Here is a 55,308-nt window from a genome sequence, read left to right on the forward strand (position 1 = left end):
TTGATCTTGGCCTGCTGAGTGTGCCTGACGCTGTCGAGGATCTTGGCGATGACGGTCGGCCATGCCCTCGACATCTCAATCTCCAAGATCCCCGACCTCGTCACCCGCGATCAGCTCTGCGTCTCCTCGCGGCGTCCAATAGCGGCCGCATCGGGTACGAGGAGCAGCTTGCCGGTGGTACGTCGAGCCTCCAGATCGCTGTGAGCCTTGGCGGCCTCGGACAATGCGTAGCGGCCCGTTACGGTGACCTCAAGGGCCTTGGAGCGCACCCACTCGAACACATCGGCGGCCCGTCGGAGCAGTTCGGACCGATCGGCGATGAAGTCCCCGAGGCTGGGCCGGATCAGGGTCAGCGAACCGCCGTGGGCGAGCCGAATCGGATCAAACGGCGGCACGGCACCACTTGCCGCGCCGAAGAGCACGAGATGGCCGCGGGTTCGCAGGCTGGCGAGGCTCGCATCGAAGGTGTGCGCGCCGACGCCGTCGAAGACAACCGGCAGTCCCTGACCGCCGTTGAGCCGCCTCACCTCGGCTGCGAGATCGTCGACTGCGGAGGAAAGGATCACCTCAGCGGCCCCGGCACGCTTCGCCAGCTCGGCCTTCGCCGTGGTCGACGTCGTGCCGATCACCCTGCCGCCGAGATGGGTGATGAGCTGGGTCAAAAGCAGCCCCATGCCACCAGCAGCCGCATGCACGAGCACCGTGTCGCCCACCTGAACCGGGTAGGCGTCCTTGACGAGATAGTGCGCGGTCATGCCTTGAAGGAGCACGGCGGCAGCTGTCTCGAAGCCGATATCGTCGGGCAGCGGCACCAGCCGGGAGGAGTCCACGACGGCCCGCTCGGCATACGTGCCGGGAATCTCCACCCAACCGACCCGGTCCCCGACTGCGACGTCAGCGACGCCGGGTCCAACTTCGACGACCGTGCCGGCACCCTCAGCGCCCGGGGTGAAGGGCAGCGGGAGGCTGTACCGGCCTTCGCGGTGGTAGACGTCGAGGAAGTTGACCCCGGATGCGGCGACCTCCACGATCGCCTCGCCCGGACCCGGCCGCGGCTGGTCCACCTTGGCCTCCTGCAGCACCTCGGGACCGCCCACTTCGTACACCTGTATCGCTCGCATGACCCTCCAATTAACGGCTCATCCCCCACCAACCCCGTTGATGGCGATCCGATTCCCGGCAAGCAGACCAGCCCGCCGCCCGCGCCGCGAGCTGAGAGGCCTGCTGTGCACCCGGTGTGGATTACGACGTCTGCACCTGACAGAAAGGCCCTCGTGCCCACCCGTAATGCACCCCTGACCGAGACCGGCCGACTGCGTCTGGCCCGCTGTGTGGTCAAGGACGGCTGGCCCCTGCGCCGGGCCGCCGAACGCTTCCAGGTCTCACCGACCACCGCCCAGCGATGAGCCGACCGCTACCGCGCCCTCGGCGAAGCGGGCATGGGTGACCGCTCCGGCCGTCCCCATCACACGCCGCGCCGGACACCGAACCCGGACCGAACGCCGGATCATCAAGGTCCGCCTCCTGCGCCGCTGGGGACCGGCCCGTATCGCCCACCTGCTCGGCCTGGTCCCCTCGATCGTCCCCCCGCGTCCTGACCCGCTGCCGGGTGGCCCGCCTGACCCACCTCGACCGCGCGACCGGGCACGTCATACGCCGCTACGAACGCGAGAAACCCGGCGCGCTCGTGCACGTCGACATCAAGAAGTTCGGCAACATCCCCGACGGCGGCGGACACAAGGTCCTGGGCCGGCAAGCGGGCCGTAAGACCCGCTGGAACGCCGGCTGCAGCTACCTGCACACCGCCGTCGACGACCACTCCCGCCTCGCCTACAGCGAGATCCACGCGGACGAGAAGAAGGAGACCTCCACCGCCTTCTGGCAACGGGCCCACGCCTTCTTCACCGGCGCTGGGATCACCCGAGCGGGTTCTGACCGACAACGGCTCCTGCTACCGCTCACGCGACTGGCGCGACAGCCTGGCGGCGGCCGGGATCACCCACAAACGAAGCCGGCCCTACTGGCTCCAGACCAACGGCAAGGTCGAACGTTTCAACCGCACCCTGCTCGACGAATGGGCCTACGCCCGCCCCTATCGGTCAGACATCGAACGCCGCGAAGCGTTCACCGGCTGGCTCCACTCCTACAATCACCACCGCGAACACACCGCACTCGCAGGCAAACCACCCGCAAGCCGCGTCCCCGACCTAACGAGGCAATACACCTAGCCCTCAACGGCCTCCTGGGCGGCGGCTTCGTTGGCTCGGTCGATCTCGGCCATGTGCTCCTCCGCCCAGGTCCGCAGCCCCGCAAGCGCGGCTTCCAGGGACAGCCCGAGTCCGGTGAGTCGGTAGAAGACCCGTGGCGGCACGGTGGGTTCGACCCGGCGCGACACCAGCCCGTCGCGGGTCAAATTTCGCAGGGTCACGGACAGCATCTTCTGCGACACGCCGGGCATCCGGCGTCTCAGCTCCGCGAAGCGCACCTCGTCCGGTGCGGCATCGGCGAGCGTCTTGACGGCCATGGACGTCCACTTCGTACCGATGCGGTCCAGCAACTGCCGCGTCGGGCAATGGGGATCGAACAGATCACCGAGTGCCCCGTGACCGGCGACCCGGGCTCCTGGGGTGGTGGTCACCTGCGGCTCACCACCTTCCCTGAAAGTGCCGTCTAGGAAACGGTAGGTCAGTTACCTACCGTTCTATGGTCACCAATGGTAACCACCCGGCAGGAGCCGTCATGCCCGTCACCACCGCACACCACCTGCGCCGGATCGCGACGAACGGAATCCAACTCAATGTCGCAATCGCCGGAGAGGGACCTGCGGTTCTCCTGCTGCACGGCTTCCCGCACACTTGGCAACTCTGGAGCGGCATCATGGGCCGACTGGCCGGGCAGCACCGGGTCATCGCCCCGGATCTCCGAGGCTTCGGCGCCAGTGACCGCGCCGTCAACGGCTACGACGCAGGCACCCTCGCAGCCGACGTCGAAGGGCTACTCGACGCACTCGGCGAGCCCTCGGCAGCGGTGGTCGGCATCGACGCGGGCGCTGCCCCCGCCGTCCTGCTCGCGCTGCGCCGGCCCGGCCTCGTCCGGCGCCTGGTCGTGATGGAGGCACTGCTCGGCCGCCTGCCCGGAGCAGAGGACGTCGTCGCCGACGGTGCCCCGTGGTGGTTCGGCTTCCACGCCGTCCCCGGCCTCGCCGAGACCGTCCTGGCCGGCAACGAGGCCCCGTACGTCGATTGGTTCCTCGACTCGGGGACGCTCGGGCGAGGAGTACCCGACGACATCCGTGCGTCTTTCATCCATGCGTACACCGGGAGTGAGGCCCTGCGCTCCGCGTTCTCCTATTACCGGGCGCTGCCCACCAGCGCGCAGCAGATCCAGGACGCAGTCGCGACGGCTCGGCTGACCATGCCCACCATGGCCATCGGCTCTCACCCCGTCGGCCGCGGGCTCGAACGCCAACTCCGCCCCATCGCCGATGACCTGGTCGGACACCATCTCCAGGACTGCGGCCACATCATCCCCGTGGACCGCCCCGACGCGCTGTTCACGCTCCTTGCGCCCTTCCTCGGCGCCGATCTGCCGAAGTGAAAAGAGCGGGGCCGAATGATCACGGTCGGCGGCTCGGGTTCATCCCAGCGGTGAGTTGCCCAGGACCGCCGGTACCGTGGATTTGTCCGCCGCAGGGCGGTCGCCCGCGCGAGCACGGTGGCGAGTTCGTCTTCGGCGGCCCCGAACCAGGGACGAGTTGGTGGTGGTGACGGCGACCGGCACCAAGCCGTACGGGACCGCGACCGCGCAGGCCTGGGACCGGCTCCACCCCCGGCTGACGGGCGCGCCCGGGCGCCCGTCTGGGCCCGCCTGTACGGCTTGCCGCGTGTATGCCGCGTGGGCCTGCTCCGAAGGAGCTCCTGTGATCGCCCAAGGTTGCCTGGCGTTCACCCTGGACGATGTCGCCGCCCGCACCAGCGTCTCCCCCGCTGCCTGGCGCCGCCAGCATCACGCCGCATTCACCGCCGCCGTCAAGCCCTTCCCCGGATCCAGCCGGCCACCTGCTCCGCCCAAACCGACGCACACCTCAACGGCAACCCCGTCCCACCGCTCCCCCAAGAACCCCACGCCCAAGACCTCCTGACCGACGCCGAGGTCGCCGCCATCACCGGCCTGACCACCTCCACCGTCCGCGCCGAAGCCACCGCCGGACGACTCGACGGGGGCACCGAACTGCACGGCCGCCTCGGCATCGGCGTCGAAATCACCCGCCGTGACCCGGCCAGAAGAGCTTCAAGGTCATCCCCAGGCGCTGGGGCGTCGATCAGGCCTTCGGCTGGGTCATGAAACACCGGCGCCCGACCCGTCTACGAAACTCATCCGCACTGCTCCGAAGCCATGTTCCGCGTCGTCACGATCGACCTGATGAGCTGCAGACTCACCCAGGAATCCAGGAAGGGATCATAGCCGAACCGCGAGGCCGGTCCTACAAGCCCACCCTGCGATAGGCGAGGATGCAGCTCAGCCCCACACAAGAGAGCGAGTCCACGGTGACTGAATCGGCCCCGGTGAACCTCATAGATCTGGGAGACGCGGATGGCAACCGCTGCGTCGTCCGCGTGACCGGCCGCTATCAGCCCGGGATTCTGACCGGACACGACATTCTCCGAGCCGATGTCCTGGTCACCGCGAGCTTCGTCGATGCCAGGCTTGAGATCTACCTGTTCCAGCACGACCTCGACACCTGGCAGCAAGACCTGAACCTGCTCACATCGGGCAAAGGCGCGATGATCGGTGGCGATCGCGGGCTGAGTCTCAACTTCTCCATGCACGAGGACCGCACGCTGTCGTTGACGGTCCAGGACCCCGATCGCCTGAGCGTCATGCTCGGGATCGAGCCTCCAGACACCTGGATTCAGGACCACCACCAGCGACTCGACCAGGTTCGAGCAACCTGGCCCAGCGAGGTCGTGGAGACAGCTCCCATGGCCTACGAGTGGAGCCCCAGCCGCAAGCGCTAGGGCCTGTTCTGAGTTCAGATCACTGGTGGGTTGCTTCGGCTCCCGGGAAGCTTCCGGCTGCTGCAGGAACGATCTGTGACGCGTGGTGATGTGACTGATGCCGATGGGAGTTGATCGAGCCGCATCTGCCGTTGGGCGAACGTGGGCCGATCCCTGACCTGCGCAGCTACCTGCTTCAACGCGGTGATGTGGAGGTTCCGTTCGGGGAGCCCCGGCGCGACGTTCCGCGCCGGTACGGATGCTGGTCGACGATCTACGACCGGTTCCAGGTTCGAGAGGATTGACCTTCACGGCTCGACATCGAGGCGGGGCAACGTCAGCTGGTTGAGGGGGACCCTGCCGTCCAGTACGTCCAACGGTGTGGTGATCACGGGCAGGCGCCGGACGATGTCGTCGTTCAGCAACTGCGTCTGCGCGAGCACCGCCGTTTGATCCCAGTAGATGCGCTCGCTCCGCACACGCGGGCCTCGGAAGTCCACGACGGCGATGACAGGTATACGGACCTGCTGCCCGGTGGGTGCCAATCCAGGCAGAACCCAGGGCACCTCGATGTCGTGGGTGAACGACACGATCATTTCGTCTACGAGGCTGTCGTCTCCCACCGTGCGGGATATCGAACGCACAGTGAAATCGTCCGGGTTCCGTCCAATGAACCAGCGTGCGTAGAAGTCCTTGACGCCGTTGTACCCACGACCGCCCATGGCGGTCGGCACATGGACGACGATGGGGTCGTCGTCCATCGTGGCCATCGTAGCCTCCACGTCCTGCGCCACGAACTCGCCGGCGGTGTGGGCTTCCCAGATACGCTCCATCGTTGCGCGATCAGCCATGCCCGCTCCTGACAGTAGGCGTCTCGGCTGTGCGGGTGTCTCGGGTCTCGGGATAGCCATACGCCGCTGCCCATTGCGCCGCATCCCCTTCTTCTGGACGCGAGGAAGACACCGCAGATTCAGGATAGGCAGGTGTGGGTCCGCGCGCACTCTTAGGCGTTTACCGGGATCACGAGTCTGGACGTTCTGCTGCCCTGGCTGGATCCGGGGCGGTAGACAGGCGGGATGGCTCGGGGTGACCTCACGGACGACGAGTGGGCGGTGATTGAGCCATTGCTGCCGCTGGGCGAGCGCGGTCCGATTCCTGACCTGCGGCGACTGGTGAACGGCGTGATGTGGCGGTTCCGTACGGGCAGTCCGTGGCGGGACATGCCCCAGCAATACGGGTCCTGGTCCACCGTCTACGGGCGGTTCCACCTGTGGGCCGGTGCGGGGGTCTTCCAGGCGCTGATGGAAGCGGTGATCGCTGAGGCGGCCGCCCGGGGGCAGGCGGAGCTCGGGCTGGTGAGCGTGGACTCCACGTCTGCCCGGACTCACCACCACGCCGCCGGGATGATGCTGTACCCGGAACTGCTGGAGACGCTGGAGAACGCCGTCGCCGAGCAAAAGGGGCTTCTCCAGAGGGGCAAAACGCCTCGATAGTCGACCGGGACGAGGCGCCGGACGAGGCCCGTGAGGAGCGTTGGCGTCGCAAGGCCCGTCTCCGCGCTGCCAAACTGGGCCGTTCCCGTGGCGGGTTGACCAGCAAGGTGCACCTGTCGGCGGACCGCCGCTGCCGTCCGCCGTCCTTCGTCCTCACGCCCGGCCGGGCCGCCGACAGTCCCCGTTTCGCCGCCGTTCTGGAACGCATCAAGGTGCGCGGGCAGGGTGGGCCGCCCCCGCACCCGCCCCGACGCGGTCGCCGCGGACAAGGCGTACTCGTCCCCCGCCAACCGCGCCTACCTGCGCCGACGCAAGACCCGGGCAGTGATCCCGGAGAAGACCGACCAGGCCGCCAAACGCAAGAAGCGCGGCTCACGTGGCGGACGCCCCGTCAGCCACGATGCGGCCTTGTACAAGGAGCGCAACACGGCCGAACGCTGCATCAACAAGGTCAAGGAATGGCGCGGGCTCGCCACCCGCTACGACAAGACCCCGGCCAGCTGCCTGGCCGGACTCCACTTACGCGGAGCCGTCACCTGGCTCCGCAGCCTCCAGCCCGTCTAAAGATCTGAACTCGGCACACGCCCTAAGGGCTGTCCCGCAATGATCGGGAGGCCCCGTCGGGCTCGAAAAGACGCGATGCCGTGTGAGCAGTGTGTGTACGGTGCCGGAGTGATCGACTTTGATGGCGCTCGGTTGGGTGCGGAGGCCGCGCGGCGGTTGGCGGAGGCAGACTGCTGTGAGATAGCTCCAGGGCTCACGGAGGATGAGTTCAGCCGGATCGAGGCGACCTACGGGTTTGAGTTCTCCCCGGAGCATCGTGCCTTCCTGACGGCCGGGCTGCCGGTCGCCTCACCTCCCGAGGAAGGCGCAACGTGGCAGCAGCCCTGGCCCGACTGGCGTCACGCTGATGAAGGCGACCTGCGCCACCGGCTGGAGTGGCCGGCACGAGAAGTGCTGGGCGATGTCGCTCATGGCAGCTGGCATCCTGCCCTGGGGGTACGTCCCACAGCTGCTGGGGAAGCCGTTGAGGTGGCCCGAGCGGTACTCGCACTAGCGCCACGACTCGTTCCCGTCTACGCGCACCGCTTCATACCTGCGGGGCACGACACTCTGAGACATCCGGTCCTGTCAGTGTGGGGAACCGACATCATCTGCTACGGCCACGATCTGGCCGACTACGTCGACCGCGAGTTCGGCGAGGTCGACGAGGATGCGCCTTGGGCTCCGCAGGCATCCGTGCCGTTCTGGAAGGACTTCCTCGGCTGAGATTGCCCACGGCTGCTGCCGGGCACAGATGATCTCTGTCGTGTCTGGCGTGATCACGGCCTCAGAGCCGTCCTGGATAGCCCCGTTCTCCGGGCTGAGCCCGCATGCCTTCGGGAAGCTGGTGACGGTACTGCGACGCGAGGGTGCGGACGTGGTCCGCAGGGGCCGACCCTGGAGCCTTTCACTGGAGGACAGGACCCTGCTGGTCACGGCCTACTGGTGAACGAACCTGACCATGCGGCAGCTCGCCCCGCTGTTCGGGGTCTCGAAGTCGGCGGCGGACCGGATCATCGACCACCTCGGACCGGTGCTCGCGCTCCAGCCCCGCAAACGTTTCGCCAAGGACACCGTGCTCATCGTGGACGGCACCCTGGTCCCCACCCGTGATCACACCATCGCCGAGCGGTCGAAGAACTATCGTTACTCCACCAACCACCAGGTCGTCATCGACGCCGACACCTGCCTGGTCGTCGTGGTCGGCCGGCCGCTCGCCGGGAACCGCAACGACTGCAAGGCGTGGGAAGAGTCCGGCGCCAAGGCCGCCGTCGGCAGAACACTCACGATCGCCGACGGCGGCTATCCGGGCACCGGGCTGGTGATCCCACATCGCCGCGAGCGGGGCCAGGCCGAACTCCCTGCCTGGAAAGAGGACCACAACAGGTCCCACAAGCAGGTCCGTGCCCGCGTCGAGCACGTCTTCGCCCGTATGAAGACCTGGAAGATCCTCCGCGACTGCCGCCTCAGAGGCGACGGCCTCCACCACGCCATGCTCGGCATCGCACGGATGCACAACCTCGCCCTCGCCGGATAGGTCAGCGGGCCGCACGGCGGCCAGACACGCCCGAGGCATCCGAAGATCATTTACGGGACAGCGCTTAGGTCACGCAACAAGCCCCAAGCAGCCGACTCGGCTACTTCTCAAAACCCCTGCCGGGACAAAACGCTCGTTAAGTGGCTGTTGTTGTTCCGAAGTTGAGGAGTGCTGGTCGAACGGGAGTCACCTGATCTCCCGGCCCGACCGGTCCTCCCCCGCCATCGTGACCTCCGCGTCCATCACATCGAGCGGCAGCATGACCGCGCGCACCGGGTGGACGTCACGTCGCCGAGGTGCCCGGCCGCACGGCGAGGCCAGAGCACCCACAGCCACGACGCCTGGCGTGCCGCCACCACCAGCGTCCTCACAGCAGTGCGCAGCTTGTCACCCGAGCGGTGGGAGGCGAGTACGTCCGCAATGGCCAACCGGCGGCGACTGTGAAAATCGCTGTCCGATCATCGGAGCACGGTGATAGACATCCGGCGTGGAAAAGAATCTTGAGTTCCCTGACCTGTTGCGACTGATCGATGAACGGTCGACCGCCTTCCGCGCCGTGGTCGCTGCCGCGCCCGGTCTCGACGCGCAGGTGCCGACCTGTCCCGGGTGGACGCTGTTCGATCTGGTGAAGCACCTGGGTGGGGGAGACCGTTTCTGGGCCGCCATCGTCGGCGCGGGGCCTGCCGACGCTCCCCCGGCCGAGGCCGTCGCCGCGCGTGCCGCTCTGGAAGTGCCGCAGGAGCGTGAGGCCCTGCTGGCCTGGCTGGACGCGTCGACGCAGCTTCTGCTGGGCGCCCTGCGTGCGGCGGGACCGGAGAGCGGTTGCTGGACGTGGTGGCCCGCGTCGCAGTCACCGCAGACCGCCGGCGGCACCGCCCGGCACCGGGTCCAGGAGACCGCGGTGCACACGTACGACGCCCAGCTCGCCGGGGGCGCTGCGCAGCCGCTGCCGGTCGAGCTGGCACTCGACGGTGTGGAGGAGTTCCTGTTCACCGTCTGCGGAACGCCGAGTGCCTGGCCGCACAAGCCCACGGCCTTCGACTTCCACGCCGCCGAGGGCCGCTCCTGGCGCCTCACCGTCGACGGCGACGGCGCACGCATCACCCGCATCCCCGCGCCCACCGCCGCGACCGGCGAAGACTCGGACGCAGCCGGCACCTCCGTCCACGGCACGGCCAGTGAGCTGGTCCTCTACCTGTACGACCGGATCCAGGCCGACTCCTTGCACGTTGACGGAGACGCAGGGCTGCTCGACCTGCTCCGCGCCTGGGAGCCGGAGGAGAAGTAGGACGTGGCGGGGGCGGTCGGCCGCGCCTCGAGCTGGTAGGCACGACTCTTCGTGCGAATTTGTCCGTCCCAGCGATCACGAGAGCGGCTGCCGTGCATGCGAGCAGGGCCTCTTGGTAGCTCGAAGGGTGTCGAATCCAACGTGCGGTCCAGGAGGCCCTGTTGTCGCATTTCTACGGCAACGCGGGAGTGGGGTCCACGTCAGCCACTCTCGCGTGTGACTGTCTGGCTCACAGGTTCGGGAACGCCAGAGACCACGGGGCGCGCGAGCGCCGGTATCCCACCGACGTGTCGGACGCCGAGTGGGCGGTGGTCCTGCCACTGCTGCCGGTGGCGTAATCCCGGCTGTCTCGGGGTGGGCGACGGCTCGTCGTTGGCTACTTGCGTCGGAGCTGCATCTCGTCGTCGCGGATCCAGTCGTAGTGTCCGCCGCCGGAGCCTGACTGCGGGGTCTCGTAGTAGGTGTGGCCTTGCCATTTCGCCGCGCTGCCGGTGAGTTTCACGCACTGGTTCTTGCGCCAGCGTCCGCCGGCGTCGGTGAAGCCGGTGACTTCGTTCCAGGTTCTGATCCAGCCGGTCAGGTGCCGGTTCGGCTCGCCGTAGACGCGGATGTCGGCGCGCCAGGCACGGGCGAGGCCGACGGTGGCTTTGGCGTCGCAGTTGACGTTCTCGGCGATGTCGCGCAGCTGGGCCAGGTCTACGGTGTAGCCCTCCTGGTATCCGCCGGATTCCTTGCGGACCACCGCGTAGGCGAACTGCTTGTAGACCGCTCCCGGGTCGTTCTCCTTGGCGAGGCTCCAGGACCCGTCCCAGCCGGTGTACCAGCCCGGCGCGTGGCGGTTCTCGTCGATCTCGATGAGGCAGGTGTCCTTGGGGACGGTGGGCACCGTCCCGCCGGCCCTGCGGAAGCCGCCGTCGGAACGCTTGGAGTAGGCGATGGCCTCCATCTTCGTCCACGCCACGCAGGAAGGGGCCCGCTGCTGCTGTTCGGCGACGGACACCGGGCTGCTGCCCAATAGCGCCAGGACGGCCAGGGCCGCCGCAGTCGCAGCCTTGCGGTACTTCACGGATACTCCTCCACGCTCACTGCCGGCAGGACACCATGGCAACCGGCACCAAGATCGAAAAGTTACGGCGGTGCCGGACGCTGCGTGCGCGGGCTCCTGTGGCTGGTGCCCCGTGTCCAAGGCGCTTACCGCCCAGGCCCCTTTCGCTCACGCCAAGGCTTGCCGCTTCCGCCGCCCGTCGGCAGGACATGGTGAGCAGGTGCCGGACGAGCCGTGGATGGCGGGTGTGGCGGCCGTGTGGGCGATGCGACACCCCTGGGGCGTTCTTGGGCTGCTTGCCGGAGCCGGAGCCGGAGATGGATTCCGGGACCCGGTCGCCGCCAGACTTGACGGGACGTGATGGTGCAAGGCCGGCCCTGCCTGGCGAACGCGGTCGCGCTCGGGTTCGGAGCGCGCACCGCGGGTTCCGGGGCTGGCGGGGTTGCTAGTTGTGGAGGTGGTCGCCTTCGACGCGGTTGGCCTGTTCGGGGTAGTTGCAGGTCAGCAGGGTGAGGTCCCAGTGCAGGCCGGCGGGGCAGTCGAAGCGGTAGGCGATGCCGTTGGAGCATTCCCAAAACTTCGTGAAATCGGCGTCCCCGTAGTACTGGTTACCACCGGGGCATTCCTTGGTGACGGGCTGCGGTTCGTCGTCGGCCATCGCCTGCGGCGTGGCCGCTCCGGCCAGGATCAGGCCGACGATGGCAGCGGCCATGCTGAGCTTGTTCATCGAATTTCCCTCCGTTGATCGGATGACGCGTTGATCAACGGCAGTCAATGGGGAGAAGGCACGCGGCCGCCAGACCTCTTCCGGCCGACAAGCGGGGAAAGCCCTCGTCCCTGTGCCCGGCGGTGGGCCGGGATCCAGCGCCGACGCAGAAACGGGCGGGACGGGATAGCACGGATTCCGGCGGGCGGACCGGTGGACGTGCGGCCCACCGAACTGCGCGTGGGGGAACAGGTCCTGGCGGGCGGCCGCCTGGTCGAGATCACCGATCTGCGCTACCGCTACGGAGGCACCCGGACCATGGTCCTGGCCGGCGGGCGCCTGGCCGTCGCGGAGCGCCTGGTGCGCGTCTACCGTCCCCGCACGGTCTGCCCCGTATAGCCGCGCTGCGCCGCGCAAGGGAGGTTCTGACGGGGGCGTGTCTGGCAATGCAAGGAGAGGGCCCCTCTCTACCTGTGGAGGGGCCCTCCTTGCCTATTTCTGATGCTCAATGAGCGGAGTCAGAGGTTGTGCGCCAGAAAGTGAAGTGGGAGTCGATGTACCGGCCCCGCAGTTCCACTTCCGCGGGACCGACGTCACCGGCATCGTGACCCTCAAGGGGGGCACGAAGATCACGCCCGGTGCCCGCGCCGAGATGACGGTGAACCTCATCCCGCTTCACCATCCATGAGGATGGCCGCACGATCGACGCCGACCGAGTCGCCAAGATCAACAAATAGCGAACCGCGCTCGCCTCTGCTCGCCGGTGCGATTGGGCTGGTCCGCTCGAAGTCCTCGCGGGCCTGCCGGCGGGCGGTCTCGTCTGACATCGCTTGCAAGGCGACATCCGGTCGGCGCAACAGGCCGGTGGTCACCTTTGCCGCGACGGTCTCGTCGCGCGTCAGCTCCTCGATGACCCGGACCTTCTGTTCTGGGATGACCTGGGAGACCACGGACGGCCAACGCAGGAAGTCCGACGTCACCGTCGCCGCGACCTCCTCGCCCCGGGCACCGCCGCGGAGCGCACGGTGGCGGGTTCGGGCCCCGCTGGTCGTTCCGCGGTGCCAGCCTGGCTCAACGAGTCGAGCGGCTCCGCTCCACGGTCACGTGGGAGGCGAAGGACGGCCACCGCGGTGAAGGCTGCGGCCGGTTACCACTGGCCGGTGATGGGGGTGTCGCCGGGATTTCCGAAGCGGGTGTTGTAGATGACGGTGGTGGAGTCCTTGGCGGCACCGTAGAAATCGGATTCGGCGGGGCGGTAGACACCGATCTTGTCGGTGCCGTCACCGTTCCAGTCGCCCTTGACGGGGATGTCCCCGGGGTTGCCGAAGGTGGTCTGGTGGTTGACGTCGGCACTCGTGTTGGAGTCACTGAGATAGAACGTCTGGTCGGCGGGGCGGTAGACGCCGATGCTGTCCTTGCCGTCGCCGTCCCAGTCGCCGGTCAGGGGCTTGTCGCCTTCGTTGCCCATCATCACCGTGTGGGCGACCGTGAGGTTGTCGTTGGTGAGGTAGAACGTCTGGCTGGCGGGCCGGTAGACGCCGATGGTGTCCTTGCCGTCGCCGTCCCAGTCGCCGGTGAGGGGGATGTCGCCGGGGTTGCCGAAGGTGCTCTCCATGGTGACCGTGCTGTTGTTGTCGGTCAGCAGGAACGTGTTGGTCCGGGGCCGGTAGACGCCGAAGGTGTCCTTGCCGTCCTTGTTCCAGTCCCCGGTCAGCGGAATGTCGCCGGGATTGCCGAAGCCCGAGTATCCGCCGAGGTTCCCGTTCTTGTCCGACACGTAGAACACCGACTCACCCGGCCGGTACACACCCGCCGTCGCCGGGGTCGCGTCCTCGACGATGTTCTTGTACCGGTACGGAATGTAGGAGCTGGCGTTGCTGAAGTACGCGTAGGGAATTACGCGGCGCACGGCATGGGGCCTGGTCTGTTCGATGCCGATGTAGGACGTCATCGACGAGTCCGTCCAGCTTTCGAAGATGACGACGTGTGAACCGTTCACCGGGTTGGACGCGTTGCGGAACAGGAGCATGTCGCCCTTGCGCAGCTCGCTCTTCGATATCCGGTCGGCGTAGGTGTCGAGGTTGCCGGTCCATGCGTTGGTCCCGAGGTTCCAGGCCATGGACACCAGGCCCGAGCAGTCGGTGCGGTAGCCGTCGCGGTAGGCGCTCTGACTGTAGGGGACCTCGGCGTCGACCCACGTCTTGGCCCGGGCGATGACGGTGCTGCGGCTGATCGGGCTACCGCTCTCCGCCGCCGTGGCAGCCCCGGAGAACACGCCCTTGACACCCTCGCTCTTGAGGGGTCCGGGCTGGCCCTGGGGGCGCTCGACATCACTGGCGACGCCGGGGGCGGCGTTGCTGGCGGCAGGTCCGGCTCGCAGGGAGTCAGCCCCGGCGGGCGCGGCTGCGAAGAGGGCCGTGGCGATGGAGACGGCCACGAGAGTGCCGGTGGCACGGACCGTACTGGTCTTGATGGACAACGCAAGTCTCCTTGGTGAAGGGTGTTTTGTTCCAGGCGGGTGGCGGCGGGCAGCCAACTGCCGTGTCGGCGCGGGCAGCCGGCGTCCGGCCGGCACTCAGCTGAGGAACGTGAGGGAATAGCCGCGGGCGGCCGCGGCGCCGGAGGCGAGCGCGGCGGCCATCAGGCGCTCGGCCCTGGCATGCGCGATGCCGACGCTCGCGGCGCGGATGAAGAGAGTGATCCCGATGCCGTCCGGTTGCGTCCAAGCCCGGATGTGCTCTATTGCGTACTCGGGTGCCGCGTGGGCCCAGAGAGTGTCCGCAAGCGCATGGGCGTGGCTTTCCTCGGGTGCTCCGCCCCCGGTCCGCGTCAGGCTTAAGCCAACGGGCACCATCGTGGGTCAGTCCCAGCCGATGCCGTTGGCAGGCAGACCGCTCGCGGACACGGCAACGCTCCGCTGGGCCATGTCCCAGCCGATGCCGACCGGTGCCGTCGCGGCGCATGCGGCCGGTGCGAGGGGCGCAGCCACCCCGGACACGACAGGGGCGAGGAGAGACGTGGTCAGCAGCCGAGCGGTTCTGGACATGGCGGTACCCCAAACTGGTGGCGTCGGTGTGGATGACGGACACCCCATGACCGGGCCGTCACTTCCCGGACCGGCTGGGACTCGGTGTCCTGCGCCGCCCCGGTGATCATCATCCTGCCACCCGCGGCCCCCCGCCGTAAGCCGCCCAGCCCGTCAGCATCCGGCCTGGCCGTATTAGGACGCGGCCTGCCCCGACCTGCCTGGAACGCCGGGTCTGCGGTCCGGATAATCGACGACGTGGCCGTGAGGATGGAGCACTGTGCGACAACCCGTAGGGGACTGGATCGCTGCCACGCCGAGGTACGGGGGAGAACAGATGCTGCTGCCGGATACATCCGATGCTGTCGAACGCAAAGACCGATTCGATTGGTTCTGTGAAACGGTGTCCAGCGATGTGATGCCCATCGCGCTCAACACCCGGTATGCGGACGACTTCCGGGCGAGCCACATGTCCTTGGACCTCGGCGTTGCACGACTGTCGTCCTTCGCCTGCTCACCGGTCCTCTCCCGCCGCACCTTGGCACACGTCCGGCACGGAGATCCCGAGAACCTGCAGCTGGCTCTGATCACACAGGGCGCCTTCAGGATCTCGCAGAAAGGCAACGCATCAGTGGTCGCGGGAGGCCTCGTACTCACGGACACCTCGCGGCCGAGCGAGGGGGAATTCACCGGCGTGCAGGCCGGGGCGCTGATCATGCAGCTTCCCCGTCAGGCCCTGGCACTCAGCCCGGACCGGGTGGACCGCCTCCTCGCGCAGCGCCTGCCCGCGGGCACGGGATCGGGCGCGGTCCTCGCCGACTTCCTCAAAGTCCTGCTCACGCGCGGCCCGCACTGCCGCCCCGAAGAACTGAGGGCGATGGGGGCCGTCACCCTGGACCTGGCCACCGCGTTCCTCGCACGGCAGCTCGACGACCCCGGCCAGGCACCCGCCGAGGCCCGCGCACAGGAGGAACTGCAGCGGGTCTACCGCTTCGTCGAGAACAACCTCGGCGACCCGCGCCTGACTCCCCGGATGGTCGCCGAGCGGCACCACATGTCCGTGCGCCGGCTCCACGCCCTCTTCGGCGACCAGCCCCTGACCATCGGCGCGTACCTTCGCCAACGCCGCCTCCAGCGCGCCCACACCGACCTCGCGTCCGAAGAACTGAGAGGCCAGCCCGTCCAAGCGATCGCGGCGCGCTGGGGCTTCCACAGCGCCACCGGTTTCAGCCGGGCCTTCCGCGAAACCTACGGCATCACCCCCACCGAACACCGTGCACTCTCCGTGGACACCCCAGCGCACTCAGAGCACAGAAACGCGACACTCGACGAACACACTCCGCCCACCGCCCGCGCCTAGATTCCAAGCCGCCGGACATACCACTGGACTGGTGGCTGATGTGCGGAGCTTGCCGTGAGCTGGGGGCCGATTGATGTGGAGGACGCTGGGACTCGACGGTGTATCGGAAGAGATACACCGGGCCATGTCCTGTGATCCCCAGGGCGGTGTGCAGGAACTCTGCGAACGACTCGGTGTATCCGAGAGCACCGTGCGCGGCGCCCTCGACAGGCTCGCCGAGCTCCGCCTCCTGCGCGCCTCCAGGGACGAAGCCGGTGTGATGCGTCCCGTCAGCCCAGAGCTCGGCCTGGAGCTGCTCCTGCGACGGCAGCAAGAGGAACTGCTGCGCCGTCAGCAGGAGCTCGAACTGACCAAGGCCGCCACGGCACAGGCCATCGCCGAGTACGCCAACCTCAGACGCCGCCCGGCCAGCGACACCCAGCGCCTGGTAGGCCTCGACGCCATCCAGGCCCGGCTGGAAGTCCTCGCGCGGGAAGTGTCCGGCGAATGCCTCTCCGTCATGCCGGGCGGAGCCCAGTCCCCGGCCAGCCTCGCCGCCTCCAGACCCTTGGACGACTCGGCCATGAGCCGGGGAGTCTCCACCAAGGTGCTCTACCAGGACAGCATGCGCCACGATCCCGCGACCCTCGCCTACGCACGGTGGATAGAACAGAGCGGCGGCGAGGTCCGTACGTGTCCGACACTCCCTCCGCGCATGCTCGTCTTCGACCGCGAGGTCGCCTTGGTTCCCATCGATCCGTCCGACACCAAGCGCGGCGCGCTGTGCACGCGCGAGCCCGGGATCATCGCCTCACTGATCGCGCTGTTCGAACAGACTTGGCACTCCGCTGCCCCGCTGGGCGCCGACCGACCCAAGGACACCCAGAGCGGTCTCACCCCCACCGAGCAGGAACTGCTCAAGCTCCTCGCATCCGGCCTCACCGACGAGGTCGCGGGGCGACGCCTCGGCATATCCGCTCGCAGCGTGCGCCGCCAGATGGCCGGTCTCATGCAACGCCTCGATGCATCGAGGCGCTTCGAGGCTGGCCTGAAGACGGCCCTGCACGGCTGGCATCTTCCTTAGCCGCCAGCCTCCCATTCGCACACTTCCACCGCCCGACCCGTCCCCGGCAGTTCCACAAGGCCGACCATGCGGGCCTGGCCACGGCGATCGCCCGATGCCAGCGGCTACTCACCGGCGGCCCTCTTCCGTGCCTGTGCGGGCAGCCCCACGAGGCTCCCCGCACGCTCGGACATGCCACACTCCCCAGCCCCGTCCCGCCGCCGTGCAGTTCGCACTGAACGGCGGCCTCGCCGACGACGTCGGCCACCGGAGCCTGCCGTAGCGGCGACCGGGGAAATCGGCTGCGGCCCGGCGGCGTTCGTCCCTTACGCTCCCGACCATGCGCAACTCGACGATCCGTGCGGTCAACCGGCTCACCGCACGCTGGGCCGAACAGGCCGTCGCCGGCGACACCGGCACGGTCCTCACGGCCGTGGGGGTCTGGCCCCTGCTCGCTCTCCTGGCCGACGGCGCGGCCGGCCCCGCCCGCGGGGAACTCTCCGAAGCCCTCGGCATATCCGCCGACTCGGCGGCCGCGGCCGCACGCGAACTCCTCGCCGACCTGTCCGGCGTACGGGGCCTCCAGACGGCCACGGGGCTGTGGGCCCTGCAGGAACTGCCCCTGGAGCAGCGGTGGCTGGACGCGCTCCCGGGCAGCGCGCACGGGCTGCTGACTGGTGACCCCGACACCGACGCCAAAGCCCTCGACGCCTGGGCCTCCGAACACACGGGCGGCCTGGTCGAGCGGATGCCGGTCGACTTCCCGCCGCCCCCCGCGCACACCCAGCTGGTGCTCGCCTCGGCGCTGACTCAGCGGCTGCGCTGGATCCAGCCGTTCCGCTCGGGGATCGTCGAGCCGTCCGAAGGCCCCTGGGCCGGACGGGGCCTCACCGCGCTGCGCCGCAGCACCACCCTCCTGGACCGGGTCCGCGTGGCGCAGACCCCGTCGGGTCCGGTCACGGTGCTCGAGGTGGTCGGCGACGGCGGCGTGGACGTCCACCTGGTGCTGGGCGCACCCGGTGCATCGCCGCGCCGGGTGCTGTCCGCGGGGGTGGACGTGGTGACCCGCGCGCTCGCGGCCACCGGCGCGAGCCTGCTGCCCGAGGGGAACCCGGGTCCCGGCCTGCGCATCGGGACAGTCCTGTCGCTGGATCCGCAGCCGTATCTCCACATCCAGACGACGGCCTTCGACGTGACCGCCGAGCACGATCTCCTCGACCATCGCGGCCTGTTCGGCCTCGCCTGCGCCTCGGACACCGACGCCGGCCACTTCCCGGGGATCAGCCCCCGCCCCCTGGCCGTGGGCTCGGCACGCCAGTCGGCGATGGCCCGCTTCCACGCCGAGGGCTTCGAGGCCGCGGCCGTGACGGCCGTCGCGGCGTGCGTCGGCGCGGCCGCACCGCCCCGGTTCCGCTACCGCACCCGGCAGGCCGAGGTCTGCTTCGACCGCCCCTTCGGCTTCCTCGCCGTCCACCGCACCTCCCGCCTGGTGCTCGCAGCGGGCTGGGTCACCGATCCCCTGCCGTACGAGGAGCCCGAGTACCCCGAGTACGAGGAGTGGCAGAAGCGGGCCGAGGAAGAGGCAGCGGACGCCGAGTGGGAGGCGGAGCAGCGGGCCTCGGCGGAGCGGGTGGAGGAAGCGCAGTGAGCGTCGCCGAGGGCTCCGGCGTGCCGGAGGAGAGGCCGGGCCTGCGCATCCGGCGGAGGGCCGAAGACGATGTCGAGGCGTGCCTGCGCGTCCTCGCGGAGGTCCACCGGCACGATGGCTACCCCCTCAACTGGCCTGCGCAGCCCGGTGCCTGGCTGTCGGACGGCCCCCTGCTCGGCTCCTGGGTGGCCGAGCTCGACGGCCGCCCCGTCGGGCACATAAGCCTGTCGCACGCGGCCGCGGGCGATTCGGCCCCCGCCCTGTGGAGCGGGCGGACCGGCGCGCCGCGGGAGGCGGCCGCCGTGGTCACCCGGCTGTTCGTCTCCCCCGACGCCAGGGGGCACTCCCTCGGCGCCCTGCTGGTCGGGCGGGCAGTGGAGGAAGCCCAGCGGCACGGACTGCATCCGGTGCTCGACGTCCTGTCCGGCGATGCCGCCGCGGCAGCCCTGTACGAGCGGCTGGGCTGGGAGCTGATGGACACCGTCGAACAGCAGTGGAGTCCGCAGCAGACGGTGTACGTCCGGTGCTATGCCGCCCCGCTCGCCGCCCGGTGGGCCTCGGCCAGCGCCCGCGTTTCGCAGAAGGACGGGACGCGGCCGGTGCATCTGTGACTGAGCGTCGTAGTTGGTCCCGTCAGCCGACTACGACGCTCAGGTCAAGTCCTGTCCCGGATGAGCGGGTCAGACGGTACGGCCGAAGTACGCGGCGAGCCGGTCCGCCGTCGGGGCGTCGTCCGCCGCGGGCTTGGCGGGGCCGAACATGCCGGTTGCGGGGCGGACCTCGTCGGGAAAGTTCCCGTACCAGCCGGCGAAGGCGGCCTGGACCGCGTCCGGGTCGCCGGTGCGGTCCTGGCCGGTGGCGGTGGCCAGGTCCCAGCTGTGCAGGACGGCCTCCAGCAGATGCAGGTCCACGATCCGCGGGCCCATGCCGCCGCCCGGCAGCGGCATCTGCCGCTCGAAGGCACCGTCGGTCTCCCACGCGGCGAGCACTTCCTTGGCGCCGCGGGCGTAGACGCCGCCGGGCCGCTCATCGCCGATCTGGTCGCGGGCGAAGAGGGAGAAGTCCGGGCCGCCGCCCTGCGCCAGGGTCACGTAGTACGGGTTACCGGCGACCAGGTGGTTGGCCAGGGCCCGCACATCGAAGTCCTCACACGGGGTGGGCCGGCCGTACTGGTCGGGCGTGACATTGCCCAGCAGCCCGGCGGTGTGGTTCAGGGCCTGTTCCAGCAGCACGATCTCGGACACGGTTACGCCTTTCCTCGGAAGATTCCGAGAAGCCCATCGCGGCCGCGGAGCAGCAGGGCCCGCTGGTCGGGCCCCGGCGTCCATCGGAAGGCCAGGCGGCCGGACCAGCAACTCCAGAGTGCATGGACTTGCGGACAGGTTCTGTCCGCAAAGGCTCTCGGCCGTGACGAGGCCTGTCGGATGCCCTCCGAGGGCCCACACCGCGTCCCCGAGAACGCACTCAGCCTGACCAGCTGACCGCCGGCCTACAGGCGGCGGCCCCCGCGACCAGGGTGCCGCCGAGCCGTGGAACCGCGCGTTCGGGCGAGCTCGGCGTGCGCGCCGCACGAGCAGGGCACAGTCTGTCCGCGCCGGGCCGCCACAACGGCAACCCCGCAGACGAAGAGGAGACGTCATGGCCGACAAGCCGGATGAGAGATCACGCAAGAGCATCGAGGAGATGTACGACTACACCACGAGCATCCTGAGCGGATCGGAGGACTACTCCCTCTTCGGCGTACCCGTCTTCGAAGGCTGGTACGACGCCGACGGCAACCCCTGCACCATGCAGAAATACAAGACGGGCCCGGACGGCAACCCCGTACCCATCGACCCGAAAACCCCGCCACCCATCCACCGGCCCTGAAGCGTCCCCTCCGTGCCGCCCGCGCCCACTGCGGCGGGCCGCACGGAGCCATCCGCCTCCCCCGGCGCCGTGCCCGCATCAGGTGACCCTCAGCCGGTGTCGACTTCCCTGCGGTAGGTGGTGGCGGAGTGCCTGACTCGCTGTCGGCGGAGCGCAGAACCGCCTACGCGTCGCCGGGCTGCGGCCTCGTCCTCGGTGGGCGTGTCGCCGGTTGACTTCATGGTGGTTCGCAACGTCGCCAGCGAGGAGGACACCCTCCGGGCGGTCATGCCACCCGGAGGGGTCGCGGGCAGTCTCGGGTATCGCCGCCCACCACGCCGGACGGCCGGACCCGGCCCGGCTCGGCATCAACGCGGCGATCCAGGTCGAGATGCCGGCGAGGCCGATCTCCTTCCGTCCGAGTCCGGCGGTCAGCCGTTCACGGACGGTCGCGTGCTTGGCGCGGGTGCGGTCGGCGAATCGATGTCCGGTAGGCCGGGGTGCTACTGCTTCCACGGGCCGAACTGCCAGGCACACACCACTGAGAATGGATCATTAGCAGCTTCGAAGCGTTCAGTCGGGAACCGCGAGGTGGTCGGCGGCGCCCCCACGCCATTCGATCATGAAGAGGGTGGCGTCGTCGCTGGTGTGCCCGCCTCGTTCGCTCTTCAGCGTGTGGGAGAGCCTGCGCAGGTCTGCCCGCATCCCCTCTGACGGCTCTTCCCCGAGGCGGTTGACGCAGCGGATGAGGCGTACCTCGCCGAACAGTTCCCCGCCGGTGACGTGTTCTTCGATGATGCCGTCGGTGTAGCACAGCACGCGGTCGCCCTGTTGGAGTGTGTGCTCTCTGATCCGGGGCTCCTCGCCGCCGAAACCGACGGGCAGCGTCGTCGCACTCTCCAGCTGCCGCAGGACCTTGCCTTCGCGGATCAGCAGCGGCGCGGGGTGGCCCGCGTTGACCAGCTCCAGCTCACCGGTGGCGATGTTCAGGTGCATCAGCTGGGCGGTGACGAAATGGTCGGGACCGAACTGCCGGGAGATGGCGTCGTCCATGTACGTGTACTTCTCGGCCAGGCTGACGAACACGCGCCGGGCGTGGCGGTAGGCGCCGATGGCGACGGTCGCCATCGCGGCGGCCTCCAGGCCGTGGCCCATCGCGTCGATCACGGCCATGTGCAGGATGTTGTCGTTGAGGGCGTAGTCGAAGCTGTCTCCGGCGACGCGGTAGGCGGGCTCCAGAATGCCGGCCACCGCGACCTGGGGCACTGTCATCGTCAGCGGCGGCAGCAGGCCCCACTGGATCTCCGCGGACACGCTCATCGGCTCCCGGCGCCGGGCCAGGAAGAACTGGTCGGTGTAGGCGCTCTTGGTGACCAGCAGATCGGCGGCCAGGCCGGCGAGCCGGCGCAGCAGGCGCCGGTCCTCCTCGCCGACTTCGTCCAGGGTGAGAACCATGACACCCACCGTGTCGCTGCCGTCCAGCAGTGGCAGGTACATCCGGACGCCCCCGCGAGCCAGCGACACCTCGACGGCCTCACCGCGCAGAAACGCCCGGCCGGCAGGGGAGTCGAACACCGGCTCGGGCTGACTGACGTGCAGCTTCCTGCCCGGAAGCGGCACCAGCAACTCCTGCGCGTAGTCCTGGAGCAAGATGGAAACGTCACGGCCTCCGACCCTGCCCACCTCCTCCGCGATCAGCGGGGCGATCAGCTGCGGCGGCAAATGTGGCGCCCGGTCCAGCAACAGGCCGAGCAGGCGCTCACCGAAACCCTCCGACCGGTCCACCCTCTCCTCGTCCATGACCTGCCCCGCCACCTCATTCCTGCCCGCCCACGCGCCGGTCACCGCCTCGCCACACCGTGACCCGGTCAGCCGCCGGAACGGCTCATTGCGCCATGCGCGGCATGTCGGCCCACGCCGACCGCGGGGAGGGTCCTTGTCCTGTCCCCTGTCGCCGTAGTGGAAGGTCAAGCTGCTGGAGCGCGGGAGGCTGCTCATCGGTCAGCCGACCATGGCGCGGGCGGATGCGCACCGGGGCCGGGTGCGTTCCTCGGCGCCCAACTTGGCCACCACCCTGCTCGGCGCCGCCCTCGGCCTGCTCGGCCCGGCCCAGCCCCCGTGCCCAGGCCCCGCTTCCGCTCGGGGCCGGCGTCCCGATGGTGCTGCTCGCGCTCGACACGTTCGGCGCGAAGCCGTACGACGCTTGGCTCCGCGCCCGCCCGCCTCCTGGGAACGGCGGGTGCGTCGCTCGGCGAAGTCCACAGCCGTCACCACCCCGGCCCCGTCCTCGACTTGCTCACCGCCCTCACTCAGCCCCTGCGGGGTGACCCTCAGCATCGAGTTGATCGCCGTCACCCCAGGCTCCGCGCGAATCGCATTCGGCACATGATCACGACCGGAAAATGGCCGAGCAACGCATTTCCTGCCGGCGGCCCCCTACTGTCGCGAACAGCACCGGGCAAAGACGGCTCCCGATGCTACGACAAGAGCTGCTTACGCATCGGGGTGCTCTGGCAGGGTGAGCCAGTCCGACCAGGAGATCTCTCGGCCGAGGAAGCGCGGCTGCTCGAACGGCCAGTCGGCGGCGATCCACTGCGGCACCAGCTCGTCGAGGGCTCGCTCGACCTTGCTGTCCGCCAGCTCGTCCACCACCCACCAGGAGATCTCGCCGTCCGCGCCGGCCCTCTCCGGTGGGTCGATGTAGACGCAGCCGAGCAGAGCTGTCTCCGCCTCGTCGAACAGCGCGTAGTTGAAGGACTGGTGCGCGGCGATCTCCTTCTCGTGCCGCAACAGGTCGGCCTGGTCGGCCTCGTAGGTCATGGTGGCAGCGGGCCACCCCCAGGCTGGACCGAAGATGGTCCACAGCCGCTCGCGCGAACCCATCACAGCCGGATAGTCGAGCGGGGTGTCCGTCTCCCGGATCGGCCGCAGGTGATGACCACTGCCCGGCAGCGGTACCAAGACGGGATGGACGAAGTTATCGGGGAGCCAGCTCATAGCGCCCGACCGTAACAGCGCGCGGCCGTCCGCTCCCCTGGATTTTCCCCGTATGCCGCCAGGCCCTCCTCTCACGCCGGGCAGTGCCCGCGATCACCCGATCGAGACGCCCGTTCCATCGACAGACTCCGTGATCGGTATGGCACCGGCCTCTGCGCCGAAGCAATGCCGTGACCTGCTGATCAACCCACTTCATGGTCGACCGCCGGGTCGGGGCTGAGCCAGGAAGGTCCTGAGCACTCCCGCAGCCAGACCGACGAAACCCCAGCTCCCTTCTCGCCCGCATGACCCTCCACCACGCCCGGCTCGAGATCGAAGCCTCGGCGGTCGCCGAACCGTACGCCGCTCTGGTCGCCGCCGCGCGCTCCGAGGCCGGCCTCCCGAGGCGGGGCAACAGCCGCCGGTCGACACAGACAGACCACCTGTATCGAGGCCATGCGCCAAAACCTCTGACGGTTACGTTCCGTACAGGGTGTCGCGCCGGCCCTGTGAGCCCGCTCCGCGCCTTCTTCACGACCGCCGGAGAACACCGACTGACCTGAGGCCGGTTGGCGACCGGCAACGCGAAAGTGCCTTCTGATCCGGGACGATCAACCTTGTCGAGGGGTTCTTTCGGTCCAGGCGGAGGGCACTTTCTACGTGCGGGAAGGGTACCGGTTCGCGTCCCAGGCTTCATGTCTCCGCCGACGGGGCGGGAGTGGTGGATCATGCCGGGGCATTGCTGCTGGCTGATCTCGCCGGCTTCACCGGACTGGCCAGCGCGTCATGAACTACTCGGCACGCTGGTGATCGACGAACGCGGTCAACACGTCCACAGTTGCGTCGGGCTGCTCGTCGGGGATGAAGTGTCCGGCTTGTGGGATGACGACGCCGGTCGCGTTCTTGGCCCACGGACTGAGGGAGGCTCCCATGTCGGGGATCGAGCCGTGGGAGCTGGAGATTCCCAGGACCGGGACGGTCAAGTGCCCCCGTTCGAGGGCGTCATGATTCCTACGCGCTGATTCCGCGGCGTCGCGGTAGTAGGCGAGAGACGCTGAAAGCCCTCCCTCGGCCGCGATGGCGGCGGCGTAGTGGTCGATCTCGGCGCCGTCGAAGGTGTTCGGGGACAGAGCTTTGACCTTCAAGAACCAGCCGACGTAGTCACGCTCGCGGCCGGTGAGCAGGGTCTCGGGCAGTTCGGGCACCAGGTGGAAGGCGAAGTGCCAGGTCTTCCAGGCCCGGTCGGGGTCCGTTGGGATGGAGTCCGGGAGGGTGATTCCGGGAATGCCGGCGTCAAGCAGCGCGACACCATGCAGGCGCTCTTCGTACTTCAGGGCGAGCGAGAAGGCAACCCAGGCCCCGACGTCGTGGGCGACGAGCCAGCACTTCGGCACATTGAGCGAGGTCAGCGCGGCCTGGACACGCGAAGCGACGGTGTGCGTGTCGTAGCCCCCTTGAAGGCGGTCGGAGTGGCCCTGTCCCGGCAGGTCGATCGCGATCACGTGGAATCGCTCGGCAAGACCTGGCATCACCTTTCGCCAAGCCCACCAGGTCTGCGGGAATCCTGCGAGCAGGACGACTGTGGGACCGGCCGGCCGGCCGCCTTCCACGGCATGGAGTCGGATTCCTTCCGCATCGACCCAGCGGTGGGAGAAGCCCGCAAGGTCGTACAACGGCAGCCCGGGGACCGGGTTCTGGTCACAGGAGCGGTCCGGGGCTATGGCGTCGTCGGTCATGTTGTGAGCCTACTGCATCTTGAACTGACCAGTTCAAGATAGGATGGGCGGGGCCACAACGGCTGGTACAAGGAACGAGGTGCATGCGTGATGGCCGGGAAGAAGCAGTTCGACGTGGGCGTCGCGCTCGACGCGGCGATGATCCAGTTCTGGCGGGCCGGATACGCCGACACGTCCCTCGACGACCTCTCCAGGACGACCGGATTGAACCGCAGTTCCATCTACTCCTCGTTCGGCGACAAAGACTCGCTCTACCTGCGCTGCCTGGACCGCTACGCCGCGCGGTACGGAAACTGGTACGACCAGGCGCTTTCATGTGCGTCCGAGGACCCGCTCCAGGCCGTACGAGCGTTCTTCGAGATCACCCTGCAGCGCATCGCCGACCCTGACGTACCTGACGGATGCCTGATCGCCCAGACCGCGATGGCGGCACCGACACTCAGCCCCACCATCGCCGCACGCGCGAACGAAGCTCTGGACTTTCAGCATGCGCGGCTGCGGACAGCCCTGAAGGCCGCGCGGTTGACCGAAGGCGATGCCGACGACTTTGCCGTCCACATAACGGCGGTCAACCAGTCGCTGGCCGTGATGAGCAAGACCGGGGCGAGCCGGAAGCAGCTCCGCACTGTCATCGACATCAGCACGAGCGCGCTCGCGCACGCCCTGCACGCCCGGAGCTAACCTCGCCGTTTCGCCCGGGTACGGTGGCCGTTGGGGCGGAGACGTGAAAGTACCTGCCTGACTTGGGACGATGAACTCCGCCCAGGTCAATGACTCGCTGAGCGAGCGGAATCCAGGAGAGCACTACGGCGTCGCCCAATCTGCGCTGAAGGAGGCCCGGAACTGGCGTGGCCACGCAGCTCTGGCTCAAGCCGAGCAGCACCGGCGCCGCATCCTTGCCAAGACGCACCCCGACCTCCACCAGGCCGAAGTCGCCTCCCGCGTTGTCCGCTTGAACAGGAACACCGGACGGGCTTGACCCAGAGGAGACCGCCTAAACCCTTACCCGCAGATGACGACGACGCTGCGGCCGCGGGTGCGACGGCCGGCGCGGCCGCCTGCCGATTCGGCTGCTGTTGCTGGGCTTCGGCAAGGTCCGCGCCTGCCACGACCCGGAGCGGCTCGCCACCTTCTGGTGCGAGGTCCTGGATTTCAAGGTGATCGACCGGGGCGAGGACAGCGTCGAGATCGGCTCCTGGGTGCCGACCATCGAGGATGTCCAGGCCCGTCAGATGCCGACCACCCTGGTGTTCGTCCGGGTGCCGGAGGACAAGACCGTGAAGAACCGGCTCCACCTCGACGTCAGCCCGATCGACGCCAGCACCGAGGACGAGGTGACCAGGCTGCTCGCCCTCGGCGCCACCAGGGTGGACGTGGGCCAGGGACCGGGCCGGAGCCGGGTGGTCATGGCCGACCCCGAGGGCAACGAATTCGATGTCCTGCGCTCCCTGGCCCCGCGGGACTAGGTTCTGTCTCCTTGGTCGGCACCGGCCCTGATGCTGACCAAGGAGATGCCTGGCTTGCCGACCCCGGAAGCCGGGCCATCCGAGAGATGATCGATGATTGGGCGCCCTGCATCGTTCCATCAGTTTGAGGCGCCATGACCGACTACCTGCGGGCCGTCATCGACATGATCGGCCCCTCGGATGACCGCTGTACCGACTCTGTCGCCTGGCTGCGGCTGGAGGGTGAGCTGGGACGGTCGCTGCCTGCGGACTACAAAGCGATCGCCGATGAGTACGGAGCCTGCCAGATCAACCATCACCTCTACTTGGACCGCCCGACGGATGGCTGGCGGGATCTCGGCACGTGGATGCGGCGTACCTCCCAGCTGTGGTCTCAGGAGGAGGTAGTGAGGCAGGGAGTGGAACCCCATCTCGACCCCCGGGTCATCTGCGGCCTTCCGACCATCACCTTCGGCACAGCCCAGGGCCTCATCCCTCTCGCCGGCACCGACCAGGGACACCTCATCTTCTTGGCACCACAGGTCCACGAGGTCCCAGACGGGATCGCAGTCCTCAACAGAGAAGGCGAGTGGACCGGCTACGCCCTGCCCTTCGCCGAATGGCTGTACCGCTACCTGACCGGTGAGGAGATGTGCGGGTGGAACAGCGCGGTCTTCCATCCCGGCCCCGTGCATCGCGAACACCTCCCCACCGGACCAGGACAGCAGACGCGTGTCGTCCACGGTCCACCCCGAGGCATGTAGGACTGGGCCGTCGAAACTCCGCCTCGCGGTCGAGGGCGGGTGGACGGCCGCCTTGTCGACCCTGGGGCGGTGTTCGCGGCGCCTTGACAACCCAAATGATTAGCCGCCATATTATGTGCATGACGAGGGACGGCATCGACGGCGAGGCACCCACACTGGACCAGGCCAGGCGGCAGGTCGAGCACTACGGCCTCGAGGTCGATCCACAAGCCGTACTGGTCGCGGTGCGGCTGATCTCGGCGGGCGCGAGGGTCGGCCGGGCAGCCGAGGCCCACTTCGCCAGGTTCGGCCTGTCGACCGGGCGCTACCGCCTGCTCGCCGACCTCGAAGACCACGGCGGGGAGAAATCCCCCTCGCACCTCGCGGCCGACCTCGATGTCTCCAGGGCCACGGTCACCGGCCTGCTGGACGGCCTCGAACGCGAGGGCTTGATCGCCCGCCGCCCGTCCACGGAGGACGGCCGGGGCACGGTGGCCGTTCTGACCGCGCGCGGTGCGCAGCGCCTCCACGACATGGCGTCCGAGCATTTCGGGCGCCTCGAGGCGATGGTGGGCGGGCTTTCCATCGAGGAGCGTGCGGTGTTCCTGGATCTGCTCGCCCGCGTCGTGCGCGGCAGTGCGGCTTTGGCCGCCGACTGACCCGACCCTCAACCAGTTTGGCCCCACCCTCCGGGTAGGGCCCTTTTTACGACGCAATAGTTAGCTGCCTAATTATGTTGTCGGCGTTTGCCCTGCCGTATCCGCCGCACCCCTTCGCTTCCCTCACACGCACGAGAAAGAGGCCAGCATGCCCGCAACAAAGGACAGGACCAGCCGAAACCGGGCAGCCTCCCGGACAACCAGACCGTTCACCTTGTGGCGCGAGGTGCTGACCGCCTACGGCGCCCCCGCGGTGATGGCCGGTACCGCCGGAGTGGTCACCGGGCAGCAGGACCTGGCCGTGGCCGCCTGCACCTCCATCGCCGGCACCTCCGCCGTGGTGGCGCTCCTGGTCGGCACCTGGCTGCGGCACGGCGGGCATCCCCGACGCTGGACCACCACCATGCCGCGCGTCGCCCTGACCGCCGCACTCGTCATCACCGCAGCCGGCACGGCGGCCCTGCTGGGATGGTTCACCGCCCAGTGGCTACCCGCCCACAGCCCGATTCCCGCCACCCCGTGGCTGGAGCGCCTGCGCATCGATCTGCCCGTCTCCGCGGCCCTCGCCACCACCATCGTCACCCTGCGCTGGCGCAGCACCACCACAACATCCCCGGCATAGCCCTTCCAGGCACCGGGCCCACCCGCCCCACGGGCCCGAGTCCGAGTCCGACCGCACCCACCCCGGCAGCACCCGCCGCCGGAAAGCCAGCAAGGAATGAGCACACGATGATCGTTGTCATGGGATCGACCGGAGCGACCGGGAACGCCCTGCTCCGCAGCCTGTTCACACTCGGCACACCCGTCCGCGCACTGACCCGCACCCCGCACAAGCCGATCCCCGGCATAACCGGTGCACGCCGAACCCCCGTCGAGGTTCAGTACGCCGATGCCACCGATCCCCACTCCCTGCGCACCGCCTTCAAGGGCGCCAGCCAGCTCTTCCTCGCCATGGCCAACAGCCCCGCACAGGTCGAACTCGAAACCCGCGTCATCGACATCGCCGCCCATACCGGCATCGGACACATCGTCAAGGTCTCCGCACCTGCCGCCGAACCCGACTCCCCAGTCGCCATCTCCCGCGGACACCACGCCGTCGAGGAACATCTGCGGGCCAGCGGCCTCGCCCATACCATCCTGCGCCCCTACGCGTTCATGCAGAACCTCCTGCGCCAGGCCCCCACCGTCGCCCAGGGCGTCATCCTCGGCACGACGGGCGACGCGCCCTTCAACCACATCGACTGCCGCGACATCGGCGACGTCGCCGCCGCCGCCCTCACCAGCCCCGGTATCGCCGGCGGCACCTACGCACTGACCGGACCCGAAGCCGTCTCCTACCCCGAACTCGCCTCCCGGCTGACCACCCTGACCGGCAATCGAGTCCGCTACGTCAACCTCACCCCGAACGAACTGCGCGACAACCTCATCCACCGCGCCCACATGCCCACCTGGCTCGCCGACCATGTGACGGAGATCCAGCAACTCGCCATCGCCCGACCCGAAACCCCCACCACCACCGTGAACGACATCCTCGGGCGCCCGCCCCGCACCATCGACGCCTTCCTGGACGAACACCACACGCACTTCCGCCGATAGGAGGCCGCCTCAAGCCTGGTCACGAACGCGTGAACCGTCCCGCTGCACAGGGCGGATGATCAGTCATCGGCTCGGCGGCGGGCGAAGCGCGTGAAGCGCCGCCGGGCCGGGGACAGGCCCGTCTGCGGCCGAATCACGAAGTCGAGCACGAGCAGACGCCCGGGGTGGCTTCGGGTCGCCCCGGGCGTGGCCGACCAGGTGTGGCATGGACCCAGCGGCCACAGATGGGCGATGTGGCGCCTCGGGGCCGGCGCGTAGCAGACGAACTGTCCTGGATGAAGCAGAGCAGCCGTCATCCGCTGACCCGGGTCCGCACCTACTGAGAGGCGCGTCGCTTGGTCAACGGTGGGCAGTGAGGCCATGGGAAGGGCGTGCACGTGATCCAGCACGCCCGCGGAGCCATGGTCGCGGGAAGCATCCCGCGTACGAGAGCCCCCACAGCAGCGGCGGGTCGATGGGCTGCCGCTCGAGCCCGGCGACGCGAGGAACTCCGGCCCTACGTACGCTCGGTCCGCTGAACAGCGACAACACCGACGGACCACGATGCCAACCAGCCCAGCGGCCCAAAGACGTGCCCGCCGTATCGCGGTCGCCATCTTCCTGCGGGAGATGCTTTACGCCCGGCGGACCTTGGGTCGGGCGACCCGGGTCTCCAGCAACACGCCCACCAGCTCTGCCTCGCCGGCCCCGGCGAGCAGCCGCTTGGGCACGATCACCAGGCCGGCCTTCCAGCCGAGGCGGCCGGTCACGACGTACACCCGCTCCGTCTCGTAGGAGCGATAAATGCTGCGCCACGGCACCCGCATGAGTTCGTCACCGCCGCGGACGATGACGAAGCCGGAGGCGTCGATGGTGGCCTGCTTCTCTCCCTTGGCCTGGTCGGCGCGGAACGCGCGGCTGGTGAGCAGCGGGGGCAGGAACAGGCCGAGCACCCCGTAGACCACGGCGAGGGTGAGCAGGCCTCCGTTGACCGGGCCGCCGCCGGCAAGAGGCCTCAGACTCAAGGCCGCCATCAGCCCGGCAGCCACCACGATCAGCCACCGGACGCGCCGGAACATCCCGGTCGCTGCAACCGCCTCGTCGAACTCCTCCCGCGTCAGGGTCCCGCTGAAGGTGATGGTTGCCTGTCGTATGTCGTCCACGAGCGCGGATCCTACCGCTCCGCCTACAGCGGGAGGGGCCGTCGCCCGCAGTCCGGATGCCAGCCCCAAGATGCGCAGAGCCAGCGCTGCGGGGCCGTTGCTGCTCCTCCCCCGCCATCCCCGGCGGACCACGAGCAGGGTGGGTGGCTCAGTACCGGTAGGAGGCTGCCACTGCGCGGTGGTCGCTGCCGTCCGCGGGCAGGACCCAGGAATCGGTTGGGGTCAGCCGGCCCTTGCTCAGGATGTGGTCAATCCTCACTGCCGGGAAGGCGGTCGGCCAGGTGAAGCCGAATCCGGAGCCGGCGGCCTCGTGGGCGGACGTCATCTGCTCGGCGATCGGGGCGAAGGCGCGGTCCGTCAGACTGCCGTTCAGGTCACCCATCAACAGCACCCGTTCCAGCGGCTCGGCCCTGAGCGCCGCGCTCGTCGCGGCGATGCTGCTGTCCCGCAGCTCCGCGCCGAACCCGTTCCCGAAGGTGACTCGGACCGAGTCCAGATGCCCGACGTAGACCGCGATCTCTCCCTTCGGAGCGGCCACCACCGACCGGAATACCGTTCCGTTGCCCTCGCCGGCCGGGCCCTTCGCTATCGCGCTGTCGGTGACCGGGTACTTCGACCACAGCCCATCGGCGCTGACGCCGGCCACGTGGTGCGGGTACGCGGCGGCCAAGCCCCGCTCGTACTCGGGGAGCAGCTTCGGTTCCAGCTCCTCCAGTGCGATGAGGTCGGCGCCGGAGTCGATCAACATCTTCACCGTGCCCGCTACATCGGTGTTGGCAGCGGCCACGTTGTGCGTGACGACGGTGAGATCGCCCTTGCCGGTACTCCGGTCGCCGAGCGTCCCGCCGAACATGGCAAGCCAGACGACAGTGGGGACCAGCAGCGCGACCAGCGCCGTGGTCGAACGCCGCAACAGCGCGGGCACCAGCAACACCGGGACGACCAGGCCACACCATGGCAAGAAGGTCTCCAGCAACCCGGCCAGATTGCCGGGGTTGGGCAGCAGGCCGTGCAGCGCGAGGGGGAGGGCTGCGAGCACCGCCAGCCCCGCGATGATCCGGCCACGCCGCCAGGCCCCCACCCGCCACGACTTCCGCCGTGTCGACGCCGGTATTGACTCCGGGACCGTCACTCGCTGCGCCCCGTCGGTTTGCACCATCAGTCCACCCCTACACCGGTTGGCATGCTTACGGCGGGATAGATGCACTTCCATCGACCGAGGTTCCTCAAACTTACGAACCCATGACTCATCTGTGCGAGCTGAACGGCGCCGGGCCGAGCGTCGCGGGGGCCGACTGCAGGTCACCGCCGGCGACAACCCCGACACAGGTGCTCGTCCGTGGCCAGGTTGCTCGACGGCTGTAGTGCCGGCAAGTACCGGTAGGCACCCGCGCCGTTTCGGTGCGCGGTTATCGAGGGCCGGTGGCCTGCCTGTGCCGCGCGTTTCGGCCCCCAGAGTCCGAAACTCCCTTACCGGCCTGCCGACCCGTCGATGGTGCCCAAGGCGTGTCCGAGGTCCAGTTCGGTGGCACCCCGGGTCTGGAAGCCCTGCTCGAACAACTGGGCCACGCGTTGCTGCGCCGTCTCGCTCCGGACGAGTTGCTGGAACAGCGCTGCGTCCGCGCGTACGTCGGCAGGGGTCGGAAGGCTGATTTCGTTGATCGCCGACTTGGCCGCGATCAACGCATCGCGGGGGAAACCGCCCATGCGCGCGGCCATGCCCGCCACGAACGCATCCAGTTCGGCGTCAGGAACGGCTCGGTTGATCCATCCGTACCTTTCGGCGAGGTCCGCGTCGAAGTCCGACGACGTCAGTACGGCTTCGAGTGCCCGGCCCCGGCCAAGCAGACGAGTGAGGTGCTGGATCGCGCCCGCGCCGGGAGGAGTTCCGACTGCCACTTCCAGTTGGCCCAGAACGGCGTTCTCGCGGGAGGCGAAGCGCATGTCGCAGGCGAGGAGGAACTCGCTGCCCGCTCCCCGGGCACGGCCACGCAGCTTGCCGATGGTGACGGCGGGAAGCCGGCTCAGCTTGCGGAACAGCATTCCCAGGGAGGCATCACCGGGGCCTCCGGCCTTCGCAGCCTCGGCGGTGTACTCGGCCACCTTCGTCATGTCGACATGCGGAAAGAAGTATTCGGCGTCCGCACTCTCGAAGATCACCACGCGTGCAGCATCCGGTTGCGACAGGTCATCGAGCAGCGTGACCAGATCCCGCACCACCTCGGGACCGATGAGATTCATCGGCGGTGCGTTGAAGGAGGCGGTCAGGACATTGCCGTCCACACTGATGTCGATGGTTTCGTACGAGGCGGTCATGGGGTCTTCCTGTCGTCGCTCGTCACGACCCGGCGGCACGCCCGGACGTCAGCCGGTGATCGTGCCTGGTGCCCTGTTGACCGTCGCCGTACGGTCCGCGGAGGCACCCTCCTGCCATGTTACGTCGCGAGGTGCGACAACGACCTGGGACGACAGGTCCGGCCGAACGCGCCGAGCGGTGACGTTCCTGTCCGTCCGCGATGTCGATCCCCGGCACATCTGTGCGTGAGGGATCTGTGACCAAGGCAGCTCCCCTACGTGGCCCGGACCGAGCCCCGCATCAAGGCCGTGGCCGGTGGCCTGCACGCCTCTCTGCGCCAGTCGTCGGGACTGCGCGACCCTACGCAGATCCGTGAGGAGTTCTGGTCCCTGACCGCGGCGCCGGCGCGGCGGCTTGCCGGTGCGCGGGCGCGGACGGCCCGGCAGGCGCGGCCTGGCAGGCACCTACATGGCCCCGCGCGCCCGCATCCGTCATCGAAGTGTCCGCCGCGCAAGCGGAATCGATCCTGCAACGGGGAGTGTCTGCCTGGCTGTAGCCCAGGAGAGGGAAGTATCTGCAGGGCGCGCCGCCGACTGTGACGGGAGGCGGGACGTTCCGATAGACACCGGCCGTGATCAACAGCTATCGCCGAACAGCTGTCGCCCGCTGTCGATGCGCGGGCAGGACCGGACTTCCGAACGAGGTTGAAGGGGGGAGTCCATGTCGATGCGACGGTCTCTCCGGATGAACCGACGGGTGATGCGCGTCGTGCGTGGCGGGCCGCGTGCGCTCGTACTCGCTCTCACCGTGGCGCTCACGGTGGCCGTGCCGGCCGGCGCGGCGCCTGCCGAGCCGCGGCCCAGTGCCCCGGTCTCCGCCGGCGTCCCCTCGCCTTCGGGGGGCGAGGGGACACTGTCGCGGACCGGGCTGAAGCAGCGCGTGGACGTGAGCGCGTTGCCCCGTCCCAAGCGCACCGCCGAGCCCCGTCCGCGGCCCTACCTCGCGCCTCCCAAGCGGCGGGGGCCCGTGGGGCCGCTGCGGCAGCCGACGCTCCCCGTCAGTGCCTCGGCCCTGATGGGGAAGGCGTCCAAGGACAGGTCCTCGAAGGCGGTGCCGTCCACGGCGGTAGTCGAGCGCCTGAAGACGTTCTCGACTCTCGGGAACGTCGATGGAGCCGTCCCGTCCGACACCAACCTCGCGGTCGGGCCCACGTACATCGTCCAGTTCGTGAACCGCTCGGGCCAGGTCTACGACAAGGCCGGCAACGCGGTGGGCTCTCCGTTCGACCTGGGCGCGTTCTTCGGGTTCGCGGCGGACACGGGCGGCGATCCGCGGGTGCACTACGACGCGGGCTCGGGCCGGTTCTTCGCCTCCTACGAGGGGCTCCTGGCCGGCGGCGACGAGAACGACGTCGCGGTGAGCGACAGCTCCGACCCCCGGGCGGGCTGGTCCGTCTACAACATCGGCAGCAACACCACCAACGTCCTGCAGGACCGGCCGAAGCTCGGTTACAGCAGCGACAAGGTCACCATGAGCTGGAACAACTACGACCAGAACACGAGCCCCCCGGCGTTCCTGGGCGTGGTCACCGCGGTCATCAACAAGGCCGAGCTCCTGGCCGGTGCGGCTTCGGTGACCGTCACCACGTTCGCTCAGGACTCGGGCAAGTTCGAGGTCGTCCCGGCCACTTCGCTGTCCGCGACCGGCGACCAGTTCGCAGCCGAACACGACGGCACCAACGTGATCGTGACCACGATCACCGGAGTGCCCGGCGTCAGCCCGGTCAACCAGGCGGAGAACAACATCGCGATCGGAGCTGCCCCGGCACCGCCGGGAGCGGCCCAGCCGGCCGGCGGTGACGCCACCATCAACACGAACGACGACCGGATGCTGTCGGTCGCCTGGCAGAACAACCGCCTGTGGACCGTCTTCAACGTCAGCTGCACCCCGGTCGGCGACACCGCCACTCACGCCTGCCAGCGTTTCGTCCAGGTGTCGACCAGCGGAACCCAGAGCCTGACGACCAACATCGACCTCGGGCTCGTGGGCGGAGACATCTACTACGGCTCACTGACCCTCAACGACGAGGACGACCTGTTCGCGGGCTTCAACGCGTCCTCGACCTCCATGTTCCCCACCGCGGTCGCAATCGGAGTCCCCGGCGGCAACTTCCCCGCCACCACGTTCGGCGACTTCTACGCCGCGGGCACGCAGGCCTACGCCTGCAACTGCGGAACCCCGCCGCGCTGGGGTGACTACTCCGGCACCGCCCGCGACCCCAGCAACCCCAAGGACGTCTGGACGGTCCAGCAGATCGGAGCCCTCGCGAGCGGCGACTGGGGCACCGCGATGGACCGCGTCACGCTGTCCCCGCCCACCGTCACCAGCGTCACCCCGAACCACGCTCCCGAACTCGCCCAGTGCGTCAACACGGTGACCGTACGGGGAACGGAGTTCCCCACCAGTGGCACCACCGTGAAGTTCGGTTCCCTGCCCGCGACGAACGTGAACGTCACCGGACCCGAAGAGCTGACCGCGCAGGTGCCCCCGCAGGCGCGGGGCACGGTCGACGTCACCGTGACCACCCCCAACGGCACCAGCCCCGTCACCGCCGCCGACCGCTTCACATACGACCCGGACACGACCGCGCCGACCGTCTCCGCGAACATCTCCCCCGCACCGAACGGCGCGGGCTGGAACACGACAAGCCCGACCACTGTCAACATCACCGCCAGTGAAGGGGCCTGTGCCTCAGGGGTCCAGAAGATCACCTACAGTGCGAGCGGCGCCCAGCCCATCGCATCCACCGACATCTCCGGCGCCAGTGCCGCCGTGCCGATCACGGTCAACGGCGTGACCACCCTGACGTACACCGCCACCGACAACGCGGGCAACACCTCCTCGCCACAGACGATCACGGTGCGCCTGGACACGGTGGCGCCGGCGATCACCATCGTCCGCCCGGTGGCCGGCACGTACCTGTACCGGCAGGCGGTCACCGCGTCCTACGCGTGCACGGACGCCACCTCCGGGCCGGCGAGCTGCGTCGGTACGGTGCCCAACGGGGCCGCCATCGACACTTCGACCCTCGGCTCACACGTGTTCACGGTGAACGCCAAGGACGTCGCCACGAACCCGGCCACCAAGAGCGTCACCTACACCGTGGCGTACCGGATCTGCCTGCTCTACGATCCCGCCCGGCCGGTCCGTCTCCTCGGCCAGGTCGTGATCTCCCTGCGGATCTGCGACGCGAACGGCAACAACCTCTCCAGCTCCAACATCACCGTCACAGCCACCCGCATCACCGGCCCCGTCACCAGGACCGTCGGCACCCGGATGCTCTACAGCCCACTGTCCGGCGGCTACAGCCTCCCCCTCAGCACGCGGGGGCTGCCCAACGGCAACTACAACCTCGAATTCACCATCAGCGGCGCGGACACCACCACCCACGTGGCGCCCTTCACCCTGCGCTGACCTCTCCAAACCCTCCAAGCGCGCCGGCCCGGCCCCGACCTCGGGGCCGGGCCGGCGCACGTCGCGGCAGCATGCGGAACAGCCGTTGCCCGGCGGTGTGCCGAACGCGTCCCGGCGCTGCAGCACGCCAGGTCGGACGGTGTGCAACCGGCGGCCCTGGTACTCGCGCCGGCCGGGAACGGTGGGCAGGAAGGGACGGGTCCGGGTGCGGTGGCGCTGATGACGGCCCGCGCCGTCCACGATCCGGAGTCCGTCTCGACCCGCAGGACGGGCCCGTCACGGTGCACGCTGTCGATCCACGTGCCGTGGTGGACGGGGAGCTCGTACCGCTTCTCGTAGTCGGTGAGGTAGCCGACGACGTGGGCGGCGTCCGGGTGGAGCTCCCCCGGCTGAGGGCATGAGCCGCCGGGGCAGGGAGGGGTACTGGGCCGGGGAGAGGGTGGTATCCGGCGGCGAACCCATTGCGGCGACGCAGGTCTCGAAGCGGCAAAATCGTCCGTGCTCTCCTCCCCCGGTAACGCGCCGCTTCAAGCACTGATCGTCGTACGTCGGTGGCCGGGACCGCAGGAGCGGTCCCGGCCCCTGGCCTATGGCCGCGCCATGTCGGCGAGGGTCAGGCGGCTGGCTCGGGGCGGCGCAGTTCCGCCTGGCCGAAGAGGAGTGCGTAGCCGTCGGGGAGCCGGTGCAGGATGCGGGCGAGGAGGTCGGGGCCGGCGAGGCGCGCGACGACGGCGAGTACGGCGCCGGTGTCCCAGCGGGCGACGGCCGGGCTCACGCCGATGCGGGCCGCCAGGTCTTTGACGAAGCCCCAGCCGGTGAGTTGTCCGTTGTCGGGGATCTGGGCGGTCAGGGTGAGGGCGGCCTCGACGGGCAGGCACTGGGCCAGGTCGACGCGTTCGTCGCCGGTGATGTGGCGGCCGAGGGCGGCCAGGACGTGGTGGACGGCTTCCCCGGCGCGTTCGCGGGTGGGGTAGGCGCCCTCGTAGCGCACGCGTTCCAGCATCTGCTCGAACGTCATGGCGGGCTGGGCCGGGTTCGCTCGAGGCTGGTCGTACATGGTGCTGCGATTGCCTTTCCCTTCGAGGGTTCGGTTTGTGGCCGATGATTCGGCCGGTCAGGTGGGCCGGGGATGGCCGAAGAGGAGGTCGTAGCCGGGCGGGAGCTGGAGCAGTACGCCTCGCGGAGCCGGGCGGCGAGTTCGGCCCGCACGGTGCCGACCAGGTGTGCGCCCAGCAGGGCCAGCACGACGCGGGCCGCGCGTTCGGCTTCATCACCGGTCTCGTACTCGCCGCGTTCCCGGACGCCGGCCGGGAACGCTTCCTGTCGCATCGGCATCACTCCCCTCCGGGGAGGAGTGAAGCGGCGAGGGGGGCAAGGAGGACGGGTGCCGGAGGGGGCGCACCCCGTCCTCCGCCGCTGGTGCCGGGCCGGTCAGCCGGAGATCTGCTTGCGGCCCGCCTCGCCGCCGATGGCGATCTTCCGAGGCTTGGCGCGCTCGGCGATCGGGATCCGCAGGGTCAGGACACCCGCGTCGTAGTCGGCTTCGATGCGCTCGGTGTCGAGGGTGTCGGCCAGCATGATCTGACGGGAGAAGACGCCGAGAGGGCGCTCGGAGAGTTCCATCTGCACGCCTTCGGACTTCTCCGCGGGTCGGCGTTCGGCCTTGACCGTCAGCATGTTCCGTTCGACGTCGATGTCGATCGCGTCGGTGCTCACGCCGGGGAGGTCGAAAGCGATCACGTACGCGTCGCCCTGGCGGTAGGCGTCCATCGGCATGACGGACGGCTTCGACCACGTACCTGACGTACCCGAGAGTTGCTGAACGATCCGGTCCATCTCGCGGAACGGGTCAGTGCGCATCAACATCGCGAAACACCTCCAGTTGGTTCAGGCAGGAACTGCCAATGCGCTTCAACGTGCCTCCGTTGTAACATGTCATCGGAACGATGACAAGCAAGCAGTCATCTGGTGGATGACAGAGTCACGGAGAGTGCCATGCCCGAGGCCGCAGAGCCGACCGCGCCCGTTCCCTTCCTTGTCGCCACGGCGGCACTGGAGGCCATCAACCAGGCCGTCAAGAACGCGCAGCACCCCTCCGCGGGAACACCGGCCACCCCAGCGGCACCCGAGGCGGACGAGGGCCCGCACCCGGCCCTGGCCGCACTGCTGATGCTGCGCGAGGTCCGCGAACAGCTCGCCGGCTGGGAAAGCGGCCTGATTGAAACCGCCCGCAGCCAGGGCGCCAGCTGGGCCGACCTCGCAGGCCCCCTAGGGGTCGCCAGCCGCCAAGCAGCCGAACGGCGCTACCTCCGACTGCGCCCCGGCAAGGCCGGGAGCACCGGCGAGGAACGCGTCCAGGCCACCCGCGATATGCGCGCGGCGGACCGCAACGTGAACGCCTGGGCCCGGGAGAACGCGGCCGATCTGCGCCGCCTCGCCGGGCAGGTCACCGCCCTTACCAGCCTCCCGGCCGACTCCGAGACCGCCATCGGAGACCTGAACGTGGCCCTCGCCGACAACGACGCCGCCCGCCTCGTGCAACCCCTGACCGACACCCGGGCCCACTTGCGGCCCGAGGACGCCGAACTCGCAGACCGCATCGACGCCCTGGCCCGCCACACCGAGCAGCTCCGCCAGGACACCCACGACCAGCGCAACACCTGACCCCAGCCCCTTTCCGGTCGCTGAACGCCTCACACGACACACAGAAGGCAGAGGTGATCGCCCTGACCCCTGGGGCACAGCCCAGCCAGACGCCCACGACAAAGGCTTGACAGAGGGGAACGGAACGCACGAACCACGACCAGCTGACGCAAACGGCACACACCAACACACATTGTCACCGCGCTGAACGTGGCTGCATACCCCGCTGGATGCAGACGGACCGTCCAAGAGGGAGCAACCCTTTGTCGCGCCCCTCGTCCTGCACCGGTCCCGCCCGCGCGGGTTGGGGACTCGCACCGCGCATCGGGTCAACCCCAGGCCGAGGGCGTCGGTCACGAGCCAGGCCCCCAGCAGTCAGGACGCCGGGCCTGAGCCGGTTGGAGTGCACACGGTCGCGCTGGCGGGGGAATCACGGACAGCGGACCGACGTTCTCGTACACATGAGCGATATTCCCCAGCGCGACCGGGAGGAGCACATGCGGTCGGTCGCGACCGGCGTGCACGAGCGACTCGCAGCCGAGCGTGCCGCCACACTCGCCCGCATGGCGGCGCTCGGCCGCGACTTCGACGGGATCGTCGCGGCGAACGCCTGGGTGGCGGTCGACGACGAGCATGACCCCGAAGGGGGGACCACCGCCTTCGAGCGGGCGCATGTCACCTCACTGCTCACGCAGGCACGCGAGCACCTCGAAGAACTGGACCGTGCCTTGGAGCGGCTCGAACACGGCGAGTACGGACGGTGCGAAAGCTGCGGTACCACGATCCCGCCCGAGCGCTTGGAAGTCCGTCCGGCGGCGACCACCTGCGTGACCTGCGCCCGGCCCGACCGCCGCCGCGGTCCACGGTAGGTCGTACCCCGCGGCCGGCGGAGCCGTGAGGCTGCTCGTCTCGCGCCGACGTCAAGCCCGTCCACGCCTGCGGGGGTACCCCTTCAAGCACGCCGCAGTTCGCAGCTCCCGTTGGTGCAGGAGCGGCGTAGGCGCCCGGCCGAGACGGTTTCCACGAGGCCGATCGCCCAGCACATCGGGCAGCCGCGGAGGGCGACCAGGCCGACGGGGGCGAGCAGCAGGCTCACCGGTCCGGCGACCGGCAGCAGGGCCACCGATCCAGCGAGCACACCGAACCCGACTGCACCGCGGACCAGATGGCGCGGGACGGTGGCGCTGGCGAAACCGCTGCGTCTGCGCGTGCCGCGACCGGCGGCACCGGGCGGGGCCATGCTCGTCGTGGTTGGTTCAGATGTCATCGTCGTCTCCCCCGGTGCATGCCGATTCCTCGCGCAGCGCCTCTCGTACCGTCGAACGAGCCCGGTGCAGGCGAGACTTCATCGCGGCGGTACTCAGCCCCAGCCGATCCGCAACGGTGCGGCCGGACAGGCCCTGGATGTCCCTCATGACCAGCACCTGCCGCTGGTCGGCAGGCAAGGCGGCGACTGCGGCCGCGATGCGATCGGCTTCCAGGCGCAGCAGGACATCCTCTTCGGCGGACCGTGCAGTGCCGCCGGACACGTCGTACTGGCGCGACTCGTCGTGGCGGCCGGGTCCGTCCCTGCCAGGGGCGGCCGATTCCACCCCGGGGAACAGAGCACGTGTGCGGCGCAGGCACTCGTTGCGGACGATCCGGAACATCCACGACGCCAGCGCACCGGAGGCGCGCAGCATGCCGATCTTGCGGTAGAGGATGATCAGCGCCTCCTGGGCGGCATCCTCGGCGTCCTGGGGTGTGGCGCACAGTGTGCGCGCGAACCGGTGCACGTGCGGGTACGCGCCGTACACCAAGGCGCTCAGCGCCTCCACATCACCGCGCTGCGCCGCGGCGACCAGGGTCGCGCCGGGCCAGATGTGATCAGCCACGCCGGCGCCTCCGTCGGCGCAGCAGCGCAGCGGTACACGCGCACAGCAGCAGCGCGACGGCCGCCGCGATGACGACAGTGGTCAAGGGATCCTCCCGGTGGGGTGCGGTGCGGACGCGGTCGTCCGCACGCCTATCAGAGGCCCCGCAACCGCGAAAGGATTCACCTCCCGCCGAAAAGGCTTCGAACCCGGCGGTGTTCACACCGCGCGATGCCGGTGGCCTGGCGGATCCGATGACGTCCGCCGGCTGCTTCAAGACCCGGGAGGCAGTCGGGCCGGCGCACAGGCTTCGCGGGACAGCTCCCGGACGGAGGGCCGCGGGGGCCCGGGCACCGCGGGCCCCACCTCGAAGGCGTAACAGCCCCGCACCGACCGCTCGTACACGAAAATGAATGCTCGCGGCGGACCCTGGCCCGACAGCTCCGCGACGATGGTGACGGCCCCGCCCTGCCGGGTCACGCCGACCACGCCCCGGGCGGGTTTCGACGCGGAGAAGACCTGGCCGATCTCCGCGTCGGGAAGGCTGCCGTCGGCTGCTGACGCACCCAGACGGCCGCGGAACACCTCGACTTTCTCGCGGAGGTTCTTCCGCGCCTGGGCGTCGTCACGCGCAGGTTGCGTCTCCAGCCAGATCCCCACACCGAGGACGGCCACCAGGAGCAGGCCCAGAAGGGTCAGGCATCCGTTGAGGAGGCATCCACCCGGGGTGCCTGCTCGAACCTGTGATCGTCTCGCCATGGGCCACAGGATGCACCGTAAGTACATGACAAGCCATTGCGCTGTCCTGGGGTCGCCTCGGCGTGCAGGCGCCGGCCCTGCCTGATCGGCCTCACGAGGCCGGCGCGTCCCGGCGCGGGGCATCGGCTGTCCGCTCCTGCGGTGATGTGTTGGGGGTGGGTGTTCGCGAGGAATACATGGCCTGGGCATGCACGGCGGGCAGGGCCCGGCTTCGCAGCCCGTGGATCGCAGACCCGCCCGAGGTGGCGGCAGTGCACCATCGCGCGAAGCTCCCGCCCGTACGACTGCTCGGCGACAGCGAAGAGATCGGCGGGGTGCGCCCCGGCGGACCGACACCCGACAGGACAGCGCACCCGGCTTGGGCGCCACCCGCCTGAATGCACGGCAGGGGGATACCCCCCGGCCAAACCCGGAGGAAGCCCCCAGCGTGGCCCGCCCCGACCCAGGTCATGATCGTTTCATCGCCCAGGGGAGCAAGAACGAGCCGAGGAGTTCAGCATGACCGCGCACCACCAAGCGATCGACCGGCGGAGGCTGCTCGCCGCTACAGCCGGGCTCACGGCTTCGGCCCTGCTGGCCCCCACAGCCTCCGCCTCCGCCGCCACCCCTGCGCCCACCCCCACCCCACCCGTCCCTCCGGCCACGGCGGCGAAGGACGAGCAGGCCCAGGCGCTCCGCGCGCTGGAGCGCGCGGCCCATCCCCTGCGCTCGACGGAACCCGGCGGCAGCACCACGGACCTACGCCCGCTTGACGCCATGATCGGCAACGCCAAGGTGGTCGGACTGGGCGAAGCCACCCACGGCTCGCACGAGTTCTTCGCCATGAAGCAACGCGTCTTCCGCCACCTCGTCGAGGAAAGGGGCTTCACCACCTTCGGCTTGGAGATGAGTTGGACGGCCGGTCTGCGGATCGACGAGTACCTCCAGGGCGGCGCCGGCGACGCCCGGCGGATCGCCAAGGAGGCCCTGGCCGGATCGCCTTGGGAACGCGAGGAGTTCGTCAGCCTCATCGCCTGGATGCGCCGCCACAACGACCGGCACCCCGGCCGTAAGGTCCACTTCATGGGCAACGACATCGGGGCACCCAGGCTGGGCGACGCCGTCTTCGACCGGGTGCTCTCGTACGTCCGCACGAGCCACCCCCAGAACCTCGCACACCTTGAGCAGCTGTACGAGGGCCTGCGCCCCCTCGACGACGTCTTCGCCTACCTGCGCAAGCCCGTCGCCGAACGTCGGCTCCACGCCGCCACCGCCCGGCAGGCCTTCGACCTGGTCGCCGCGCACAAGGCGGCCGGCGGTGACGCCTACGAGTGGGCGGAGCAGCACGCCCGCAACATCGCCCAGACCTTCGAGTTCGCCTCGCTCGACCTGTCCGACCCCGCGTCGGTGTCCGCCGCGGAGCACCTCCGCGACCGGGTGATGGCCGACAACACCGCCTGGTGGCACCGCAGAACCGGCGACAAGATGCTGCTCTCGGCGCACAACGGCCACGTGGGCTACCTGGCCACCGACCCGGTGATGTACCCCACGACCCAGGGCGTCTTCCTGCGTGAGGCCCTCGGCCGCGACTACGCCGCCATCGGCTTCACCTTCGGCCGCGGCTCGTTCCTCACCTCGACCACCCTCGGCAGCCCTTGGAACGAGGTCACCGTCCCCGCGGCCACCCCCGATATGCAGGAGTACACCCTGGACCGGGTGCGCCACCGCGACTACTACCTCGATCTGCGCGCCCTGCCCGCTGCGGGCCGCACCTGGCTGAGCACCCCCCGCCCCACCTACGAGGCCGGCTCTTCCTTCAGGATGGACCCTCTCCCCACCCTCGCCATCACCCCGGCCTACGACGTTCTCATCCACCTCGAGCGGATCCACGCAGCCATGGACATCGCCCCATTGCCGGGTGATGCCGGCTGATCGGCAGCGCTCCGAAGCTCCCCTGAGGGCCGCAACGGGACACCGGCCCGCGACGTCCGCCTCCTACCGGCAGCGGGCGCGGCCCGCGTGGCACCTCCCGCTCACGAGGGCCAGTCTGGGAGAAGGGCACGTTGCCGCAAACCGAGCGAAGCGAGGCAGTCATGACAGCGCTGACACGACAGGACACACCGGTCGCGATCGAGGGCGGAGGGGTCGAGCTCCGTACGCAAGAGGTGGGGGGAGACCTGTCCGTCGGCTTCGTACGCCTGCCCCAGGGCGCGGACCTGCGCCCGGCGGTGAAGGGCCTGCCCGATGATCTCTGTCCGTGCCCTCATTGGGGGTACATGCTCAAGGGCCGTCTGAAGATGGTGACCAAGGACGGTGAGGAGGTGTACGAAGCGGGACAGGCCTTCTACTGGCCGGCCGGGCACGCCCCCGTGGCGCTCGAAGACTGCGAGTACGTGGACTTCTCGCCGACCGACGCGTTCAGGTCTGTCATCAAGCACATTGCCTCACAGGGTTGACCCTGCGATCTACGGGCGGACGTGGCCGAGCCCCCCACGTGCGGCCGTTCAGTTCACCGGGATGATGTCCGGGGCGCCGAGCCGCACCGCGTCGGCGGTCAGGTCGTCCGGCTGCTGCTGGGCCTCGCGCTCGGCGGCGACGCGCTTGAGGTAGTGGTCGACCTCGCGGTCCCGGTGTGCCTGGTCCCATCCCAGGTGGGGTGCCATGAGGCTCGCCACGGTCGGCGCCGCGTCCACCCCTCGGTCCCAGGACTCGATGGAGATCCGGGTGCGCCGGGCGAGGACGTCCTCCAGGTGGCGGGCTCCCTCGTGGGTCACCGCGTACACGGCCTCGACCCTCAGGTAGTCGTCGGAGCTCGGCAGTGCCTCTCCGAGCGCAGGGTCGGCGGCCACCAGGGCGAGCAGTTCGGGCGCCAGGGAGCCGTAGCGGTTCAGGAGGTGTTCGATGCGGGCGACATGGAGCCCGGAGCGTTCGGCGAGCCGCTGCCGCGAGTTCCACAGCGCCAGGTAGCCGTCGGCGCCCAGCAGCGGAACGCGATGTGTGACGCAGTGCGGAACCTTCTCGTCCAGGCCTCGCACGGCCTCGTCGACCGCGTCCTTGGCCATCACCCGGTACGTGGTGTACTTGCCGCCCGCCACCACGACCAGCCCGGGTACGGGATGGGCGACGAGGTGCTCCCGGGACAGTTTGCTGGTCTCCGCCGCCTCGCCGGACAGCAGGGGACGCAGGCCGGCGTACACACCCTCCACGTCTTCGGGGGCCAGGGGTGTGGTCAGCACGCTGTTGACGTGTTCCAGCAGGTAGGTGACGTCCTTGGAGCTGAGGGCGGGGTGGGCTTTGTCGAGTGTCCAGTCGGTGTCGGTGGTCCCGATGATCCAGTGCCGGCCCCAGGGGATGACGAACAGCACGCTCTTCTCGGTGCGCAGGATCAGCCCGGTGCGGGAGTTGATCCGGTCACGGGGAACCAGCAGGTGGACGCCCTTGGAGGCACGGACGTGGAACTGGCCGCGGGTGCCGGCCATGGCCTGGGTGTCGTCCGTCCACACCCCGGTCGCGTTGATGACCTGCTTGGCCCGCACCTGCGTTTCGTCCCCGCTCTCCAGATCGGTGATGACGGCTCCGACCACCCGCTCGCCCTGCCGCAGGAAGCGGCTGACACTGGTGCGGTTGGCGGTCAGCGCCCCGTACGAAGCGGCCGTACGGGTGAGGAAGAGGGTGTGCCGGGCGTCGTCGACCTGGGCGTCCCAGTACTGGATGGCGCCCACCAGGAGGTCGGCGCGCAGGGCGGGTGCCTCGCGCAGGGCCCCGTGTCTGCTCAGGTGGCGGTGGTGGGGCAGACCTCCGGAGGTCCCGGAGGCCCGGGCCATCGCGTCGTAGAGCAGCACGCCACTGCCGACGTACGGACGTTCGATGACGCGGTGTTGCAGGGGGTAGAGGAACGGCACCGGACGCACCAGGTGGGGGGCGAGGTACCGGAGCAGGAGGCCGCGTTCCTTGAGCGCTTCGGCGACCAGGCGGAAGTCGAGCATCTCCAGGTAGCGCAGGCCGCCGTGGATGAGTTTGCTGGAGCGGCTGGACGTACCCGAGGCCCAGTCGCGGGCTTCGACGAGCCCCACGCTCAGGCCCCGGGTGGCGGCGTCCAGGGCGGACCCGGCGCCGACGACGCCGCCCCCGACGACGAGGACGTCGAGCTCGCCCCTTCCCATCGCGGCGAGGGCCTGGGTGCGGGCCCGGGGTGAGAGGGCTACCGGATCGACCATGGTCTCCTCCTCGGTACTGCGGGCCCGCGGCCGGAACCTATTCGACCTTGGCCCAGTCGAGCGTGCGCTCCACCGCGCGCTTCCATCCCTCGTAGCCCTCCGTGCGCTTTTCCTCCGACCACTCGGGCTGCCAGCGCTTGGACTCCTGCCAATGGGTGCGCAGTTCATCCGTGTCCCGCCAGAATCCGGTGGCGAGCCCGGCCGCGTAGGCGGCGCCGAGCGCGGTCGTCTCGGCGACGACGGGGCGGCTGACCGGTACGCCGAGGATGTCGGCCTGGGTCTGCATGCAGAGGTCGTTGGCGGTGACTCCGCCGTCGACCTTGAGTACGTCGAGGTGGACGCCGGAGTCTTGCTCCATGGCTTCCACCACGTCGCGGGTCTGGTAGCAGATGGCCTCCAGCGTGGCCCGCGCCAGGTGTCCGTTGTCGTGGTAGCGGGCCAGACCGACGATCGCGCCGCGGGCGTCGGAGCGCCAGTACGGGGCGAACAGGCCGGAGAAGGCGGGGACGAAGTAGATGCCGCCGCTGTCCTCGACGGTGCGCGCCAGACGCTCGCTCTCGGCGGCGTCGCCGATGATCTTCAGCTGGTCGCGCAGCCACTGCACGGCGGAGCCGGTGACCGCGATGGATCCTTCGAGTGCGTAGATCGCGGGGCTGTCGCCGAACTGGTACGCCACCGTGGTCAGGAGGCCGTGTTGCGAGCGGACCAGTTCCGTGCCGGTGTTGAGCACCAGGAAGTTGCCGGTCCCGTACGTGTTCTTCGCCTCGCCGGGCGCGTAACAGACTTGACCGACGGTGGCCGCCTGCTGGTCGCCGAGGACTCCGGTGATGGGGATGGCCTCGCGTAGCGGCCTGGAGGTGCGGGTCCGTCCGTACGCCTCGGGGTGGGAGGACGGGTTGATGGTGGGCAGCATGGACCGGGGGATGCCGAAGAACCCAAGAAGCTCGTCGTCCCAGTCGAGGGTCTCCAGGTCCATGAGCATGGTGCGGCTGGCGTTGGTGACGTCGGTGGCGTGGACGCCACCGTCAGGCCCGCCGGTGAGGTTCCACAGCACCCAGCAGTCGGTGTTGCCGAAGAGGGCGTGGCCCTGCTCGGCGGCCTGCCGCACGCCGTCGACGTTCTCCAGGATCCATTGGATCTTGCCTCCGGAGAAGTAGGTGGCCGGTGGCAGCCCCGCCTTGCGGCGGATGACGTCGCCCTGGCCGCCGCGTTCCAGTGCGGCGGCGATGGAGTCGGTACGGGTGTCCTGCCAGACGATGGCGTTGTAGTAGGGGCGGCCCGTGCGGGGGTCCCAGACGACGGTCGTCTCGCGCTGGTTGGTGATGCCGACGGCCGCCAGGTCCGAGGCGTCGAGGTTTCCGTGCCGGAGGGCGTTCTGGATGACCGAGTTGGTGCGTTCCCAGATCTCCACCGGGTCGTGTTCGACCCACCCCGAGCGCGGGAGGATCTGGTTGTGCTCCAGCTGGTGCCGCGCCACCTCGTTGCCGGCATGGTCGAAGATCATGAAACGGGTGCTCGTGGTTCCCTGGTCCACTGCGCCGACGAAGTCAGCCATGGGGTGCCGCCTCCTCTTGGTATGCCGTGTGGGGGGTGTCGTACGGGACGGAACGGGACGCGACGGGGCGGGGCGGACGCGACGGGAGGTGCCGCTGCCCGCCCACGGCGGACCCGGTCAGCTCCCGGTCAGCTCGTCTCTTCCGGTGCCGGTACGCGTCCGGGAGGCTCCAGTTCTGCGGTCGGCAGGAACCTGCCGATGAGGAGCTTGTAGATTCCCGCACCCAGCAGACCGCCTATGAAGGGGCCGATGATCGGCACCCAGAAGTAGAAGTTGCCGTACTGATCCCTCCATGCACCGCCGTACCCGGTGAGGAAGCTGGCCAGACGGGGGCCGAGGTCACGGGCCGGGTTGATCGCGTACCCGGCGTTGGTACCCCACGCCATGCCGATCGCCACGACGATCAGGCCGACGATGAACGGCGCCAGGTTGGCCCCCGGCGGCGTGCCCAGCAGATCCGTGACCGCGAAGATCAGCAGCAGCAGGATCGCGGTTCCGATGATCTGGTCGCGCAGCGCTCCCCACTCGGTCACCGGCAGGTTCGTGTTTCCGTTGGCCGGGAGCGTGGAGAAGACGCCTTGTGTCTTGATGGTGTGACCGGGGTCGGCCTTGGCCAGCGCTTCGGTGTAGTTCCAGCGGACGATCAGGGCTGCCACGAAGGCTCCGGCCAGCTGAGCCAACGCATAGGGGGCCACCTTGCTCCACGGAAAGCCCTTGAAAGCGGCCAGGGCGACGGTCACAGCGGGGTTGAGGTGGGCGCCGCTGAGCCTTGCCGCGGCGTAGACGCCCAGGGTGACGCCGAGGCCCCAGGCCCAGGCGATGCTGTCGTGGTTTCCGAGGCCGCCCGCAGGGTCCGTCAGGGCTCCGCCCGCGACCACCTGGGCCACCACGCCACAGCCGAACAGGATGAGGATCATGGTGCCGGCGAATTCGGCTGACAATTCACCGACCAGCCCCGACGCTTTGAGGCGCTCCTTCATGGGTGCCCGCTTCCCGCCGGTCGAAGACCGGCATTCGCCTGCCCCGAGCCCCCCGGTTCAGGGTAGATCGGGTCGCCCGTGCCGGAAAGGCGAGAGCAATCCGGCCCGCCGGGACCGGTGCCCGCACAGGGCTCCCCGGTCCTTCTCCGAGCCGGTCGCCCGAGCCCTCGCGGATGTCCGCGGCGTGGCAGCACACTGTGCGTAGGGCGTGCCCTCGCTGACGCGCCCGCCCGGCGCACGGCGCTCGGTATTCGTGGCCGCACCGGGCTACCCACCCGCAGCTGCTCCGGCCGGGAGGCACACGATGAAGATGTTGATCAACAGTCCGCAGACCGTGGTCGCGGACGCCCTCCGCGGGCTGGCCGCGGCCCACCCGGAACTGGACGTGGACGTCGCCGCCCGGATCGTCCTACGGCGGGACGCGCAGCAGGGCGGCAGGGTCGGTCTCGTCTCCGGGGGCGGCTCCGGACACGAGCCCTTGCACGCCGGCTTCGTCGGATACGGAATGTTGTCCGCCGCCTGTCCGGGCGAGGTGTTCACATCCCCCGTGCCCGACCAGATGGTGCGGGCGGCCAAGGCAGTGCACTCCGGCCAGGGGGTGCTGTTCATCGTCAAGAATTACACCGGGGACGTGCTGAACTTCGACATGGCCGCCGAGCTCGCCGAGGAGGACGGCATCCGGGTCGAGCGGGTGCTGGTCAATGACGACGTCGCCGTGACCGACAGCCTCTACACCGCCGGGCGTCGCGGCACGGGGGCCACGCTCCTCGTTGAGAAGATCGCCGGGGCCGCGGCGGAGGAGGGTGCGCCACTGGAGCAGGTCGCCGCGGTCGCCCGACGGGTCAACGAGGCCTCGGGCAGCTTCGGCGTGGCGCTGAGCGCCTGCACCACCCCTGCCAAGGGCAGTCCCACCTTCGACCTGCCGGACGGCGAGCTGGAGCTGGGCATCGGGATCCACGGCGAGCCGGGCCGGGAGCGACGGCCGATGATGCCGGCGAAGGACATCGCGGAGGTCGCGGTGGGCTCCGTGCTGGACGACATGGCGAATACGGCCCAGGCCGCCGACGGGCCGGTGGTGGCCCTGGTGAACGGGATGGGCGCAACGCCGCTGCTGGAGCTGTACGGCTTCCACGCGGAGGTGGCCCGGGTACTGGCGGCTCGGGGCGTCCCGGTGGCCCGGACCCTGGTGGGGAACTACGTCACCTCGTTGGACATGGCGGGGTGCTCGGTGACCCTGTGTCGGGTCGATGAGGAAATGCTGCGGCTGTGGGACGCGCCGGTGCAGACGGCAGCGCTGCGCTGGGGCCGCTGACCCCGACCCCCTCGGCTGCTGGCGGACGCCTGGGCAGTACCGCGACCCCACCACGCGGTGTCGCGTGCGGCGAAGGTGGCTTTCAGGACGGGGATTCCACTGCGCCGGACGCCCGACCGGCCCCGGGGCTGCCGCCGGGATCAGGAGTTGTGCCTGATGGTCTGCCGGATCCAGTCCGCGTACGCGGGCGCGCTGGTGTAGAGGCCCGGGCCGGCCGAGCACGGGACACCGGGGGCACCCGGACCCGAGGTCACTCCGATGAGCTCCCACCGCCCGTGCCGGCCCTTCTGAAGCTGCGGCCCGCCGGAGTCCCCGAAGCACGCCATGGCTGCGGGCACGCGGCTGATCGTGCACAGCCGGGTCCGGTCCGCGTAGCCCGGGGCGCATTCGGCCTCGGCCCCCCGGCGTGTCCGCAGCTCCCGCAGCCCCTCCGAAAACTTCAGTTCGGTGTCGGAGGTGGTGCCGAATCCCAGGATCCTGGTCGGGGTGCCGGGCCGTCCGGGGCGTTCCGCGATCGGGACGGGCTTCTCGGAGACCGGGCGGTCCAGGCGGACCAGGGCGATGTCGTCACGGTTGAACGCCTTCCCGTCACCACTCACGAAGCCGGGGTGGACGAAGGTCCGTTCGATGGCCCGGACGGTCCCCCCGGACTTCCGGTCCGTGCTGCCGATGCGCACGATGCCGTCCAACCGGAGCCCGTCGCCCCGGAGGCAGTGGGCCGCCGTCAGCACCCACTGCGGATCGATCAGCGAGGCTCCGCAGTTGCCGTCGTACAGCCCCTGCTCGGGCGCCGACTCCGGGATCACCGCCATGAACGGGTAGCGCTCCGTGGGCTCGGTCCCATTGACGATGGCTCCGGCGCTGCCGACCGTCAACGTGGCACACGTCGCCACCGCGAGCGCGCCGACGGCGGCCGTGCGGGCCGCGCGGCGGCGGAACGACTTCAGGCTGAACATCCAGGGTTCCCTTCGTTCGTACATCTGGACGGTTCAACCCTGTTCGCCCGGAACCGGTCGGACCATCCGACCAACACCCGGAGACGGTGGGGACATCCCCCCGTACCGGTGCTGGGGAGGGCCCCAGCACCGGGACGGGGGGGGAGGCCTCGCCCGCATCGCATCTCACCAGCCGGCAGTGCCCGAAGCACCCTTGTACGGACCGATGATCTCGGCAGTGATCCAGCCACCGTAGAAGTCGCCGGGCTGAGCCAGCACGCGCTCACCGCCCACCGTGCAAAGATCAACCCTTCCCGCGTAGAAGGCCAGGTGACCGGCAATGCTCCCGTATTCCGGGGAGGGAGCCTCATAGCTCCAGGCCGCATCCGGGACGGTGCAGCCATCGACGGCCAGGTTCCAGTAGGTGGCGAGTCCCTTCCGTTCACAGAAGGTGCTCCCCTGCGACTTCGACAGCAGATCGGTGCGTACATCGTGGGGCGGCACGTAGAAGACGGGTGGGTGACTGGTCTCCAGCACACGCCTGCAAGCCCGCGAGTCGGCCAACACCACGCCGCGATGCGCGATCACCACGCGACGTCCATCCGGCTCAACCCGCGGTGGCCGCGGGTAGTCCCAGACCGATTCCGTGGGCATCGGGCCGTCGGTGCGCCGATCCTCACTCATCGCATCCACCTCCCACTGCCCTTCGCGGTTCACACCCGCAGTGGATGCAGTGCGCCGATGTCGCATGAGGTGGGGCGCGAAGGTCGATGTCCTCAGCGGGATCCGCTCGACCCGCTCGCCTCACCCCGTAGGAGGAACACCTCGTCGATGTAACACCAGGCCCAGGCCTCGTCGGGAGCCAGTGAGATGACCACGGGGTGCCCCGTCTGCGCATGGTGGGCGTAGGCGTGCCGGCCCGGGGAGCTGTCGCAGCATCCGACCTGCCCGCAGGTGGAGCACCACCTCAGCCGGATCCAGGTCCAGCCGCGGGTGCGGCACTGCGCACACACCCGGAGCAGCATCCCCGGAACTGCGGGCAGAGCCCTCGCGTGGACACACGTGCGCCCCTCAGGGCGCCCTCCGTCGGGTGCCACCACCCAAACAGCGAGCGGCTGACCCGGCCCGTCGGATTCGTTGCCGGTGCGAGCCATCCGGGTTCCTTCCAGGCAGGGGCGGCGCCACGTCCAGTCTATTGCGCGACGGGCCGCGCGGATTTCCGGTCTCGCGGCAGGGCGGCTGCCCATTCACTCGGATTTCGTGTGCACGTCACAGCCCGCCGGTGCCTGAGTCGCTACGACGAAACAGCTTGACGGTGGACCTCGTGTGCGCCCCGGAGATGACACCCTGCTCCCGGCTGCCCGCACTCTCGGCCATCGGCGTCGCCGCTTGCTCGGACTCCGCCGACGACCCATGGCCGAGGCCGGGCCTGAGGGCTTCGCCGCCGGATTGGCCAGCAGGCCGGAAGATTCCACGGGTCGCGGCACGCACGATACGATGCGAGGTGACCGCAGAAGATGCTTTCAATGTGAGAACAGTTTCGTGTGGCCGGCTCTGGAATTCCCTCAAGTGGCTCTGCAGCAACATGGCGGTGCTTCGTATTACAGGTGGCCTCCATGCCACCCCCTCCTGACCGCTTCCGACGAATGGCGCCCATCGTGACGCATTTCCAGACCATTGAGCGCGCTCTGCGTACAGGTGCTCCCCATGAGCTCCTCGGCACGCTTCGTGACGCGCTCATTCAGCACTTCGAGGCCACCGAAGTCGACCTGCTCGTGGCGGACTACAGTTCCACCGTCCTGCAGCCGGTGACCGATCTTCCACATACGGCCCGACCTTTGGCAGTGCGGACCAGTCCGGAGGGGCGCGCCTTCATCAGCCAGGAGCCCTACGGCAAGTACCTGTCTCAGGACGGGACGATTGAGCTGCATCTGCCGGTGACGGTGCGCGGCGACAGGATCGGGATCCTGACCGTGCGCCTTCCTGAGCACCGATGCACTACTCAGGCGGTTGAGGAAATGACGGGACTTGCCGAGCTCCTTGGACACGAAATCCTGGTGGCCGAGCGTGACACCGATCTCTACCTGCAGGCCCGCCGGGCGCCAGCGACTCACCCTGGCCGCGGAAATGCAGTGGCAACTGCTACCCGCCCGTTCCTGTGCGCGCCAGGAATACGCCATTGGGGGACAACTAGAGCCCGCATACGATATCCACGGAGACAATTTCGACTGGTCCACCACGGCCGATACCCTTACCCTCACCGTCACCAACGGAATGGGCGAAGGAATTCACGCGTCTCTGCTGACGAATCTGGCTGTCAATGCCCTCCGTAACGCCCGCAGGGCTGGAATTGGCATCGCGGATCAGGCTGCGCTCGCCGATCAGGCCATCTACGCCCAATACCAGGGCGCGCAATATGTGTCGACCTTGCTGCTGTTCTTCGACATCTCAACAGGCCGCGTGCAGGTGGTGGACGCCGGATCGCCTCAGCTCTGGCGTCAACGCGACAGAATTGTGGAACGCGTCGATTTCGAGGCACAGCATCCACTGGGCATGTTCGACGAGACCCTCTACGAGGCGCAGGAATTCCAAGCCCTGCCCGGAGACCGCCTGATCTTCGTCAGCGACGGGGTCTACGGGGCCGTCTCCGGAGCGGGGGAAGCCTACGAGGAGCGGGCTCTCGCGCGAGCCATCCAAGCCGTCAGTTTCCTGCCCGCCGCCGCAGTCCCGCGAGCGATTCTGGAGGAGCTGAGGGCGTACCGCGAAGCGGATCCCGACGACGACGCCTTGGTCGTCTGCCTCGACTGGTTCGGCCGCAGCCCTGCGCTTTCGCAGTGACCGCAGCGACACGAACCCCGCCTGCTAGACCGCCGAATTGCCTCGGTATGCACGGCTCACGGAACAGCTCACGCCACGGAGTGACCGCGGGGTCTCCCATCTTCTTCATCGGTGGCGTTGAGCTGGGCGGTGAGCCCTGCGAGCCCTTTGGCCAATGCACGGCGTTCGGTGGAGGGCATGTTGTTGATGGCCTGGTGCAGCATGCTGTCGCGCTGCTCTCGGATGCGTTGCAGATGCCGTTTCCCCGCAGTGGTCAGTCGCAGGGCGATCTCGCGGCCGCTGTCGGGGGATGCCATGCGTTCGAGGAAGCCGATGGCTTGAAGGCGGTCGCACATGCGGGTGACGGTCGGCGGTGCGGAGGCGAGCTGCTGGCACACCGCCCGCATCCGGATACCGTCCTGCCGGTCGACGACGTACATCAGGCGCAGTTGGGATGCCGAGCCGGGCACGGTGGCATCGGCCGTGGAATTCCTGGCGTACTCCCACATCACGTCGAGGAGTTCGGTGATGGAGCTGGCCGACTGAGTCGCCTCGTGAACTATCCCGCTGGGTGCGGCGTCTGGTGCGTTCATCACTGCCCGTCAGTGTGTGCTTCTGCCCGGTGAACGGCCGGGCAGTGGCTCAGGTGCCGGCGTCCGGCCGAGTGGGACGGAACACCGTCGCCTCCTCCTCGTGCGTCGAGTCCTCTGCGGCGCCGCTGGCGGGAGGTGCCGTGAGGTGGTCGAAGGTTCCGGTGAGGCGCAGGATCCGGTCCAGGTTCGCGGGCCGGTCCTCCAAATGCAAACGTACCCCGGCTTCGGTGGTACGACGGCCGATCATCAGCAGAGCGGACAGGCCTATGGAATCGATCGTGCCGAGTCCTCCGAAGTGCAAGTGCAGGTGACCCAGTCCGGGCCGGGCCGCGAGCTGCGCCGTGGCCGCGTTCACCAGGTGGTCGGCCGTGTCGTGGTCGAGATCGCCGTCGAGCTCTATGCGGACCCGGTCCCCGGTGTCGACCCTGGTCAGGCGCAGGTATTCAGGGGGCGGTGTGGTCATGCGGGGTTCCCTGCCTCGGAGGTGTGGCGGGCGGCGACTGTTCGCGTCGCGGCATGGAGGATGCGGGTGGCCCGCGGGAAGTCCTTGAGCTCCAGGGCAAGGAGGTGCAGGGCGGGCCTCAGACTCTGCGCGGGCACGCCGCGCGCGGTGAGGACCTGCGCGGTCCAGGTGATGAACCCGGTGAAGAGGTCTTCGTCATCGAGATAGAGGGCGGTGGCAAGGAACTCGATGATGGACGCGAGATCTTCCGCTGTCCGCTCTCGCTGCAGATCGCTGTACGCGTTCATGAACGGGAGCGCATCTTCCAGAGCGGTGAAAACGGTGCGCACCAGGGAGTCGCTGTTGCGGGTGACCAGGGTGTATTCCTGATCCGCCAGGTGGGGCAGGTCGTCGATCGGCTGGTGGTCGGGCTGCGGGCGGGACAGGGGGCTGTGGGCAAGCTGATCGGCCGCGGCACGGGCGTCGGGGGCCCAGGCGTCGGCCCCGAGTAGTTTCGCGTACCGGCCCGCGGGTCCGAAGGCGGCACCGCCCACGAGGACGGGGACGCCGATGGCCTGGCATGCGGAGATGGCCGCATGTGTGGTGGGCAGCCTCGTGGCGATC

General features: G+C 69.2%; 52 protein-coding genes and 7 pseudogenes (1 of these 59 cut by a window edge). 28 read left to right on the top strand and 31 right to left on the bottom strand.

Features of this window, described 5'->3' with window-relative positions:
* Nucleotides 1–110: 110 nt before the first annotated feature.
* Nucleotides 111–1,121 carry a quinone oxidoreductase family protein gene (locus tag ACFYZS_RS04035; protein ID WP_389006506.1) on the bottom strand — a complete coding sequence of 337 codons (1,011 nt, stop codon included), beginning with the start codon at nt 1,119–1,121 and terminating at the stop codon, nt 111–113.
* A gap of 153 nt (nt 1,122–1,274) precedes the next feature.
* On the opposite strand from ACFYZS_RS04035, the pseudogene ACFYZS_RS04040 reads away from it, so the two are divergent.
* Nucleotides 1,275–2,228: pseudogene (locus ACFYZS_RS04040) on the top strand (IS481 family transposase).
* On the opposite strand, the gene ACFYZS_RS04045 reads toward ACFYZS_RS04040, so the two are convergent.
* On the bottom strand, nt 2,225–2,638 hold the full coding sequence (locus tag ACFYZS_RS04045) for a winged helix-turn-helix transcriptional regulator (protein ID WP_389006509.1): 414 nt from the start codon (nt 2,636–2,638) through the stop codon (nt 2,225–2,227). The pseudogene ACFYZS_RS04040 and the gene ACFYZS_RS04045 overlap by 4 nt on opposite strands.
* 101 nt (nt 2,639–2,739) lie before the next feature.
* Between ACFYZS_RS04045 and ACFYZS_RS04050 the strand changes: the two genes are divergently transcribed.
* The 4 genes and pseudogenes from ACFYZS_RS04050 (at nt 2,740) to ACFYZS_RS04065 (ending at nt 5,018) form a co-directional block, all read left to right on the top strand.
* Complete coding sequence (locus ACFYZS_RS04050) at nt 2,740–3,597, top strand: alpha/beta fold hydrolase (RefSeq protein WP_389006513.1); 858 nt, start codon at nt 2,740–2,742, stop codon at nt 3,595–3,597.
* A 322-nt stretch (nt 3,598–3,919) separates the two neighbouring features.
* Complete coding sequence (locus tag ACFYZS_RS04055; RefSeq protein ID WP_389007565.1) at nt 3,920–4,141, top strand: hypothetical protein; 222 nt, start codon at nt 3,920–3,922, stop codon at nt 4,139–4,141.
* A gap of 92 nt (nt 4,142–4,233) precedes the next feature.
* Nucleotides 4,234–4,464, top strand: a pseudogene (locus ACFYZS_RS04060) (IS5/IS1182 family transposase); the annotation flags it as partial.
* Nucleotides 4,465–4,511: 47 nt separating this feature from the next.
* The gene (locus ACFYZS_RS04065; protein ID WP_389006516.1) at nt 4,512–5,018 is read left to right on the top strand and encodes a DUF5959 family protein; all 507 of its coding nucleotides are present in this window, start codon (nt 4,512–4,514) and stop codon (nt 5,016–5,018) included.
* A gap of 287 nt (nt 5,019–5,305) precedes the next feature.
* On the opposite strand, the gene ACFYZS_RS04070 is transcribed toward ACFYZS_RS04065, so the two are convergent.
* Entirely contained in the window at nt 5,306–5,848 is a 543-nt protein-coding gene (locus ACFYZS_RS04070; protein WP_389006519.1) for a nuclear transport factor 2 family protein, read from the bottom strand.
* A gap of 225 nt (nt 5,849–6,073) precedes the next feature.
* Between ACFYZS_RS04070 and ACFYZS_RS04075 the strand changes: the two are divergent.
* From ACFYZS_RS04075 to ACFYZS_RS04090, 4 genes and pseudogenes are all read left to right on the top strand, one after another.
* Nucleotides 6,074–7,054: pseudogene (locus ACFYZS_RS04075) on the top strand (IS5 family transposase).
* 108 nt (nt 7,055–7,162) lie between these two features.
* Nucleotides 7,163–7,759, top strand: coding sequence for a hypothetical protein (locus ACFYZS_RS04080; RefSeq protein WP_389006521.1), 597 nt, complete (start codon nt 7,163–7,165; stop codon nt 7,757–7,759).
* A 40-nt stretch (nt 7,760–7,799) separates the two neighbouring features.
* A pseudogene (locus ACFYZS_RS04085) lies at nt 7,800–8,570 on the top strand (transposase).
* A 487-nt stretch (nt 8,571–9,057) separates the two neighbouring features.
* Nucleotides 9,058–9,858, top strand: a complete 801-nt coding sequence (locus tag ACFYZS_RS04090; protein WP_389006524.1) for a maleylpyruvate isomerase family mycothiol-dependent enzyme — start codon at nt 9,058–9,060, stop codon at nt 9,856–9,858.
* Nucleotides 9,859–10,234: 376 nt separating this feature from the next.
* Here ACFYZS_RS04090 and ACFYZS_RS04095 read toward each other — a convergent pair whose 3' ends face one another.
* Nucleotides 10,235–10,924, bottom strand: a complete 690-nt coding sequence (locus ACFYZS_RS04095) for a hypothetical protein (protein WP_389006527.1) — start codon at nt 10,922–10,924, stop codon at nt 10,235–10,237.
* A gap of 424 nt (nt 10,925–11,348) precedes the next feature.
* Nucleotides 11,349–11,630 (bottom strand): carbohydrate-binding module family 14 protein, encoded by a 282-nt coding sequence (locus ACFYZS_RS04100; RefSeq protein ID WP_389006531.1) that lies wholly within the window; start codon nt 11,628–11,630, stop codon nt 11,349–11,351.
* 198 nt (nt 11,631–11,828) lie between these two features.
* Here ACFYZS_RS04100 and ACFYZS_RS04105 point away from each other — a divergent pair, with 198 nt between their 5' ends.
* The gene (locus ACFYZS_RS04105) at nt 11,829–12,008 is read left to right on the top strand and encodes a hypothetical protein (RefSeq protein ID WP_389006534.1); all 180 of its coding nucleotides are present in this window, start codon (nt 11,829–11,831) and stop codon (nt 12,006–12,008) included.
* Between the two features lie 266 nt (nt 12,009–12,274).
* Here the strand turns inward: ACFYZS_RS04105 and ACFYZS_RS04110 are convergent.
* From ACFYZS_RS04110 to ACFYZS_RS04125, 4 genes and pseudogenes are all read right to left on the bottom strand, one after another.
* Nucleotides 12,275–12,616 (bottom strand): annotated as a pseudogene (locus ACFYZS_RS04110) (DUF6192 family protein); the annotation flags it as partial.
* Between the two features lie 140 nt (nt 12,617–12,756).
* Nucleotides 12,757–14,088: a hypothetical protein gene (locus ACFYZS_RS04115; RefSeq protein WP_389006538.1), complete on the bottom strand. Its 1,332-nt coding sequence runs from the start codon at nt 14,086–14,088 to the stop codon at nt 12,757–12,759.
* A 96-nt stretch (nt 14,089–14,184) separates the two neighbouring features.
* On the bottom strand, nt 14,185–14,463 hold the full coding sequence (locus ACFYZS_RS04120) for a hypothetical protein (protein ID WP_389006541.1): 279 nt from the start codon (nt 14,461–14,463) through the stop codon (nt 14,185–14,187).
* 6 nt (nt 14,464–14,469) lie between these two features.
* A complete protein-coding gene (locus ACFYZS_RS04125) occupies nt 14,470–14,655 on the bottom strand; it encodes a hypothetical protein (RefSeq protein ID WP_389006543.1) in 186 nt (61 codons plus the stop codon).
* Nucleotides 14,656–14,971: 316 nt separating this feature from the next.
* Here ACFYZS_RS04125 and ACFYZS_RS04130 point away from each other — a divergent pair, with 316 nt between their 5' ends.
* The 4 genes from ACFYZS_RS04130 (at nt 14,972) to ACFYZS_RS04145 (ending at nt 19,295) form a co-directional block, all read left to right on the top strand.
* On the top strand, nt 14,972–15,994 hold the full coding sequence (locus ACFYZS_RS04130) for a helix-turn-helix domain-containing protein (protein ID WP_389006545.1): 1,023 nt from the start codon (nt 14,972–14,974) through the stop codon (nt 15,992–15,994).
* Between the two features lie 124 nt (nt 15,995–16,118).
* Nucleotides 16,119–17,057: a LuxR C-terminal-related transcriptional regulator gene (locus ACFYZS_RS04135; RefSeq protein WP_389006548.1), complete on the top strand. Its 939-nt coding sequence runs from the start codon at nt 16,119–16,121 to the stop codon at nt 17,055–17,057.
* A 319-nt stretch (nt 17,058–17,376) separates the two neighbouring features.
* Complete coding sequence (locus ACFYZS_RS04140; RefSeq protein ID WP_389006551.1) at nt 17,377–18,684, top strand: serpin family protein; 1,308 nt, start codon at nt 17,377–17,379, stop codon at nt 18,682–18,684.
* The gene (locus tag ACFYZS_RS04145) at nt 18,681–19,295 is read left to right on the top strand and encodes a GNAT family N-acetyltransferase (RefSeq protein ID WP_389006554.1); all 615 of its coding nucleotides are present in this window, start codon (nt 18,681–18,683) and stop codon (nt 19,293–19,295) included. The genes ACFYZS_RS04140 and ACFYZS_RS04145 overlap by 4 nt, the downstream gene beginning before the upstream one ends.
* A gap of 69 nt (nt 19,296–19,364) precedes the next feature.
* On the opposite strand, the gene ACFYZS_RS04150 is transcribed toward ACFYZS_RS04145, so the two are convergent.
* Nucleotides 19,365–19,928, bottom strand: coding sequence for a TIGR03086 family metal-binding protein (locus ACFYZS_RS04150; RefSeq protein WP_389006557.1), 564 nt, complete (start codon nt 19,926–19,928; stop codon nt 19,365–19,367).
* A 394-nt stretch (nt 19,929–20,322) separates the two neighbouring features.
* Here ACFYZS_RS04150 and ACFYZS_RS04155 point away from each other — a divergent pair, with 394 nt between their 5' ends.
* On the top strand, nt 20,323–20,553 hold the full coding sequence (locus ACFYZS_RS04155; protein WP_389006559.1) for a hypothetical protein: 231 nt from the start codon (nt 20,323–20,325) through the stop codon (nt 20,551–20,553).
* Between the two features lie 552 nt (nt 20,554–21,105).
* On the opposite strand, the gene ACFYZS_RS04160 is transcribed toward ACFYZS_RS04155, so the two are convergent.
* The 3 genes from ACFYZS_RS04160 to ACFYZS_RS04170 all read right to left on the bottom strand — a co-directional run bounded on the left by ACFYZS_RS04160 (nt 21,106) and on the right by ACFYZS_RS04170 (nt 25,244).
* The gene (locus ACFYZS_RS04160) at nt 21,106–22,332 is read right to left on the bottom strand and encodes a PP2C family protein-serine/threonine phosphatase (RefSeq protein ID WP_389006562.1); all 1,227 of its coding nucleotides are present in this window, start codon (nt 22,330–22,332) and stop codon (nt 21,106–21,108) included.
* Nucleotides 22,333–23,025: 693 nt separating this feature from the next.
* Nucleotides 23,026–23,529: an N-acetyltransferase gene (locus ACFYZS_RS04165; RefSeq protein ID WP_389006565.1), complete on the bottom strand. Its 504-nt coding sequence runs from the start codon at nt 23,527–23,529 to the stop codon at nt 23,026–23,028.
* A gap of 770 nt (nt 23,530–24,299) precedes the next feature.
* A complete protein-coding gene (locus ACFYZS_RS04170; protein ID WP_389006568.1) occupies nt 24,300–25,244 on the bottom strand; it encodes an alpha/beta fold hydrolase in 945 nt (314 codons plus the stop codon).
* Nucleotides 25,245–25,334: 90 nt separating this feature from the next.
* Between ACFYZS_RS04170 and ACFYZS_RS04175 the strand changes: the two genes are divergently transcribed.
* From ACFYZS_RS04175 to ACFYZS_RS04200, 6 genes are all read left to right on the top strand, one after another.
* A complete protein-coding gene (locus ACFYZS_RS04175; protein WP_389006570.1) occupies nt 25,335–25,925 on the top strand; it encodes a TetR/AcrR family transcriptional regulator in 591 nt (196 codons plus the stop codon).
* 395 nt (nt 25,926–26,320) lie between these two features.
* A complete protein-coding gene (locus ACFYZS_RS04180; RefSeq protein ID WP_389006573.1) occupies nt 26,321–26,710 on the top strand; it encodes a VOC family protein in 390 nt (129 codons plus the stop codon).
* 134 nt (nt 26,711–26,844) lie between these two features.
* Entirely contained in the window at nt 26,845–27,453 is a 609-nt protein-coding gene (locus ACFYZS_RS04185; RefSeq protein WP_389006576.1) for an SMI1/KNR4 family protein, read from the top strand.
* A gap of 119 nt (nt 27,454–27,572) precedes the next feature.
* Entirely contained in the window at nt 27,573–28,091 is a 519-nt protein-coding gene (locus ACFYZS_RS04190; protein ID WP_389006579.1) for a MarR family winged helix-turn-helix transcriptional regulator, read from the top strand.
* Nucleotides 28,092–28,305: 214 nt separating this feature from the next.
* Nucleotides 28,306–28,713, top strand: coding sequence for a hypothetical protein (locus ACFYZS_RS04195; protein WP_389006582.1), 408 nt, complete (start codon nt 28,306–28,308; stop codon nt 28,711–28,713).
* Nucleotides 28,714–28,832: 119 nt separating this feature from the next.
* Nucleotides 28,833–29,687 (top strand): NmrA family NAD(P)-binding protein, encoded by an 855-nt coding sequence (locus tag ACFYZS_RS04200; protein ID WP_389006585.1) that lies wholly within the window; start codon nt 28,833–28,835, stop codon nt 29,685–29,687.
* A 614-nt stretch (nt 29,688–30,301) separates the two neighbouring features.
* Here the strand turns inward: ACFYZS_RS04200 and ACFYZS_RS04205 are convergent.
* The 3 genes from ACFYZS_RS04205 to ACFYZS_RS04215 form a co-directional block, all read right to left on the bottom strand.
* On the bottom strand, nt 30,302–30,829 hold the full coding sequence (locus tag ACFYZS_RS04205) for a YcxB family protein (protein WP_389006588.1): 528 nt from the start codon (nt 30,827–30,829) through the stop codon (nt 30,302–30,304).
* A 148-nt stretch (nt 30,830–30,977) separates the two neighbouring features.
* Nucleotides 30,978–31,988, bottom strand: a complete 1,011-nt coding sequence (locus ACFYZS_RS04210) for an endonuclease/exonuclease/phosphatase family protein (protein ID WP_389006591.1) — start codon at nt 31,986–31,988, stop codon at nt 30,978–30,980.
* Between the two features lie 311 nt (nt 31,989–32,299).
* Nucleotides 32,300–33,145, bottom strand: coding sequence for an enoyl-CoA hydratase/isomerase family protein (locus ACFYZS_RS04215; RefSeq protein ID WP_389006594.1), 846 nt, complete (start codon nt 33,143–33,145; stop codon nt 32,300–32,302).
* A 925-nt stretch (nt 33,146–34,070) separates the two neighbouring features.
* Here ACFYZS_RS04215 and ACFYZS_RS04220 point away from each other — a divergent pair.
* Nucleotides 34,071–36,599, top strand: a complete 2,529-nt coding sequence (locus tag ACFYZS_RS04220) for an IPT/TIG domain-containing protein (protein ID WP_389006597.1) — start codon at nt 34,071–34,073, stop codon at nt 36,597–36,599.
* Nucleotides 36,600–37,212: 613 nt separating this feature from the next.
* On the opposite strand, the gene ACFYZS_RS04225 is transcribed toward ACFYZS_RS04220, so the two are convergent.
* The 3 genes and pseudogenes from ACFYZS_RS04225 to ACFYZS_RS04235 form a co-directional block, all read right to left on the bottom strand.
* On the bottom strand, nt 37,213–37,656 hold the full coding sequence (locus ACFYZS_RS04225) for a DUF2267 domain-containing protein (protein WP_389006600.1): 444 nt from the start codon (nt 37,654–37,656) through the stop codon (nt 37,213–37,215).
* Nucleotides 37,657–37,769: 113 nt separating this feature from the next.
* Nucleotides 37,770–37,934: pseudogene (locus ACFYZS_RS04230) on the bottom strand (DUF2267 domain-containing protein); the annotation flags it as partial.
* A 96-nt stretch (nt 37,935–38,030) separates the two neighbouring features.
* Nucleotides 38,031–38,465 carry an Hsp20/alpha crystallin family protein gene (locus tag ACFYZS_RS04235; protein WP_389006603.1) on the bottom strand — a complete coding sequence of 145 codons (435 nt, stop codon included), beginning with the start codon at nt 38,463–38,465 and terminating at the stop codon, nt 38,031–38,033.
* Nucleotides 38,466–38,594: 129 nt separating this feature from the next.
* Here ACFYZS_RS04235 and ACFYZS_RS04240 point away from each other — a divergent pair, with 129 nt between their 5' ends.
* Both ACFYZS_RS04240 and ACFYZS_RS04245 read left to right on the top strand, forming a co-directional pair.
* A complete protein-coding gene (locus ACFYZS_RS04240; RefSeq protein ID WP_389006606.1) occupies nt 38,595–39,263 on the top strand; it encodes an HSP18 transcriptional regulator in 669 nt (222 codons plus the stop codon).
* A 440-nt stretch (nt 39,264–39,703) separates the two neighbouring features.
* Nucleotides 39,704–40,111, top strand: coding sequence for a TraR/DksA family transcriptional regulator (locus ACFYZS_RS04245; RefSeq protein ID WP_389006609.1), 408 nt, complete (start codon nt 39,704–39,706; stop codon nt 40,109–40,111).
* An 83-nt stretch (nt 40,112–40,194) separates the two neighbouring features.
* Here the strand turns inward: ACFYZS_RS04245 and ACFYZS_RS04250 are convergent, their stop codons facing one another.
* The 3 genes from ACFYZS_RS04250 to ACFYZS_RS04260 all read right to left on the bottom strand — a co-directional run bounded on the left by ACFYZS_RS04250 (nt 40,195) and on the right by ACFYZS_RS04260 (nt 41,854).
* Entirely contained in the window at nt 40,195–40,509 is a 315-nt protein-coding gene (locus ACFYZS_RS04250) for a hypothetical protein (RefSeq protein WP_389006612.1), read from the bottom strand.
* Complete coding sequence (locus tag ACFYZS_RS04255) at nt 40,499–41,116, bottom strand: RNA polymerase sigma factor (protein WP_389006615.1); 618 nt, start codon at nt 41,114–41,116, stop codon at nt 40,499–40,501. Before ACFYZS_RS04255 ends, ACFYZS_RS04250 begins: the two co-directional genes overlap by 11 nt.
* A gap of 252 nt (nt 41,117–41,368) precedes the next feature.
* A complete protein-coding gene (locus tag ACFYZS_RS04260) occupies nt 41,369–41,854 on the bottom strand; it encodes a hypothetical protein (RefSeq protein ID WP_389006618.1) in 486 nt (161 codons plus the stop codon).
* Between the two features lie 498 nt (nt 41,855–42,352).
* Between ACFYZS_RS04260 and ACFYZS_RS04265 the strand changes: the two genes are divergently transcribed.
* Together ACFYZS_RS04265 and ACFYZS_RS04270 are read left to right on the top strand one after the other, a co-directional pair.
* Complete coding sequence (locus tag ACFYZS_RS04265; RefSeq protein WP_389006621.1) at nt 42,353–43,765, top strand: erythromycin esterase family protein; 1,413 nt, start codon at nt 42,353–42,355, stop codon at nt 43,763–43,765.
* 161 nt (nt 43,766–43,926) lie between these two features.
* A complete protein-coding gene (locus ACFYZS_RS04270) occupies nt 43,927–44,289 on the top strand; it encodes a hypothetical protein (RefSeq protein ID WP_030871991.1) in 363 nt (120 codons plus the stop codon).
* Nucleotides 44,290–44,337: 48 nt separating this feature from the next.
* Here the strand turns inward: ACFYZS_RS04270 and ACFYZS_RS04275 are convergent, their stop codons facing one another.
* The 3 genes from ACFYZS_RS04275 to ACFYZS_RS04285 form a co-directional block, all read right to left on the bottom strand.
* Nucleotides 44,338–46,050 (bottom strand): glycerol-3-phosphate dehydrogenase/oxidase, encoded by a 1,713-nt coding sequence (locus tag ACFYZS_RS04275; RefSeq protein WP_389006625.1) that lies wholly within the window; start codon nt 46,048–46,050, stop codon nt 44,338–44,340.
* Nucleotides 46,051–46,087: 37 nt separating this feature from the next.
* Nucleotides 46,088–47,605 carry a glycerol kinase GlpK gene (glpK, locus tag ACFYZS_RS04280; RefSeq protein WP_389006628.1) on the bottom strand — a complete coding sequence of 506 codons (1,518 nt, stop codon included), beginning with the start codon at nt 47,603–47,605 and terminating at the stop codon, nt 46,088–46,090.
* A gap of 128 nt (nt 47,606–47,733) precedes the next feature.
* On the bottom strand, nt 47,734–48,585 hold the full coding sequence (locus ACFYZS_RS04285) for an MIP/aquaporin family protein (RefSeq protein ID WP_389006630.1): 852 nt from the start codon (nt 48,583–48,585) through the stop codon (nt 47,734–47,736).
* A 304-nt stretch (nt 48,586–48,889) separates the two neighbouring features.
* Between ACFYZS_RS04285 and dhaK the strand changes: the two genes are divergently transcribed.
* A complete protein-coding gene (gene dhaK, locus ACFYZS_RS04290) occupies nt 48,890–49,897 on the top strand; it encodes a dihydroxyacetone kinase subunit DhaK (RefSeq protein ID WP_389006634.1) in 1,008 nt (335 codons plus the stop codon).
* A 140-nt stretch (nt 49,898–50,037) separates the two neighbouring features.
* On the opposite strand, the gene ACFYZS_RS04295 is transcribed toward dhaK, so the two are convergent.
* The 3 genes from ACFYZS_RS04295 to ACFYZS_RS04305 form a co-directional block, all read right to left on the bottom strand.
* Entirely contained in the window at nt 50,038–50,853 is an 816-nt protein-coding gene (locus ACFYZS_RS04295) for a S1 family peptidase (protein WP_389006637.1), read from the bottom strand.
* Between the two features lie 165 nt (nt 50,854–51,018).
* A complete protein-coding gene (locus tag ACFYZS_RS04300; RefSeq protein ID WP_389006640.1) occupies nt 51,019–51,549 on the bottom strand; it encodes a DUF427 domain-containing protein in 531 nt (176 codons plus the stop codon).
* 59 nt (nt 51,550–51,608) lie between these two features.
* Nucleotides 51,609–51,857 carry a UBP-type zinc finger domain-containing protein gene (locus ACFYZS_RS04305; protein WP_389006643.1) on the bottom strand — a complete coding sequence of 83 codons (249 nt, stop codon included), beginning with the start codon at nt 51,855–51,857 and terminating at the stop codon, nt 51,609–51,611.
* Nucleotides 51,858–52,478: 621 nt separating this feature from the next.
* Here ACFYZS_RS04305 and ACFYZS_RS04310 point away from each other — a divergent pair.
* Nucleotides 52,479–53,670 (top strand): annotated as a pseudogene (locus ACFYZS_RS04310) (PP2C family protein-serine/threonine phosphatase).
* A gap of 68 nt (nt 53,671–53,738) precedes the next feature.
* Here ACFYZS_RS04310 and ACFYZS_RS04315 read toward each other — a convergent pair.
* The 3 genes in view from ACFYZS_RS04315 to ACFYZS_RS04325 are tightly spaced (at most 49 nt apart) and all read right to left on the bottom strand, a layout consistent with a single transcriptional unit that may run on beyond the window.
* On the bottom strand, nt 53,739–54,242 hold the full coding sequence (locus ACFYZS_RS04315; protein WP_389007531.1) for a MarR family winged helix-turn-helix transcriptional regulator: 504 nt from the start codon (nt 54,240–54,242) through the stop codon (nt 53,739–53,741).
* A gap of 49 nt (nt 54,243–54,291) precedes the next feature.
* Nucleotides 54,292–54,705 carry an STAS domain-containing protein gene (locus ACFYZS_RS04320; protein ID WP_389006646.1) on the bottom strand — a complete coding sequence of 138 codons (414 nt, stop codon included), beginning with the start codon at nt 54,703–54,705 and terminating at the stop codon, nt 54,292–54,294.
* A protein-coding gene (locus tag ACFYZS_RS04325) for a B12-binding domain-containing protein (RefSeq protein WP_389006649.1) crosses the window boundary here: on the bottom strand, nt 54,702–55,308 show its 3' portion. 488 nt of this gene lie beyond the right edge of the window; only the last 607 of its 1,095 coding nucleotides appear in the window; its start codon lies beyond the right edge, outside the window — the gene reads right to left on this strand; the stop codon is at nt 54,702–54,704. The genes ACFYZS_RS04320 and ACFYZS_RS04325 overlap by 4 nt, the downstream gene beginning before the upstream one ends.

The organism is Streptomyces sp. NPDC001903, assembly GCF_042891345.1.
In the GTDB taxonomy this organism is placed as follows: Bacteria; Actinomycetota; Actinomycetes; order Streptomycetales; family Streptomycetaceae; genus Streptomyces.

What these genes read in the sequence shown, in the direction of transcription:
- ACFYZS_RS04185 (WP_389006576.1), top strand. Translation starts at nt 26,845, where the DNA reads ATGACCGACTACCTGCGGGCCGTCATCGACATGATCGGCCCCTCGGAT.
- ACFYZS_RS04245 (WP_389006609.1), top strand. Translation starts at nt 39,704, where the DNA reads ATGAGCGATATTCCCCAGCGCGACCGGGAGGAGCACATGCGGTCGGTC.
- ACFYZS_RS04050 (WP_389006513.1), top strand. Translation starts at nt 2,740, where the DNA reads ATGCCCGTCACCACCGCACACCACCTGCGCCGGATCGCGACGAACGGA.
- ACFYZS_RS04210 (WP_389006591.1), bottom strand. Translation starts at nt 31,988, where the DNA reads ATGGTGCAAACCGACGGGGCGCAGCGAGTGACGGTCCCGGAGTCAATA.
- ACFYZS_RS04225 (WP_389006600.1), bottom strand. Translation starts at nt 37,656, where the DNA reads ATGTACGACCAGCCTCGAGCGAACCCGGCCCAGCCCGCCATGACGTTC.
- ACFYZS_RS04270 (WP_030871991.1), top strand. Translation starts at nt 43,927, where the DNA reads ATGACAGCGCTGACACGACAGGACACACCGGTCGCGATCGAGGGCGGA.
- ACFYZS_RS04120 (WP_389006541.1), bottom strand. Translation starts at nt 14,463, where the DNA reads ATGGTGCCCGTTGGCTTAAGCCTGACGCGGACCGGGGGCGGAGCACCC.
- ACFYZS_RS04125 (WP_389006543.1), bottom strand. Translation starts at nt 14,655, where the DNA reads ATGTCCAGAACCGCTCGGCTGCTGACCACGTCTCTCCTCGCCCCTGTC.
- ACFYZS_RS04235 (WP_389006603.1), bottom strand. Translation starts at nt 38,465, where the DNA reads ATGTTGATGCGCACTGACCCGTTCCGCGAGATGGACCGGATCGTTCAG.
- ACFYZS_RS04160 (WP_389006562.1), bottom strand. Translation starts at nt 22,332, where the DNA reads ATGGACGAGGAGAGGGTGGACCGGTCGGAGGGTTTCGGTGAGCGCCTG.
- dhaK (WP_389006634.1), top strand. Translation starts at nt 48,890, where the DNA reads ATGAAGATGTTGATCAACAGTCCGCAGACCGTGGTCGCGGACGCCCTC.
- ACFYZS_RS04315 (WP_389007531.1), bottom strand. Translation starts at nt 54,242, where the DNA reads ATGAACGCACCAGACGCCGCACCCAGCGGGATAGTTCACGAGGCGACT.
- ACFYZS_RS04275 (WP_389006625.1), bottom strand. Translation starts at nt 46,050, where the DNA reads ATGGTCGATCCGGTAGCCCTCTCACCCCGGGCCCGCACCCAGGCCCTC.
- ACFYZS_RS04250 (WP_389006612.1), bottom strand. Translation starts at nt 40,509, where the DNA reads ATGACATCTGAACCAACCACGACGAGCATGGCCCCGCCCGGTGCCGCC.
- ACFYZS_RS04130 (WP_389006545.1), top strand. Translation starts at nt 14,972, where the DNA reads ATGCTGCTGCCGGATACATCCGATGCTGTCGAACGCAAAGACCGATTC.
- ACFYZS_RS04100 (WP_389006531.1), bottom strand. Translation starts at nt 11,630, where the DNA reads ATGAACAAGCTCAGCATGGCCGCTGCCATCGTCGGCCTGATCCTGGCC.
- ACFYZS_RS04065 (WP_389006516.1), top strand. Translation starts at nt 4,512, where the DNA reads ATGCAGCTCAGCCCCACACAAGAGAGCGAGTCCACGGTGACTGAATCG.
- ACFYZS_RS04165 (WP_389006565.1), bottom strand. Translation starts at nt 23,529, where the DNA reads ATGAGCTGGCTCCCCGATAACTTCGTCCATCCCGTCTTGGTACCGCTG.
- ACFYZS_RS04135 (WP_389006548.1), top strand. Translation starts at nt 16,119, where the DNA reads ATGTCCTGTGATCCCCAGGGCGGTGTGCAGGAACTCTGCGAACGACTC.
- ACFYZS_RS04295 (WP_389006637.1), bottom strand. Translation starts at nt 50,853, where the DNA reads ATGTTCAGCCTGAAGTCGTTCCGCCGCCGCGCGGCCCGCACGGCCGCC.
- ACFYZS_RS04240 (WP_389006606.1), top strand. Translation starts at nt 38,595, where the DNA reads ATGCCCGAGGCCGCAGAGCCGACCGCGCCCGTTCCCTTCCTTGTCGCC.
- ACFYZS_RS04320 (WP_389006646.1), bottom strand. Translation starts at nt 54,705, where the DNA reads ATGACCACACCGCCCCCTGAATACCTGCGCCTGACCAGGGTCGACACC.
- ACFYZS_RS04265 (WP_389006621.1), top strand. Translation starts at nt 42,353, where the DNA reads ATGACCGCGCACCACCAAGCGATCGACCGGCGGAGGCTGCTCGCCGCT.
- ACFYZS_RS04190 (WP_389006579.1), top strand. Translation starts at nt 27,573, where the DNA reads ATGACGAGGGACGGCATCGACGGCGAGGCACCCACACTGGACCAGGCC.
- ACFYZS_RS04285 (WP_389006630.1), bottom strand. Translation starts at nt 48,585, where the DNA reads ATGAAGGAGCGCCTCAAAGCGTCGGGGCTGGTCGGTGAATTGTCAGCC.
- ACFYZS_RS04035 (WP_389006506.1), bottom strand. Translation starts at nt 1,121, where the DNA reads ATGCGAGCGATACAGGTGTACGAAGTGGGCGGTCCCGAGGTGCTGCAG.
- ACFYZS_RS04305 (WP_389006643.1), bottom strand. Translation starts at nt 51,857, where the DNA reads ATGCTGCTCCGGGTGTGTGCGCAGTGCCGCACCCGCGGCTGGACCTGG.
- ACFYZS_RS04260 (WP_389006618.1), bottom strand. Translation starts at nt 41,854, where the DNA reads ATGGCGAGACGATCACAGGTTCGAGCAGGCACCCCGGGTGGATGCCTC.
- ACFYZS_RS04170 (WP_389006568.1), bottom strand. Translation starts at nt 25,244, where the DNA reads ATGACCGACGACGCCATAGCCCCGGACCGCTCCTGTGACCAGAACCCG.
- ACFYZS_RS04200 (WP_389006585.1), top strand. Translation starts at nt 28,833, where the DNA reads ATGGGATCGACCGGAGCGACCGGGAACGCCCTGCTCCGCAGCCTGTTC.
- ACFYZS_RS04070 (WP_389006519.1), bottom strand. Translation starts at nt 5,848, where the DNA reads ATGGCTGATCGCGCAACGATGGAGCGTATCTGGGAAGCCCACACCGCC.
- ACFYZS_RS04155 (WP_389006559.1), top strand. Translation starts at nt 20,323, where the DNA reads ATGGCCGACAAGCCGGATGAGAGATCACGCAAGAGCATCGAGGAGATG.
- ACFYZS_RS04175 (WP_389006570.1), top strand. Translation starts at nt 25,335, where the DNA reads ATGGCCGGGAAGAAGCAGTTCGACGTGGGCGTCGCGCTCGACGCGGCG.
- glpK (WP_389006628.1), bottom strand. Translation starts at nt 47,605, where the DNA reads ATGGCTGACTTCGTCGGCGCAGTGGACCAGGGAACCACGAGCACCCGT.
- ACFYZS_RS04140 (WP_389006551.1), top strand. Translation starts at nt 17,377, where the DNA reads ATGCGCAACTCGACGATCCGTGCGGTCAACCGGCTCACCGCACGCTGG.
- ACFYZS_RS04215 (WP_389006594.1), bottom strand. Translation starts at nt 33,145, where the DNA reads ATGACCGCCTCGTACGAAACCATCGACATCAGTGTGGACGGCAATGTC.